Genomic DNA, 56,291 nt, shown 5'->3' with positions numbered 1-56,291 from the left:
CCAGGGCGCCCAAAGGCCAGTGCGCCTGGGCCAAGGCCTACAAGGACGACGCCAGCCCGCAGCCGCGCACCAACTGCGCAATGGCCATCTACAAGGGCGACGAGCTGTTCGGCGTTTCGACGGTCGACGTCACGCTGGGCTTTTTCAACCGCCTGGTGGCCGATATGGAAGCGGCCGTGCACGGCCAGATCCTGATTCTCGAACACGACGGCAAGGTGGTCAGCAACAGCACCTATATCAAGAGCGAGATCGTGCTCAAGAACATCAGCGACCTGGCATCGACCTCGCCGTTCGCGGCGCAGGTGGCCAAGGTGTTGCCGCAACTGGGCGACAAGGCCGCGCTGGAATCCTCCTACAGCAGCGACGGCACCGGCCATACCCTGTTCATCGCCACCATTCCGGGCAGCCCGTGGCTGCTGGCGACCGGCCTGCCGAATCATCTGCTGAGCCAGCAGAGCGACCGCATCCTGCACACGCTGGGCGTGGTGCAGATTCCGATCGCCATCGCCATGCTGGTGCTGATCATCCTGGGCATCCGCATGCTGATGCGCCGCCTGAACGTCTTGAAGGGCAATATCGACGCCCTGTCGGCCGGCGACGCCGACCTGACCCGCCGCCTGCCGCCCGGCGGCGGGATGGAATTCGACGCCGTGTCGGGCAGCTTCAACGCCTTTATCGAACGTTTGCAAAGCATGCTGCAGCAGATCGGCATCAGCACCCAGTCGATCGCGCTGGCCTCGCGCGAGATTGCGGCAGGCAACCAGGACCTGTCCTCGCGCACCGAGGCGCAGGCCAGTTCGCTGGAAGAGACGGCCGCCTCGATGGAGGAACTGACCAGCACCGTCAAGAACAACGAGGATAACGCCAGCCAGGCCAACCGGCTGGCGCGCGAAGCATCCAGCGTGGCCGCGCAGGGCGGCAGCATCGTCTCGAGCGTGGTGAGCACCATGGGGGCGATCGAGCAATCGTCGCGCAAGATCGTGGACATCATCAGCGTGATCGACGGCATTGCCTTCCAGACCAACATCCTGGCGCTGAACGCGGCTNAGATCGTGGACATCATCAGCGTGATCGACGGCATTGCCTTCCAGACCAACATCCTGGCGCTGAACGCGGCTGTGGAAGCGGCGCGCGCCGGCGAACAGGGGCGCGGCTTTGCCGTGGTGGCCTCCGAGGTGCGCAACCTGGCGCAGCGCTCGGCGGCGGCGGCCAAGGAGATCAACGCCCTGATCGGCGAATCGGTGGCCGGGGTCGACAAGGGCGCCGCGCTGGTGGCCGAGGCCGGCACCACCATGCAGCAGATCGTCGCCAGCACCGACAAGGTGGCCAGCATCATCGGCGCCATCCTGGGCGCCAGCGCCGAGCAGAACCTGGGCATCGGCCAGGTCAACCAGGCGATCGCCGAGCTGGACGACACCACCCAGCAGAACGCCGCCCTGGTCGAGCAGGCGGCGGCCGCCGCGCAGTCGCTGCAACAGCAGGCCGCCAGCCTGGAAAAGATCGTCGGCGGCTTCAAGCTGTACGAAGGCGGCGCGCCGGCCGCGCTGGCGGCCCCGGGCGTGCCCTCGGGCGGGCGCCGCCTGACCCGGGTGGTGTGATTACCTGAGCTTGCCGGCGCCGGCCTGCGCTTGCACGGCCGTCAGGGCCGAGGTCGCCGTCTGCAGCGCATACAGGTAGGGCGGCGTCCACAGGTTGGCCGCGTCCGGCGGCGCCATGCCGCACTGGCCGTCGACCGCATTGGTGCCGGCGCGGTCGCTGGTGAACACGTGGCCGGACGAGCGAAAGCCGATGAAGCCCTTGCCCTTGATCGCCTTGCCGCAGAACTCGGACAGCTTGAGGCCGGTGACGTTGTAGTAGTTATTTTCGATCAGCATGTTCGAGCGGTAGCGCGCATCGGTGCCGCTTTCGAACTTGAGGCCGGCTTCCTTGGTGACGACGTTGCCGCTGACCAAGTTGTTGAACATGTGCACCTGCCCGTAGCGGTTCAGGGGCAGGCGCGCCGCCACCGCGCTCCACCAGTTGCCAGAAAAGGTCACATGCAGGCGACCCTCGTCGCTCCAGGCGCGGCCGCCGTCGCCATTGCCGACCAGCGTGGTCTTGTGGTGATTGGAAAAAGAGCTGTTGGCGACTGTCACGTAATCGCTGCCGCGCACCACGTCGAGCGCGCCGTCGTGGCGGGTCTTCCAGGAACCGGTGGCGATCGACTCGGGCGTATCGCCGTCGCTCACGCTCAGGTGGTCGAGGAAGATGTTCTGCCCGCGCGAGACGGTGATGCCGTCGGCGTAGGCATTGTCTTCATCTTCCGGGTTCACGTCCCAGGGCGTATCGATCACCAGGTTGCGCACGATGACGTTGCGGGTCCAAGTCGGATAGTCGTCGCCATCCTTGCCGTCCTTGATCCACTTCTTGAAGTCGGCTTCCGCGTCGCCGCCCTGGGCCAGCGCCAGCTCGCCGCCGATCAGCAGCGAGGTGCCGGTCATGCGCGCCGGCCGGCCCTGGGCATCGTTGATGCCGACCAGGGTCGTATTCGACGGCAGGTTGACCGAGCCGCCGTATTTTTGATCGGAGTAGCTGGTGTACTCCCGGAAAACGGTGTTGTTTTCGCTCCAGCGCAGGTCGATATGGCCGACCACGCGGATGATCTTCGGTTCGTTGCCGGCCTGCCTGATCGCGGCCACCAGTTGCTGTCCGTTGAACACGGTGTAGATGCGGTCGGGGCGCGCCGCCCCGCCCCCGCTCAGGACCACCTTCCCCTTGCGCGACCAGGTATGCCAGCCGGTCGCCGGCGCGGATTGGCGCTCGAAGGTGAGCACGCCGCCGCTCGGATCGGCCTGGGCGAACTGCCAGGCCGGCAGCCTGGGCGCGGCCATGTAGTTGGCCGGGTCGTGCAAGCCTTTCACCAGCACGGGCGCGGAATAGTTGCGCACGCCGTACAGGGCCGTTTGCAGGGGCGTGCTGGCGCCCACGAAGGTGCTGGCGTCGATGGCGGCCTGGGCGCCGGAAGCGAAGGCCAGCACGAGGCTGGCGGCGAGTACCGTATTTTTCATGGTTGTCTCCAATGAAGAAAAATAGAAAATGGCGCGCGTTCTTTTATCGAACGCTTTGCGCCGCGCACACGCGCACGGCAACGCCGTGGCGCAGGGCGTTGGGGTGCGGCAGAGTGGGTAGGGAAAAACCATCAGCATCCGACAGCGATGCCTGAGACAGATACCTCGCGTACCTGTCGCCATTGCGAGGACGGCGGGGAGCCGGGGTCGCGCAGGTCGGGATCGGTGCCGGCGGCCCCTGGAGGGGCGTCACGGCACCGACGAACTCATACTTCGCTGGATGGGATGATTAAACAATCGGCAAGTTGCGCGCTGTGGTATTCGCCTTGCGAGGCGGCGCCCCGCCGTCTATTCCCGGATTTGCAGGTAAGTCTGCGGATAGTTCGCCTTCAATTCGCTCGCCCTGGTGCTCCAGACATCGTCCAGCGAAAACGCGGTGTTCTGCCAGAAGGCGTCGCTGCGCGGCACGGTATTGTTGGCGACGTTGGCGATCTCATTGTCGTTGCGCGTCTTGAAGGTGGCGCTGCCGAAATTGGACGCTTCCAGCGCCAGCCGGTACTGGCGGTTGGCCTGGTAGCGGACGGTTTCGTCGCTGTTCCAGTCCGCTACCGCGCTGTAATGGCTGATGATATCGGGCGCATAGAACTCGCCCCAGTTGCCGAGAAACTCGACACGGCTTTTGTCTTCGGCATTGGCGAAGCGGAAGGCGTGGGTACCGGCGCCGTCCTTGTGGTACACCACCAGCGGGTGCCCCTTGTGCGTCTGCAACTGGCCGAACGGGCGGGTGGTGTATTTGCCGTGCGCGCTGGTGGACACGTGCGAGATGAAATCGGGCTGGTCGTTCACCTTGCCGGTCCAGACGATCACCGTTTCGGCATCGTGCTTGTGGCCGCCGAGGAAGGTCAGGCCGATGGCCTGGTCCTTTTCGAAATACAGCTCGTAGAAATGGGCGCAGCGCAGGATGCTGTCGGCGCCTTCCACGCTGGCCTTGCAGATCTGCCGGTGCACGGTGTTGGCGTAGACGGTCCAGTCGGCGTCGCGGCACGCGCCGGACACGCTGCCGGTGGCGTTCTTGCCCGGATTCTGGCGCAGGTTCTCGCTACGGTGAAACGGCGTGGCCGGATAGCAGCCATCCGAATCGAAGTCGAAGGTCGGATGAAAATTCCTCACCTGGGCTTCATTGTATTTGGTGATGGCCGCATTCCATTTCGGGAAGTCGTCGGCATGCGCCGCCACGGCGGTCGATGCGATGCAGGACGCCAGCACGGCTTTCAGCAAAGCCGGGGTGGTCGATTTGACGGAGTGTGATTCTCTTTTCATTCGATACGCCTTTCAGGGATGGCCGGTGTCGCGGGAAGCTCGGACATAGCGTAATGCCTGCCGGTACTGGCGCGCGCCATATCGATTCGACTAGCTTGCGCTGCCGGCGCGGACGTGCTACGCAGTTTGCCCGGCTGATTCAGGCTGAATCAGCCGGGCACCGGCAAACGATACAGTCCAATTGTGACTGCTTGTTGACGTGCGAGCGCTGCCCCTGGCCGGCCGTTCAGGGCTGCGCCAGCGCCTCGCCATCCCACTCGATATCGCGGGTGGCCACTTCGCGCAGCGTGCAACGCTGGCGCAGCGAGAGCGCCAGGTAGGAGCCCATGTCGGCCACGGCGCCGGCGATGGGAAGGCGGTCGCCGCCAACGCCAAGCACATCGTCCGCAGCAAGGAAATCGCGGCGCCAGGCGCCGACGCGGCGATTCGCCAGCGCCTGGGCCAGGCCGGCGCTCGCCATGACGGGGGCGATCATCCGCGCGCGGCGCGTCGATGGCGTCACCAGCCCGGACGCGGTGCCGTCCAGGGCGGCCGGCAGCACATCGCCGCGGCCGAACAGATGGACGCCGCTGATGGCCCTCGGATTACATTCGATCACCGCCGGGCTGTCGTTGCCGGCATCGATCCAGTCGAACGATATCTGCCCCGTGAAATGCTGGCGCGCGACGAAGCGCGCCGCGAACGCCGCGATGCGCTCGGACGCATGGTGCGCGAAGTAATAGCTCGAACTGCGCTTCAGGCGATACTTCGGCAGGTACACGGCATGGGCCAGCAGGCGCCCCTGTTCGGCCACGCTGTACGAGCACAGTTCCTGTCCGGGGCGGTAGTGCTGCACGACCCAGCGCCCCATGTCCGCCAATGCCGGGGCATCGGCCGCAATCCCCTCCGGATAGATGCGTACGTGAACGCCGAAGCGCGAAAACTCCGGCTTGAGCACCGCCGGCGCGCCGGCCGCCCAGTCGATCGCTTCACCGATGCTGTGCACCAGGGCGCTCGCCGGCGGTTTGCCGCCGCAGGCGTCGGCCAGTTGCAGGAAATCCCATTTGCTGTGCAGGGAGCGCAGCTTGTCGAAATCGTCCGCGAGGATGCGGCATGACGACGGCAGTGCATGCCGGTAGCGCGAGAGGTAAAACACTTCCTCGCAGGTGGGGACGACGAGGTCGATCGCATGCTCGGCGATGGCACGCGACAGGCCCGCGATAAACCCCGCCGGGTCGAAGCGCGGCGACGCCAGCGCAATCGTGGAGCGGACCGCATGCGACCATCCCGAGCTGCGGCAGGGGATGCTGTCGCCGATATGGACCGTCCAGCCCTGGCCGGCAAAGCGGCGGGCATGGTCGGCGGCGACAGGTGCGCGGCCTCCGAGTATCAGTACCTTAGGCATGGTTTTCCTGGCTGGTCGCGGGGCGCTGGACACAGCGGATGCGCCGGCGCTTGACATGGGCGTCGCTATCGACGAAGGGCATGCGCTGGAACGCCGGCGGCCTCAGTTCGTGGCGTGCGATCAGGCGCTGCAGCGCCGCCGCCAAGGCGGCATGGGACGCCTGCGCCCCGTCGGCGACGGCGATGCGCCATGCCATCCCGTGCTGCTCGATGCGGTAGTCCGGCAGCGCTGCGGGCGCCGACGTTACCGCCTGGCGCAGCATGTCCGGGTAAAGTGCGCTCAAGCCGGCCTGGCGCGCGCCCGGCAGCCAGAGCACATCGTCGCACCGTCCTTCGACCGCCTCGATGGCACGGCCTGGGGCGCCGCAGGTGCACGGCGCCGACCGCACGCGCAGCACGTCGCCGAGCCGGTAGCGCACGATCAGCTGCGTGGTGCGCGAAAAGTCGGTGACGATGGGGACGAAGCGCGTCTTCTCCCGGTCCAGCCATTCCGGCTCGATGTGCACGTACTCCTCGTTCAGGTGCAGCACGCCCTCCTCGCAGGTATAGCCGAGAAAGCCTTCCGTGCATTGGTACAGCTGGTGCACGTCCAGGCCGAAGGCCTGCCCGATGCGCACCCTGTCGTCGGCTTCCAGCACTTCGGCCACCGAGATGACGCGCTGCGGCCGTATGGGCAGCACCCCGTTGGCCGCGTGTTGCGCAAGCCGGGCCAGGATACTGGCGGGAGCGACCAGCAGGTCGGGCTGCTGTTCGATCAGCGCGGGCAGATGGGAATCGACGCCCTGCACCAGATCGTGGAAGCGAAAATCCACGCGGCGGCTTTTCAGGGTGGAGTAAAGATTGCTGTTCGCACGCAGGAAAAACGCCACCTTTACGGGCCGCCGCCCGATCAGCAAGCGGCGCATCAGTGCTGCCGGCAAGGTGCGCGCCATCATGATGCCGGCCCAGCGCGCCCGCTCCTCGGGCGCCACCAGGAATACGCCGCGCGGTCCCTGGGTGCCGCTCGACAGGCCGACCGTCATGCCGCGCAACTCGGGCGCGAAATCGCGCGTCATCTCGGCGTCCAGGGCGGCGCGGGTGGCGTCGTCCAGGCCGATGCCGGCGGTGTTCATGCCGTCGAAGTGCGCCAGCATGGCCTGCTTGTCGATGACGGGCAGCGCCGACAGCGGCTGGCCCGCATACTGCCGGTAGTACGGACTGCGCGGCAGGTGCGTGTCGAGGAAGCGCCGCACCTGGCGCTGCTGCCAGCGCTCGAACGCGGCGCGCCCGCGAAAGCGCAGCAGCCAGCGCGTGCGCGCCAGATAGGCGCCGAGGCGCAAGGTATCGGCCAGTTTCATTGCCAGTCCTCCCAGGTCTGTTCGCAGTGCGAGGGGACGATGGCGACTTCGGTTGTGCCTGCGGCGAGCTGGCGCAGCCGGCTGAAGGTCGTGGCGTAATCGCGCTGGCTGTCGAACAGGCGGCTGGCGATCCAGGTGGGAAGCCGGTGCTGGTCGAGCGCCTCGCGGGTCCAGCACGCGTCCGCCACCAGGAACACGTGGCGGCCGTCGGCGCGGCAAAAGGCCAGTCCCATCTGGCCGTCCGAGTGGCCGGGCAAGGGGACGCCGGCCACGCTGGCGTCGCCGAGCAGGTCGAAGCCGCTGTCGAAGGGATGGAATTCGCGCGGCAGCGCCATGCGTTTCGCCTGGTCGGCAAAGTCCAGGCGCGTCATGAAATCGGCCGGCAGCAGCGCCGGCAGGCAGCCATGAAACAGGTTGCCCAGGCGCGTGCGCCGGCGCAGGGCATCGAAATCGGCCCGGGTCGACCAGAAGCGCGCCGCCGGAAAATCCTTCAGGCCCGCGACATGGTCGCCGTGGTAGTGCGAAATGATGACATGCCGGACCGCGTCGGCCGCAATGCCCCTACGCGCCAGCTGCGCCACCAGCGACTCCCCGGGCGCGAGCGTGGGGGGCGTGACCCAGCGGTAGGCACGTTCGGGAAACGGCTGCGTCGCATCGAAGAAATGCGAACTGTAGCCGGTGTCGAACAGGATCACGCCGCGTTGCGGATGCTCGATGACGCCGCACAGCGCCGGAAAGCGCAGGCTGGCCCAGCGCCCGCCACGCATGGCGACGCATTCCGGATGCGCGCAGTGTCCGGCTTTCAGCAGATGGAATTTGATCGGTTTCATGTCGGATGCTGTCCCATCGACGCACGCCACCACGCGCTGGTCTTGCGCATGCCTTCGTCGATACCGACGCGCGGCCGGTAGCCGAGCAGCGCGGCGGCGCGCGACAGGTCGAGGGTTTGCGAAAAGGCGATGGTCGCGAGCGAATAACGGGTGAAGGGCGGCTCCCAGCCGGGCGCCAGGCGGGCGCCGGCTTCCAGCACGCGCGCAGCCAGGTCGGCAAGCACATACGGCCGCGGCGCCGCTTCCAGCGGCAGGCCGAACGAGGTGGCGATGCGGGCGAACAGCTCCCCGATCTCGACCGGCTCGCCGTTCGAGATATTGAAGACCGGCGCCACGCCGGCCGGATTGACCGACAGCGCGAGCGAGGCTTCGACCGCGTCCACCACATTGTCGACATAGGTCAGGTCGATCAGCGCCCGGCCGCCGCGCAGCAGCGGCACGCGCCCCAGGCGGATCAGCCGGAGCAGGCGCGGCAACAAGGCATTGTCCCAGGGACCGAAGATGGCGCGCGGGCGCAGGATGAGCGCATGCGGCAGTCGCGCCGCAAGGATCCGTTCTTCCGCAGCGCGCTTGGTACGGGCATACTCGTTCACCGGCTGCGGCAAGGGGCTGTCTTCGCGCACCTGCAAGCGGTCGGTGTAGTCGAAGTAGATGCTGGGGCTGGAGATGTGAACCAGCCTGGCGACGCCGCGTTCGCGGCAGGCGGCGAGCAGCTCGTCGACCGCAGTGAGGTTGCTGCGCTCGAACGCCTGCCTGCTGCCCCATGGCGCCGACAGCGCCGCGCAATGCACGACGGCGTCCGCCTCCCGGCAGCAGTCCGACAGCATGGCGCGCGCCGCGCCCGCGCCATGGTCGACCTGGACGAAATCGACCCCGGCGCCGGCCAGCGCCGTGACCGTCGCCGCTTCGCCGGCATTGCGGCCCGTGAAGACGACCGTGTGGCCGCGCGCGGCAAGGCGCCACACCACATGCCTGCCGAGGAATCCGGTCCCGCCCGTGACCACGACCTTCATACGGTCAGCACCATCCCGCCCATGGTCAGGCCGGCCCCGGTACCGAGCAGCATGATCGTGCTGCCGCGCCGAAAGCGCCCGTTCGCCAGGCCGATGTGCAGGGCGGTGGGAAGCGAGGCCGCGACCTGGTTGCCGTAGTCGGCGAAGATGTCGACCAGCTGTTCGGACGCAATGTCCAGGCGACGCGACAGATGCGTCAGCGCGAGCTGGCTGGCCTGGTGCGGAACCACGGCCGCCAGGTCCTTCATGCGGACGCCGGCGTCCGCCAGCAGCCTTGCCGTAAAATCCGGCAGCGCTTCGCTGGCCAGCTTGAACACGGCCTTGCCCTCCATGTGGAACACGGTCAGCGGATCGAAGGGCACGTCCAGCACGCGGCGCGGGTGGTAGCGCGAACCGCCGGCCGGAATGCGGCAATGGTGGACGCCGGCGGACAGGGTGTCGACTTTGGACGACAGGATGGCCGATGTCCCGGCGGGGCCGGTGCGGCGGATCACCGCCGCCGCCGCGCCATCGCCGAAGATGCCGCCCTCGCGCAGATCGTTCCAGTTGATGCCGAAGGTGGCGATGTCGCACGACACCAGCAGGATATTCCGGTAGCGGCCGGCCTGGACCAGGTAGCTCATGGTGTCCAGCGCCACCAGAAAGGACAGGCAGCTGGCGTTGATGTCGAAGGTGGTGGTGCGCTGTTTCGACAGGCCGAGTTCGGCATGCACCAGGGCCGCGTTGTAGGGCAGCGCCTGATCCATTGTGGCCGAAGCGGCGACGATGCAATCGATGTCGCCCCAGTCCATTCCGGCGTTCGCCATTGCCTCGCGGCAAGCCTGTGCTGCGAGCTGGGCTGCCGTTTCTGTTGTTGAAAGGAAGCGGCGGCGTACGCCCGTCTGCTTCCAGCTCGTCCCCGGCGCCAGGCCCAGGCGAGTGTCGAGTTGCTCGCTGCTCGTCGACTGCGCCGGCAGCGCCATTCCTGTGCCGGCAATCTGAATCCGTCGTATTTCAAGCACCTTGATTGTTCCTGTCCTGTTTCGCTATTGCTTACTGGAACGCATTTTAAGGCAGCGGGCTTGAATCGATAGTTTCCTATGGTAAGTTGTTACAAATCAATACACAAAGTAGCGTTTTCTGATACCCACACACGGCGTCACGACTGCAGGGACAACCTGTACACCGTGGTCTGCCGGTACACCTGCCCCGGCCTCAAGATCACCGCCGACGCGCACTGCCCGTTCAGCTGGTCCGGATACGCGTGCGCCTCCAGGCAAAAGCCGTCGTGCCTGGCGTACGGCCGCCCCGCCCTGCCCTGCACGCCGGCGAGCGAATTGCCGCTGTAGAACTGCAAGCCCGGTTCGGTGGTCGACACCTGCAAGCGCCGCCCCGATCCCGGGTCGTACACCCGCGCCACCTCGCGCAGCGGCCCGGTGCGGCCCATCGCATGCGGCTTGACGCAGTAACAGTGATCGAAGCCGCCCGCGAGGCGAATCTGCGCATCGGGCCAGCCCAGGCGCGGGCCGATCGCGGCCGGCTGGCGGAAGTCGAACGGCGTGCCGCCCACCGCCGCCACCCCCACCGGAATCCCGCCCGGATCGGTCTCCAGGTAAAAATCGGCATCGATCTGCAGCATGTGGTCGCCCACGTCGGCGCTGCCGCCGTTCAGGTTGAAGTAGGGATGGGCGGTCAGGTTGACCGGCGTCGGCGCGTCGGCCACGGCTTCGAAGTCGATGGTCAGGCGCCCTTCGTCGTCCAGGCGGTAGTGCACCTGCACGTCGAGCTTGCCGGGAAAGCCGCCGTCGCCGTCGGGCGACACCAGCCGCAGCGAGACCCCGGCATCGGACGCGCTCAGTGTCCAGCGCGCCTTGTGAAAGCCGGCGTCGCCGCCGTGCAGGTGATTGCCGCGGTCGTTGACGGCGGCCTGCACCTGCGCACCGTCGAGCATGAAGCGGCCCTGCGCGATGCGGTTGGCCCAGCGCCCGATGATGGCGCCGAAGTAGGCGCTGTTGTCGGCATAGCCGTCCGCGTCGCGATAGCCGAGCAGCACGTCGGCCACCTTGCCATAGCGGTCAGGCGCCCACCACGACACCAGCGCCGCCCCGCGCTCGCTGATCGTCAGGCGCATGTCGTTGGCGTTGCGCAAGGTGAACAGCTGGTCGGCGGCGCGCGGCACAGCCAGGGCAATCGGTTGCTTGGTCGTCATTAAGAATCTGCATGTTGAAATTGAGGAGCCGCCGCCGGCTCGGCCTGCCCTTGCAGGGCCTGGTCCTGGTAGGCGCGCGGGGTGCAGCCGAGCTCGCGCTTGAAGACCGAATGCATGTACTGGCTCGACGTGAAGCCGCAGCTGAGCGCCACATTGGCCAGGTTGCAGTCGCCGCGCCCGAGGATGGCGATGGCGGCGTCGAGCCGGAAGCGCAGGATCTCGTCGTGCACGCTGCAGCCGAGCTCCTGGCGGAAATACGATTCCAGCGAGGAGCGCGAAATGCCGACGTAATCGGCCACCTGCCCGGTCTTGATGCCCTGGCAGGCGTACTGGCGGATGAAGTGGCGCGCGCGCATCACGTGCGGGTGCTTGGCCGGTTCGTGCTTGCTCGACGCCAGCACGTTGATCCCGGCCGGCGGCACCAGGATGCGCGTGTCGGCCAGGCGCGCCCCGTGCAGCATGCGGTCGAGCAGGTGGGCGGCGGCGCGGCCCATTTCCTGCGCGCCCTGGATCACCGAGCTGAGCGGAATGCGGGTGAGCATGCGCGCCAGCGGGTCGTTGTCGATCCCGATCAGGGCCACCTGTTCCGGCACTTCGATGCCGGCGATCATGCAGGCCTGCATCAGCTGGCGCGCGCGGGCGTCGGTGACGGCGATGATGCCGCAGGGCTTGGGCAAGCCGTGCAGCCAGTTGATCTGCTGTTGCACGGCCTCGTCCCACGAGGGCGCGCTGGTGCCCTGGCCACGGAAGACTTCGGCTTCCATGCGGTCGCGCCGCATCAGACTGCGGAAGGCGTTTTCGCGTTCCTGGGCCCAGCGGTTTTCCTGCGCTTCGGGCAGGCTGAACAAAGCGAAGTGGCGCAGGCCGGCTTCGATCAGGTGTTCGTAAGCCAGTTTGATGAGCTTGAAATTGTCGGTGGCCACGTAGGGCACGCCGGCCGGGTAGGCGTCGACGTTTTCGTAGGAGCCGCCCACCGCGACCACGGGGATGCGGCTGCGCGCGAGGGCGGCGGCCACGGCCGGGTCGTCGAAATCGGCGATCACGCCGTCGCCCTGCCAGTCTTCGATACCGGGCAGGCGCAGGCGGAAGTCTTCTTCGAGGAACAGGTCCCACGAACTGCGCGTGCTCGCCAGATAGGCGGCGATACCTTCGATCACTTCACGGTCGAAAATCTTGTTGGCATTGAACAGCAGCGCGATTCGATGCGATTTTGGCATCAACATGGTCGATTGTCTCCTTTAGCCTCGCTGGCGCCCCTCATTTTTGGGAGCGCTTCATTTGTCGATTGTACAACTAAAGCGCATTGCTTCAGTATCAATGGACGAGTGCGCGGCTGCGGCTTATTCTGCAAGCAAGGCAGTTGAAGTTCAATTATGAAAATCACCAAGAGGCGTAGCGATTCTCGCCGAGCCGCGCCTCAAGCGCGGGGGGCCAGCGCCAGGTCCGGGTCGGCGTCGAACAGCCCCGCCAGCCAGCCGGCAAAGGCGGCCAGCTTGGGCGCCGCCATCCGCCCCTGCGGATACAGCAGCGACACCGGCATCGGCGTGGGCGGCGTGCCGGCCAGGACCTGCACCAGCGTGCCGTCGGCCAGATGGGTGCGCACCTGATAGGTGGCGGCCTGCGTCAGTCCCAGCCCCTGCAGCGCGCAACTGAGGTTGGCGTCGGCATCGTTGACCGCGATCGGCCCGCTGATGGCCACCTTGACGACCGCGTCGCCCACCAGGAAATCCCAGTCGAACGGACGCCCGGTGCGCGCGGAAAAGTGCACCACGCTGCGATGCCCATGCAAGTCGTCGATGCCCTGCGGCACGCCGTAACGCGCCAGGTAGGACGGCGCGGCGCAGGTGACAAAGCGCATCTCGCCGATCTGGCGCCCGATCATCAACGAATCCTGCAACTGTCCCACCCGCACCGCGCAATCGATGCCGTCCTGGATCAGGTCGACCAGGCGGTCGGTGATGCTGATGCTCAGTTCGACCTCGGGACAGGCATCATGAAAGGCGGCGATGTGCGGCAGGATCAGGTGGCGCGCCACCGCCGACGGCAGGTCGATGCGCAGCTTGCCGCGGGGCCGGGCCGAGTCCGCGCCGAAGAACGGTTGCTCCGCTTCGTCGATCGCGGCCAGGATGGCGATGCAGTGGGCGTAGTACTGCGCGCCGTCGGGCGTGAGCGAGAGCTTGCGCGTGGTGCGCTGGAGCAGTTGCCGGCCTAAAAATGCTTCCAGGTTCTTCATGGTCGCCGTCAGCGAGGCGCGCGGCAGGTGCAGGCTGTCGGCCGCGCGCGAAAAGCTGTTGGCCTCGACGATCCGCACGAATGTCTGCATTGCCTTGACCTTGTCCATGCGCGTTTCCCATCGATTATTCATGTATTGTGAAAAGTGTAGGTGCATTATGAGCATATAATCACCTTACCGCTTTTGTCTACAATGTCCTCAGTTCAACGCGAGTTGATTTTTTGAGGATGCAAGATGAAACCGACTACCGAACACACAGGCGATATCTCGTCCGGCATGGTGCTGCTGCTGGCCGTGGCCGCCGGCCTGATCGTGGCCAATCTGTACTACGCGCAAACGCTGGTGGGGCCGATCAGCCGCGCCACCGGGCTGTCGGCCGGGGCCGCCGGCCTGATCGTCACCCTGACCCAGGTCGGCTACACCATCGGCCTGCTGTTCATCGTGCCGCTCGGCGATGTGCTGGAAAACCGGCGCCTGGTGCTCGGCGCCCTGCTGCTGACCGCCATCGCGCTGCTGACCGCCGCCTTCAGCACCAGCGGCTGGGTATTCCTGCTTGCCGCGCTGGCCATCGGCCTCGGTTCGGTGGCGGCGCAGATCCTGGTGCCGATTGCCGCCCACCTGTCGCGCGAAGCCACGCGCGGCAAGGTGGTCGGCAATGTGGTCAGCGGCCTGCTGATGGGCATCATGCTGGCGCGTCCGGTCGCCAGCCTGGTGGCCGATGCCAGCAACTGGCACGTGGTCTTCGGCGGCGCGGCCGTGCTGATCCTGATACTGGGCGCCGTGCTGCGCCTCAAGCTGCCGCAGCGCATGCCGACCGCGTCGATTCCGTATGCCAGCCTGATCGGCTCGATGTGGACCTTGTTCAAGACCACGCCCGTGCTGCGCCGCCGCGCGGCGTATCAGGCCGGCCTGTTCGGCGCGTTCAGCCTGTTCTGGACCGTCACGCCGATGATGTTGTCCGGGCCGCAGTTTCAGCTGTCGCAGACGGGCATCGCCATCTTTGCGCTGGTCGGCATGGCCGGGGCGATTGCCTCGCCGATTGCCGGGCGCCTGGCCGATGCCGGCAAGACCTTGCCGGCCACCGGCGTGGCGCTGGCGCTGGGCCTGGTCGCCTTTGCGCTGCCGCTGCTCATTCCGGGTTCGCGCGAGCTGGCGCTGGGCGTGCTGGTGGTAGCGTCGATCATCCTCGACATGGGCGTGGCCGCCAGCCTGGTGCTGGGCCAGCGCGCCATTTTCGGCATGGCGCCCGACGTGCGCAGCCGCCTGAACTCGGTGTACATCGCGCTGTTCTTCGCCGGCGGCGCGCTCGGATCGGCGCTCGGCGGCTGGGTGTTCGCCGCGTTGGGCTGGCATGCGGTGCTGCTGGCAGGAATGGCGTTTCCCGCGCTGGGCATGGCGCTGTGGCTGTCGGAACCACGGCCGGTCGCGGCCATCGAAGCGGGCAAATAGGCGGCGGCAAGAAGCGGCGCGATTTGTCTACCACAAGCCGCGTGCGCACGCGAGATGGCGCGATAGACGCAGATCGTGTTGCGTTCATATGAGGCGCTTAGGCTGTGGGGGTACGCCGCCTCTGTTTTATGCGGCGACAGGCTGGTCCGGTGGCCTCGACACCGGACACCAGTTTCCCTGCTCTATCGAACAGCGTGCACGATGTGATCGTTAATGTACGGCATCGGCACCCAGCGGTAGCCCTCCCCGTCGGCGCGCAGACGGCCTACGCCCGGGAAGGCGACATGGTCGCCCGCCACCCAGTACTTCTCCTTCGCGGCCTCGGCAAAGGCGCGCTTGCGCTGGGCCGCCGCCGCCTTGGCGTCGACATCGAACACGATCGTCACCGCCGGGTCCGGCATCTGCACTTCCGCCACATGCAGCAGGTCGCCCCAGAACAGCAGTGTTTCGCCGCCGCTGTCGAGCGCATAGAAACTGTGGCCCGGCGTGTGGCCGTAGCTGGGGATCGAACGGATGCCCGGGAATAACTCGGTGGCGCCGTCGAAGGTCTTGACCTTGCCGGCGTCGACGTACGGTTTCACCTTCGCCAGCGCCTGGTCGAACAGGGCGCGCCTGGCCTCCGGTGCCTTGCTGCGGTTGGCGGCGCTCATCCAGTAGTCGAGCTCGCGCTTGTCGAGGTGCACCGTGGCGTTGGGGAAAACCATGCGCTTGCCATCCATCAGCCCGCCCGTATGGTCGGTATGGATGTGGGTGACCAGCACATCGGTGATCTGCCCCGGCTGGTAGCCGGCCGCTTGCAGGGTGGCGACCAGCTTGTTCAGGGTCGGGCCGTACAGTTCGCCGCTACCGGTATCGACCAGCAACAGGCGCTCGCCGCTGTCGATCAGGTAGGCGTTCACGGAAGCGTCGACATGGCTGCCCTGGAAAGTCGCTGCCAGGCGCGCGGCGACTTGCCCCGGGGCCACATTCGTCAGGAGATCGCCGGGCGGAATCGCCAGGGTGCCGTCGGACAAGGCGGTCACGTTCACATTGCCCACCTTGAAATGATGATAGCCGGGCTGGACCTTGTTGATGCGGGTGCCCGGCGCGGCCTGGGCGAAGGCCGCAGGCGCCGCCGTACCCAGGGTGAATAAGGCGGCGGCGAGGAAGCCGGTCAGGACGGTCTTTTTCATGTTACTTCCTTGAAAGTGTTAAGGCGATCGATTATATTTATTTCACTTTTATTGATACATGGGCGACAAGCACAATGACACTTTCCGCAGCGTTGATAATCCGATGATCGACAACATCCTCGACCTGAGCATTTTTGCGCGCGTGGTACAGACCGGCAGCATGACCGACGCCGCCGGCGAACTCGACCTGTCGTTGGCGGTGGTCAGCAAGCGCATGGCGGCGCTGGAAGACCGGCTCGGCGTGCGCCTGCTCAACCGCACCACGCGCAGGCAGTCGCTGACGCAGGAAGGCGCGCGCTTTCACCAGCGCTGCATCCGCATCCTGGCCGAGGTGCAGGACGCGGAGGCCGACATGACCGACAGCCGCACCAGCATCGCCGGCCTGCTGCGGGTGGCGGCACCGCGCGGTTTCGGGCGGCGCTACCTGAGCGGCATCGTGGCCGCCTTCCAGCGCCAGCACCCGGCCCTGTGTATCGAACTGAGCCTGGACGATGCCTTCGTCGACCTGGTCGAGTCGTCCATCGACGTGGCCCTGCGCTTCGGCAACCTGAACGATTCGAGCATGATCGCGCGCCACGTCGCGACCGGCTACCGCATCATGTGCGCCTCGCCCGGCTACATCGAGCGGCACGGGGCCCCGCTCACGCCCGAGGACCTGGTCGGACACGCCTGCATCGTGTACCGGGCCGACTCGACCCGGCACTGGGTGTTCGAGCGCGAGGGCAAAGCGGTGACGGCCGCCATCACGCCGACCTTTTTCTGCAACGACGGCGATGCGGCGCAAGGGATTGCGCGCGAGGGGGGCGGGATTTTTTACAAGGCGCTGTGGGATGTCAGCGAGGATCTCGATCACGGCACGCTGGTGCGCGTGCTGCCCGAGTACAGTGCGCCGGGCGAGCCGTTGCAGGTGGTGTATCCGCACGCGCTGCATCTGTCGCCGCGGGTGCGCCAGTTCGCCGAGTTCGCTATCGAACGGCTGCGCGCGCAATTGCCGTAGGCCGGATATTGTATGAGTAGATGCCGGCGGTTGCGCGCTGAGCCCGGCCGCCTCGTTAAGGTGACGATCAGCTTCATGCCCCTCAAGATCGACGTCTCCAGGCAAAAAACAGACATCTGTGACGTTGATGATCGCCTCAACAAACGCTGATGAGGGAACTATTCACGCATTCACCGCATTTTTCCGCAAAGTTCGATCCACACGAGAAAAACCTATAAACTGGACGGCACAATTCACCGATCCGCACCTCGACCATGGAAACAGGTTCAACGCGTGCTGCAGCGCTCGCCTTAGCTCTGCTACTCCCACTTTCCAGCCAAGCCTCAAAAATCTCCGATGCTCGGCTACAGCTAGTCGGCGGCTTCGCTATTTTTGAGCTGTACGACGATCCGGAAAAACTGGCTGCCTGCAATGGCGGTAATGCGTTGGCGGCGCGTGCGCGCGTGGAAAAAGAAGGGCATACATATCACGACGGCACCGGCTGGGGGAGCGCTGATCCAGGATCGATTGAACTCTCTTTGCAGAACGAAAATTGGCGTGGTGCCCTGTCTATGTCTCGTATATTGCCAGATATTTTTTCTTAGCAGAAGCACCTAGGTATCGCAGCAAATAGCGTTGCCGGTTTTAACAATATTTTCTTGAGCGAGGGACATAAATTGCTGGAAATTTTTGTTGGGATAGTTTTTGCGTTAATCACCTATCAGATATACCTACACCAGTATTTTAAAGGAACTAAGTTTATTCTCGTGAGAAGTAGCATTGCCCGACATACGGCTGATTGCAACGATCTGAACCAACATATTGAAGAGCTTAAGTCCACCTACCTCCATGTGAAGTCTACCGATTACGGGCACAGCGACCTTTCTGATACGAGTCACTACAATATGAGGCGTCGGACATGGCAGGAGCTGGGGAAAAGCAATCGCATCCATAATTGCTCTGCCTCTGTATTAAAGAATGCGAACAGTCAGCCCTTCAAGTACCTATGCAAGTACTTCGACATTAGAGTAGACGAGGAAACATTATCCAGGTTTGAACATGTGCTCAACAATTTCGCGGCAGCCGAGCAAGGAAAATACTTGCTGGAGAACGAGCGCAATCATATTATTTCGATGGTCGATGACAACATTCCCAGAATCATTTCAACCCTTAGCAAAAAACGGCTGACTCGAGAGCTCGGGTTTCAGCCGATCGATCTCAGCAATTTGTACTTCCCCGTTTTTACGTTCCACTACATATCTGCAGGCGGCAATAGTTCTGCCAAGTGTGATATTAAATTGGATATCGAGAATCTAGATAAGTTTATTGCTTACTTGAGCGACCTAGTCAAGTTCAGGAACAGCATCGAAGGACAGCGTTCTTTGATGACCTCCAGCCTACGGGAAAAAATAAAACGGCGAGACAACTACACTTGTCAAGGCTGCTGGTTATCAGCTCACCAAGTGACGAATCTGCTGCTCGAAATTGATCACATCATGCCTCTGGCCCGGGGCGGCCTGACCTGCGAATCAAATTTGCAGACCTTGTGCTGGAAGTGTAATCGAACCAAGGGCGCGAAAGTCTTGCAGGCTCAGTAAAAAGTGCATGATCTCCATGTAATAATTGCTGGTTCGACCTTCAAGCCGTTGCCGCTAACTGTCTCTCAGGAAAAAATGCTCGAAATCTCTATTTTTAAGGCTGTCACGCTCGCTGTTGCGTTTTTGGGAGCCGTACTAGGTATCATCAATACTTGGTCAGGTCTTGACAAAGCACGCGTCAAATTACGTGTAGCACCCGCACATGTTATACCACTCGGCAATGCCGATCCACGATTGACATTTCGCCTGACGATAACGAATCCAAGTGCTTTTGCAGTGACTGTTGTCGAAGCGGGCGTGTTTTATCATGGCTCATCGGAGCGAGGTAGCTTCATCCAACCGATTTTTGCCGATGGTGGCGTCTGGCCCGGCGGTTAGAACCCCGCTCCGCGTTGACACTCTACGCCGAGCGTCCCGAACCGAACGATAATAGCCGGGTTAAGTGCGCCAATGCGCACACGGCATGCGGCATGAAGAGAACCGGCAATAGTCGCGCTCATAAACAAATCTCCGCAGGCGAAGCCAACTTTTAAACGGAAAATCACGCAAATGACTGAATCGAATCTAATTTCTGGTTCGGAACCAGGTATGCAGGCTCTGCTGGCCGAACTCGGGGAGCTGATCCGCCAGGCACGCCAGCGCGCGCTACGCGCTGTCGATGTCATCCAGGTGCAAACTTGTTGGGAGCTGGGCCGACATATCGTTGAGTTCGAACAGGGCGGCGCTGCGCGCGCATCATATGGCAAACGCCTGTTGTCTGAACTGGCCACGGCATTGACTGCCGAATTCGGTAAGGGTTTTGATGCGTCCAACCTTCGCTACATGCGCCTGTTCTATCAGGCATTCCCAATTCGTGACGCACTGCGTCACGAATTGAGCTGGACTCACTATCGGACGCTATTGCGGGTGGACAGTGACACGGCCCGGCAGTGGTACATGAACGAAGCGGCAACGCAGAACTGGAGTTCGCGCGCCTTGGAGCGTCAAATTGGAACCCTGTATTACGAACGGCTACTGGCCAGCCAGGACCGCGCCGCTGTCGAAAGAGAAGCCGAAGCCCAACTAGCGGCGCCGAGCGCGGGTCCACGCGAATTTGTACGCGATCCGGTTCTGCTGGAATTCCTCGGTGTGCCGGGTGCAGGGGCGCTTTTGGAGAGCGAACTAGAACAGGCATTAATGGGACAGCTACAGGCCTTTCTACTCGAACTGGGCAAGGGCTTCGCATTTGTCGCCCGCCAACAGCGTATCAGCACCGAAAGCCGCGACTTCTATATCGACTTGGTGTTTTATAACTACATACTCAAGTGCTTCGTCATTTTCGATCTCAAGCGGGGCGAGCTGACCCATCAGGACATCGGGCAAATGGATATGTACGTACGCATGTACGACGAACTCAAGCGTGGGCCGGACGACAACCCTACCGTCGGCATTATCCTGTGCACGCACAAGGATGCCTCGGTGGTGCGCTATTCAGTCTTGCACGACAATGAGCAGCTATTTGCCAGCAAATACAAACTAGTTCTGCCTAGCGAAGACGAGTTGCGGGCCGAGCTCGACCGCGAGCGGGCCCAGCTGCAAGCACAACAAGCCCGCAAAGAATAAGAGAGAAAATCACTTAAGTACTACGGCTGCAGGTGGCTCAATCATTGACTACGCATTCGGGCTGACGTTCCTTCGTCCATCGCTCACAAATGGACAAAGTCCAACTTAGACACTGGCACTCAAGGTACCGGAATCCGAATCGTGATTAACGATCAAGCCCAGCGGTTAAAATGTCGGGTTGACAAGCTATCAAACACCCCTATTCCGACCCGACAAGCAGCCATCATGCCGACCCATCCGATCCTGATCCGCAATCACCTGCAAGCCGGCGCCGGCCCGCGCGAAGTCCTGCTGATTCACGCAGGCCGGGTCGTACCGACCTCGCCCGCGCTGCGCTACGTCGGCCATTTCCGTGACGATGACAAGGGCGGCCTGATCGCTCCCGCCTGGACCATCGGCGGCGGCTGCGGCTACATCGACGCATCCGGGCGCTGGGTGGTCGCGCCCGAACTCGACGACACGCGCGTGTTCAACGAGGGCCTGGCGCGCTACTGCAAGGACGGCCTGTGGGGCTTCATGCGCCTGGACGGCACGCCTGCCATCAGGCCGCGCTGGAGCAATGTGCAGCCGTTCCACAATGGCCTGGCCGCCGTGCTGGTGGCGCCGGACACATGGCGCTACATCGACCAGAGTGGCGCCTATGCCTTCAATGGCGAATTTACCCTGGCCACGCCATTCGGCGCGAACGGCCTGGCGGCGGCCCGCATTGGCGCGCGCGACAAGACCGGCTATCTGAACCGCAGCGGCGACTGGGCGATTGCCCCGCGCTTCGACAACGCGCTGCGGTTTTTCGCCGATCGCGCGGCGCCGGCATCGGTCGCGGCGCACCAGTACGGCCTGATCGACGCCAGCGGCGAATGGATCGTGCAGCCGGACTACCGGTACATCGACGAATTCAATGCCGACGGCCTTGCGTTCTTCGGGCGCGGCAAGGAAAGCTGGTCCTGCGACACCGGCTTCATGGACACCAGCGGCCAGACCTGCTTCCACGGCGCCTGGTCCGGGCGCGACAACATGGTCGACGGCATGTTGCGCGACAGCGAGTCGACCTGGCTCACCCGCCATGGCAAGGTGTACTTCGACGGCATGGACTGGGGCGGCGAATTCAACGCGCACGGCTTCGCCATCGGGCGCAATTCGCATTACGGCGAGCGGGTCGAAGGCCAGCCCAACCCGCCGGCCACCTGGGGCATCCTGCGCACCGACGGCGAATGCTTCGCTGCGCCCGGCAACGCGCTCGAACCGCTCACCGACGGCGACGGCATGTTCGATCAGGCGGAGACGAACACGCCGCTGGCCGTCTTCATCGGCAACGACGACGACCTGCTGATGCTGGACCGCGATGCCCGCATCGCCTTTCGCCTGCGCCGCGAATCGTGCGCCGACGGCCAGTACGCGGCGCTGTACGACGACAAGGCGCGCCTGCTCTGGACCAGCGCCGTGGGCGGGCCGATCGACCTGCCGGCGCCCTTCTTCGTGGCACCGCCGCACACGCTGATGGACAAGCTGCCCTCGCTCGACGGCTTGATCGACTTCGCAAAGACCATGCTGGCCGACACCGAACGCAAACTGCATCGGTTCGCGCGCGAAGGGGAAATCGAGGACGACGGCGACAACAGCGAAGTCGACGATGCCGATGACGATGACGACGAATACGATGACGATGAGGACGCCGCGCTTGGCAGGCGGCTGTCCGCGCGCAGCCGCATCGTCCGCTTCTACGTCAACGAAGAGCTGGTCGGCTATTACTCCTTCCTCGCGGAGGAACGCAGCAACGTCCTGTTCCGCATCAAGCAGGACTGCGTGGAGCGTCTGAGCGCGCACTTCGGCGCGCAAGACAACGAGCCCGACTTCGCCGGCCGCCCGGACCAGACCTGGTTCCACGCCTGGCCCGTCAGCCTGGAAACGCCCCTGCCCGGCGCCGCCGACACCTCCGAAGCGAACCGCCTGTGGCTGGCCCTGAACTGGAGCGGCGACACCGGCGACGGCGACGAATGGGGCGACCTGTGGCTGACCTGCGCACCGAGCCTGGGAACGCTGGAACGGGCGCTGCAAGCCTTCGACAGCCTGTGCGGCGACGGCGACGGCGAAGACCAGGTCGCCGCGAGCGCCATCCCATTGACCCTACAAGAAAGAATTCCATGCGCACGCATATCGTCACTCCCCTGATCCTCGCGGCGGCCCTGGCGTCCGGCGCCCGAGCGCAGGCGGCGGCGCCGGTGCCCGCCGCCAACGTCGACAAGGCGCAACTCGCGCCCGATGCGCAAGGCCTGGTCGCCACCGACGCCGCCTTCGCCTACGTGCGCGGGCGCAGCGCCGAAAAAGGCCAGACCATGAGTGAAAAGAAACTGGCTTGCTACGGCGTCTCGCGCGCGCGCTTCATCGCCACGCTCGACGAATCGATGGTGGCCTGCTACCCGCAGATCGCACCCCAACACAAGCAGCGCATGTCGGTGAACGATGCCATCCCCGTGTTCGCCATGTGCGCGCGCAAGGCGATGCTGCAAACGCTCAAGGTGGACCCGGATACCGTCAACGCCTGCATCGCCGCAGCGGATTAAAGCGGCGATCCACCCAAAAAAAGCGCAACCGAAAACGATATCACGCCATTCGCCCCTGCGAGCGCATGTTGCAAATTTGGCCTCACCATCAACATTTGTCACGAAACCGAAACTATTGTCATGCATACTGTTTGCTGCCCTGCGCTGCATATCAGAAGCGATTCCCCGGCAAGCAAGGCTCTCTGATCGACCAGTGCGCAAACAGGTACCGGCTGGCCCGGCGCCTTCCCCACGACGTATGAAACAGGAGAAGTAAATTGACCAAATCACTCTTTGCTCTGCTTTTGTTGTCCCAGTCGCTGTATGCCATCGCTTCGGAACAATCGACCTGCACCGCCAACAAGGGCTCGTACATCACCGGCACCGTCGTCAGCGCACCCAAGTTCGCCTCCGCATCGACCACCATCGAGGGCGTGAAGCTGACCCACACGCGCCTGAACCTGCGCGCCGACCAGGACGGCAAGACCTACGACGTGGCCATCGGTAATGTGTATGCGGTCGACCATGTGAAAAACGCATCCACCATGCCGCCTTCGCTGGCCGCCATCAAGGTCAACGAACGGCTCGGGCTGTGCGGCAAGAAATACACCAGCGGCACCGGCATTCACTGGGTGCACAGCAATTGCGGCGACGTGCCGACCACCTCGGCGCCGAACGGCTGGGTCAAGGTGATCGCCGCGTCCGGTTCCGTCAGCGCCAGCAAGACGCGCAGCCAGAACTATTGCTACCTCTGGGATTGAAGCGACGGCGCCGCGCGCCGCCCTGCGCACGGCGCCGCCAACGTAGAATGCACCGATGAATGCACGCCTGCCCCTGTTGATCTGTCTCGGCCTCGGCGCCGCCGGCCTGGGTAGTTGGCTGGCGGCCGGCTTGCGCGCGCCCGATGCCGACGTTGCGGCGGCACCCGTGCAGCCCGCGCCCGCGCCGGCCGCCGCGCTGGCACAGCCGCGCTGGTTCGCCTCCATGCCCGCTGCGGCCGATCCCGGCCCCGGCCAGCCGGCCGTGAAAAAAACACCTGTGTACGGCCGCAACGGCCGCGTCATCGACCTCGGCGGCCTGAACGTGGCCCAGTACGTCGGCAAGCACATCGCGGCCGCGCGCAGCGGCGACCCCAAGGCCGCCTACGCTGTGTACCAGGCCGAATCGGTGTGCGCCGCCAACGACGACCCGGTGGCCGACTATGCCGATCCGGCCGACCTGGCCGCGTTCCAGGCCGAGCGCAAGGAACTCGCGGCCCTGTGCGCGGGCATGTCGCCGGCCCAGGTGCAGGAACGGCTCGGCTTCCTCAACCTGGCGGCGCGCTCCGGCAACAAGGCCGCGCAGATCGATATATATATGGAAGGCCCGTACGGGCGCAGCGTGGACCTGGCGCACAATCCGGACGACCCGATCGTCAAGCAATGGAAGGACGACGCGCTGGCTTACCTGAAGCAGGCCGGCGACCAGTGCGACCATTTTGCGCTGGCGCTGCTGTCGACCGTGTATGACGCCGGGGAAATTACGGCGCGCGATATGCGCACCTCGATGGCGTACAGTATCGCCGCCGCCATCCCCAGGCAAAAACCGGTGACCCGGGAACAGTTGCGCGAACGTTTTGGCGAAGAGATGTCGGCCGACGAGTTCAGCGGCGCGCTGGCGCTGGGCGAGCAATTGGGCAGGCAGGCCTGCCCGGCCACCCCTTAGCGGCTGTCCTTGACCGCGATATTGACCAGCGTCTTGCCGTCGGCGCCGACCTGGCAGATGGCCAGCATGGACACCGCCGTGCCCAGCGCGTCCTTGGCCGAGAATGTGATCGCGACCTCCATCTGGCCGTTGGCGCCATGCTTGACCGGGGTGGGCGTGTCGCCGAGCCAGGCGATCGACTTGGGATTGGTGGCGCGCGCTTCGATGGTAGCGCTGCAGGTGCGGCGCGCGGCCGCTTCAAGCGGCGTATCCGGTACGCCTGGCTTGCCGCAGGCCGCCAGTGCCAGGATCAGTGGTAGCAAGGTCAGTTTGTTCATCATGTCCCCGTGAAGTCGCAAAATGATACATGAGGCGTGCGTGCACGGGCAAGCAGCGCCGTTGCACGCTAGAATTGCAATTTAACCAAGTCGGCCACCAAGCCTCCTCCTCATGAACCATGTCCTGACCCGCGGCCTGCTCGCCGCCGCACTCGCCGCCCTGTGCGCCGGCGCCCAGGCGCAAACCCCGGCCGCCAGCCCGCAGGCGCTGGCCGAGCTCGCCAAAGCCGCGCCGCATCTGGTCGCCGCGCTCGAATGCAGGAAGAAGCTGGTCTATACGGACGCGGTCAAGGTCTTCATCAAGGATCCGAACAGCTTCGACGAGGTGGTCCTGCCGGCGCCGCTGACGGTGTTCGGCATCAAGACCAGCACCATCAACGTGACCGAAGACGACCAGAACGGCGGTGGCGGCTACAACGCCAGATTCACCGGCCTGTCGCAAAAGGACGCCGCCAGGGCGGCCAGGGTCAAGGGACCTGGCTACAAGCGCCACGTCAAGGGCGGCGGCATGATCGAAGTGGGCACGACTGGCAATGCCGCGAGCTACATCGCCTGCATCTACGGCGCCGGAGAAGGCTGAGCCGGCGTTACTGCCGGTCGAGGATGCGCGCCACCTGCAGCGCCGGCGCGCTGCCGATGTCGAGCAGCACGCCGGCTTCGTCGGCCTGCAGCGGTTCGAGGTCGCGCAACTGGCTCTCGAGCAGCGACGGCGGCATGTAGTGGCCGGCGCGCGCCTGCATGCGCGCGGCGATCAGCTCGCGCGGGCCGTCCAGGTGGGCGAAGCGCAGCGCCGGGTCGCCTTCGCGCAGCAGGTCGCGGTAGCGCCGCTTGAGGGCCGAACAGGACAGCACCAGGCCGGTGCCGCGCGCCCGCGCTGCGGCGATCCGCGCTTGCAGCGCCAGCAGCCAGCCGGCCCGGTCGGCGTCGTCGAGCGGCGTTCCGGCCGACATCTTGGCCACGTTGGCGGGTGGATGGAACTGGTCGCCCTCCACGAAGGGCACGGCGAGTTCCTGCGCGAGCGCTTGTCCGACCGTGCTCTTGCCGCAACCGCTTACCCCCATCACCACCCAGCGAATCGTGTCACCCTTGCCGACCATCGTGCCTCCCAAAAGTTAGCGCTAACATCAGGACTCGGAGTCTAACGGACTGCACGGATTTGTAAAGACCTTTTGCCATGCATGCGGGCGCGGTTCGGGTACGCGTCCACAGTTGCAAACAAATTCTGTGGATAAGTATGTTAACAAGCTGCGAGCGAGGACGACAAGTCCTTGCTTTTAAAAGGAAAAGTGGCACTGCCCGCTTTTAGGGCACTGTGGACAGTTGCTGCCGAGCTGACAGTTGCGAACAGAATCTGTGGATAAGTTTGTTAACAAGCCTGTCGCCATCACGCTAAGTCCTTGCTTCTAAACAAAAAACAGCACCTGCGTGCTTTTCGGGCAGCGTTCAGGGCGCGGGCGCCAGCGGTGTCAGCGGCCCAACCTTCATGCCGCCGGCGCGGATGGCGGCGTCGATCGCGTCGATGCGCTGCTGCATGGCCGGATGCGAGGCGACGTAGTGCGACAGGCCGCTCGGGTCGGCGTCGCCCTCCTTCAGCGAGGCAAACAACTCGGTCGCGCCGCCCGCATGGCCGTAGCGGCAGTTCAGGATGCGCAAGGCGGCCGCGTCGGCCGCCGCCTCGCGCGTGCGCGAATAGGTGGCGTCGCCCAGCTTGCCGACCGGCGCCAGCAGTTCGCTCAGGCCGGAATCGCCACCGGTCAGCAGGGCCGACACGCCGAACAGCACGATGCCGCGCCCCAGCGCCCGCAAATGGTCGCGCTGGGTAATGTGCGACAGCTCGTGGGCCAGCACGAAGGCCAGGCCGTTTTCCGACGTGACTTCATCGAGCAGGCCGGTGAAGACGACGATATTTCCGCCCGGAAGAACCGCCGCGTTGGGCGTCTCCGACTTGTGCAGGCTGACATTGGCCGGCAGGCGCAGCCCGGCGCAGGCGCGCATGCTGTCGACCAGCGCCTGTACCTGGCGCTGGCGGGCCTGCTCGGCCGCTTCGGTGGGGATCGGCCTGGACGGCAGCAGCGCGTACAGTTGCGCCTCGCTCTCATGGTCGAGCCGCTCGACCACCGTGTCGACCGCCAGCGCCAGCATCCAGAACAGCAGGGCCGCACCGGCCAGCAGCCACAATCCGATCACGACAAAATCCTTCAGCGGATGCTGGGTGGAGATATTGTCGTTGTGCTCGGGCAGTGACGGCTGGTATTTCATGATGCGCTGTTACTTCGCGAAGTAGATCGCGGTGCCGTAGGCCAGCACTTCGACCGAGGTCACGCTGCCTGGCGCCTTGCCGGAGATAGACATCGCTTCCAGCCGCAGGTTCACGATCTCGTGCGCGTTGGGGCAGCTTTCCTTCAGGCGCAGCACGGCTTCGCGGCGGGCGCGGTCGATCAGCGTTTCGTGCGAGGTGACGGCGCCGCCGATGAAGGAGCGCAAGCCCAGCACGGCCTGCTTGAAGTAATCGATGGAGACGACCACGTTACCGTACACCAGTTCGCTGCGTTCGACCGGACGGGCCGGGTCGAGCAGGGTCTTGAGCGAGGTCGAGGGCAGATGCAGCCAGGCTTTTTCGCGGCGGTGGATCGATTCGTAGTGCCTGGCCTCGGCGGCGCGGCCGAAGACATAGCCGACCACGATCAGCACCAGCCAGAATCCGATGATGGCTAATTCGAACATCGCATCAGCCCACGGTGACGGCGGTGCCGTACACGTAGATTTCGGCGGCGCCGGCAGCCACGGACGAGGTCGAAAAGCGCACGTTGACGATCGCGTTGGCGCCCATCTGCTTCGCCTGCGCCTGCATGCGCTCGATGGCGCTGTCGCGCGATTCGTTGAGCAGCTCGGTATAACCCTTGAGCTCGCCGCCGACGATGTTCTTCAGGCCGGCCATGATGTCGCGCCCCACGTGCTTGGCACGCACGGTGCTGCCCGAGACCACGCCGTGACAGGTCACGATGGTTTTGCCGGGAATGGTTTCTATATTCGTCATCAACATGAGTTACTTTCCTTGCTACTTTAAATGGACGTTAATTATAGTTGCAATCCTGCCAATCCGACAGGGTTTCCTCGGTTTCTCAAAGCCGGGGCGCGTATGCATGGCGGGCGAAAACGCAACAGTATCGCTCCCCTGGCCCACCCCTGCCCCGGCGGCCCGCACCGGCCCATGCAGCGCGCATGCACCCGCTGTTGCGGGCGCGCCGCGATGCCGGCGCCTGCCGCGCAAGCCATCCCATGCTGATGCGCGCGCCGGCCTGCCGCTAGCTGGCCCATGAAACTATTGAGCTTTTGCCACGAACTGCGTACAGTGGAAAGCTTGTTAAATACTCACATGCGCGTCAGACAGCAATCATCTTGACCTACAAATCGTCTTTTTCCGCTCCTGGCGACCGGCTTTCTGCCAGCGGCAGCAGATTTCCCAGCGCCATACCGGCTTGCAGGCATTCCTTGCTGGGCACAGCTGCCTTGGATTCCCGCCTGTGCGGGCAGTACTGTCGGGCAGTGCCAGGAAAAGACGACTGTCAGTATCGTGGCCAACATGGCATTCCTCAACGCCATTCTCGCCGCAATTCCCTCATCCCCACGGAGCCTCCAGCATGCGCAAGCAAGATCGCCAGAATCGTCAATCCATCCCTGTTTCACGCATGACGCGCGCGGTGCGCCTGGCCTTGCACGCGGGCGCTTGCGCCGGCCTGCTGGCCCATGGCGCCGCCTCGGCCCAGGCCAGCGAGGCGCCGATTCCCAAGGTGGAGATCACCGGTTCGGCCATCAAGCGCATCGTCACCGAAACGCCGCTGCCGGTGCAGATCGTCACGCGTGAAGAGATCGAGAAGACCGGCGTGACCACCGCCGCCGAACTGATGGCGCGCATCTCGTCGAACGTGGGCGGCCTGACCGACGGCGCCAGCATCAACGTCGGCGGCGACCAGCGCGGCTTCAACAGCGCCAACCTGCGCGGTATCGGCACCTCGTCGACCCTGGTGCTGCTCAACGGCCGGCGCATGGCCAACTTCGCCTCGCCCGGCGACGAGACAGGCGTCGACCTGAACAATATCCCGGCGGCCGCGATTGCCCGCGTCGAAGTGCTGCTCGACGGCGCCTCGGCCCTGTACGGCACCGACGCGGTCGGCGGCGTGATCAACTTCATCACGCGCAAGGATTTCAGCGGCGTGGAAGTGAACGCCTATGCGCTCGGCACCAGGGAAGGCGGCGCCGGCAAGCGCGCCGCCACCCTCAGCCTGGGCACGGGCGAGCTGGAAAAGGACGGCTACAATGTGTTCGCCGTGGTCGACGTGCAGGCTACCCAACGCCTGAACACCTCGCAGCGCAAATTCATCGGCGAACTGCAGATCCCGCAACGGCTCGGCCATCTGCTGTCGAGCTTTACCAGCCCGGCCAACATCCGCCTGACCTCGACCCAGCGCGACCACCTGCAGGAAACCGGCTTCCTGCTCAACGGCCGGCCGATCACCAACCGCCAGATCAACCTGTCGATCCCGAACTGCGCGCCGCCGGCCAATCTGTACCTGCCTGCCGGCACCGGCGGCGTCGACGCCTGCACCTACGACTACATGGGCGACACCGAGCTGTACCCCAAGTCGAACAAGCAGAACCTGCTCAGCCGCGGCGTACTCAAGCTCGGCGCCGATGCCCAGGCCTACGCCGAAGTGGCCCTGAGCCGGTCGCGCACCAATTATGTCGGCTCGTCGGCGCGCGTGATCGGCTACATCGATTACCGCAAGATCCCGGCCCTGGCGAATACCGGGCTGGACCAGCTCGACGACGACATCCCCGGCGAAATCGAACTGCGCATGCGCCTGAACGAAGCCGGCATGCGCGCCAGCGAACTGACCAGCGAGAGCCAGCGCTTCGTGGTCGGCGTGTCGGGCGTGGCGGCCGGCTGGGATTACGATGTCGGCTACAACCACAGCGTCAACACCGTCAAGGACAAGGACACGCACGGCTACGTGCTGTACGACCAGCTGCTGGCGGGCATCGCGGACGGCCGCATCAATCCCTTCGGCCCGTCCGGCGCGGAAGGCAAGGCGCTGCTCGACAGCATCCAGGTCAACGAGGTGGTGCGGCGTGCGCGCGGCACCATGGATTCGCTCGACTTCAAGGCCTCGCGTTCGCTGATGAAACTGGCCGGCGGCGACCTCGGCGTGGCGGTGGGCGCCGAAGCGCGCCGCGAGCGCACCGATTTCAATCCATCGGCCCTCTTGATGAGCGACAACATCAACAACGATCCCGCGCCCGAAGGCGGCAAGGCCACCAGCGACCAGCGCAAGGTGTACGCGGTGTTCGGCGAAGTGCTGGCGCCCTTCACCAAGGAATGGCAGGGCCAGTTCTCGGCGCGCTACGACCGCTACCAGCAGGTGGGCGGCGCCCTGAGCCCGAAAGTCGGCCTGGCCTACACCCCGAACAAGGCGCTCACGGTGCGCGCCTCGGCCGGCAAGGGTTTCCGCGCGCCGTCCATGTCCGACCTGTACCGCCCGACCGTCTACAGCGCCACCGCCACCCTGCCCGATCCGGTCTACTGCGCCACCGTCGAAAACAATTACTCCGACTGCGCCGACAACTGGGATACGCGCCGCTACAGCAACGTCAACCTGAAACCGGAAAGCAGCCGCCAGGCCTCGGCCGGCATCGTGATCGAGCCGAACAAGCACTGGAATGCCAGCCTGGACTACTGGAAGATCAAGCGCACCGACCTGATCAGCGAAATCGGCGACGACATCATCCTCGGCAACCTGGGCAAGTACGGCAGCCTGGTGCACCGCGACGAAGACGGCCTGATCGACTACATCGAGCTGCACAAGGAAAACCGCGGCGCCCAGGTCGCCAGCGGCCTGGACCTGGTGCTCAACCTGCGCAGCGCGAATACCGGCCTGGGCCGCTTCGGCGCGCGCCTGAACGGCACCTATGTGCTCGATTCGAAGATCCAGACCGGCAACGGCGACCCGTACATCAGCAACCTCGGCAAGTTCGTCACGGACAGCGTGGTGCAGCGCTGGCGCCACACGGTCAGCCTGGACTGGGAACAGGGTCCGCTCTCGGCCACCGTGTCGAACAGTTTCTCGGCCGGCTACGACGACCAGAACTCGGCCATCAACGTCGACAACGGCACGGTGGTGGCGGCCAACCGCGTGAAGGCCTACTCGCTGTGGGACATGTCGCTGGCCTACGAATGGGGCAAGAACCTGAAGCTGCGCGCCGGCGTGCAGAACATGTTCGACAAGGCGCCGCCGTATTCGAACCAGGCCAACTTCTTCATCTCCGGCTACGACCCGAGCTACACCGACCCGCGCGGACGGCGCTTCTACGGCAGCGTGAACTACGCCTTCCGCTAGGAAGGTGCGGCGCATGCTGTGGCTGCCCGCGGCCGGCACCTTGGCGCTGGCCTTGTACATGGGCCTGTGGCCGGTGCCGATCGACCCGGTCGCCTGGGACGCGCCGGCCGCGCCCGGCTATACGGGTGCGCACGCCGTCAACAGCAAACTGGCGAACGCGCGCCGCATCGACCTGCATGGCGAGGTCGGGCCGGAACACGTGCTGGCGGGGCCGGACGGCAAGCTCTACACGGGCCTCCTGAGCGGCAACATCGTGCGCATGCAGCCCGACGGCAGCGGCCAGGAAGTGTTTGCCGCCACCGGCGGGCGTCCGCTCGGCATGGCCTTTGCCGCCGACGGCAGCCTGGTGGTGGCCGACGCCATCAAGGGCTTGCTGTCGGTCGCGCCCGGCGGCCAGGTGTCGGCGCTGGGCGACGGCCAGGCGCGTTTCCTCAACGCCGTGGCCATCGGCGCCGGCGGCAAACTCTACGTCACCGAATCGTCCACCCGCTTCCTCCCGGCCGTCCATGGCGGCACGGTGGAAGCGGCCATGCTCGACGTCATGGAGCAGTCGGCCACGGGGCGGGTGCTGGAATACGATCCCGCCAGCAAGGCACTACGTGAGGTCGCGCGCGGGTTCTCGCTGGCCAACGGCATTGCCCTCAGCGGCGATGGGACGAGCCTGTTCGTCAGCGAGAGCGGGCGCTACCGCGTGTGGAAGATCGCGACGGACGCCGACCGGCTCGACGTGGGCACGCCATCGGCGCAGGCGCAGCGACTGTTCGACAAGCTGCCCGGCTATCCGGACAACCTGACGCGCGCGCCGGACGGCAGGCTGTGGCTGGGCTTCGGCGGTCCGCGCAACGAGCTCGACAAGATGGCGCGCACGCCTTTCCTGCGCAGCATGGTGCTGCGCATCCCGCGCTTCCTGTGGGCCGCGCCCAAGCCGTACGGGCATGTGATGGCCTTCAGCGAAGACGGCAAGGTGCTCGACGACCTGCAAGACCCGGGCGGGCAGTCGCCGCTGACGACCGGCGCCACCGACATCGGCGCCCGCCTGTACATTCACAATGCCGACGGCAACACGCTGGACTGGCTGGAACGCAGCCCTACTTCCGCTGCCGCAGGTACTGGAAAGTAAACGCGAACACGAAGAACAGCGCACCGATGGCGGCGCCGATCTCGGGCGCCCGGCTGCCGTCGAACCAGTCGGGATGGCTGCGCGACAAGGCGGCCACCAGCAGGCCGCTGACATAACCGCCCGCCGCGCCCAGGGCGGTGCCGAACAGCACCAGCACGGCCGGCAGGATGGTCAGCAAGCTCATGATCGTCTTAATCGGCAACTGGCGCCGTGGCGCCGGGCTTGTTTCGTCGTCCTGCATCGGGCGCTTTCGGTGGGCAAAACCGATATCATACCGGCAATTCTCCAGCAGCTAGCGCTTCAGGCAATACCATCCGCACGCCAGCACCGGCACGCCGAGGGCAACGGCCGACACCAGGTCCAGCCAGCCATCGCCCAGCAATGCGGCGACCAGTCCGATGCAGGTCAGCACGGCGAACACGATGGGCCAGCCCCACATGCGCAGCAATGGCGTCTTCATGGCGCACCCGCAGCGACGGCGGCATCGCCCTGGCGCTGGCGGCCGGCCCCGCCCGGGCGCTTGAGCCACAGATACAGGCCGCTGCCCAGCACCACGATGGTGGCGATATCGAACAGGGCCCACCACACCTGCATCCACACGCCCCCATAATCGCCGAAATGCAAGGGCTGCGAAATCAGCAAGCCGGTCAGATACCATGGCAGGTCGCGGCTGTCGGTCACCTTGCCGGTCACGGCATCGACCAGCACCGGCTTGTACAGGCGCGCGGTCAGCGGCTCCTTGCCGTGCATGAAGACGCCATAGTGATGCGGGCTGGAAAATGCCGTCCCCGGCCAGGCGATGAAGCCGACCTGCATGCCGGGTTCAAGCTGGAGCGAGGCGTCCACGCCCGGCTGCAAGGGCCCCAGCGTGGCCGGCGGCGGCAACTGCCTGTAGGGGGCGATCATCTCGGCCAGCTGGTCGTTCTGCCAGTACTTGAGCAGCAGGTCGGCCCAGGTATTGATCACGCCGGTGGCGCCGACCACCAGCGCCCAGGCCAGGGTGACGATGCCGAGCAGGTTGTGCAGGTCCAGCCACTTGAGGCGGCTGGCGCGCCCGCGCCGCACCGTGCCGAAGTCCAGCTTGCGCATGAAGGGCGCGTACAGCACCGTGCCCGACACCAGCGCGACCAGCAGCAGCACCCCCATGAAGCCGAGGAACAGCATCCCGTACAGGCCGGCGTACAGGTCCGCGTGCAGGCGCAGCATGACGTTCATGAAGGTGCCTTCGAACTTGTTTTCCTGGATCACCCTGGCAGTGCGGGCATCGACCGCGATCGATTTGAAGCCCGGATCGAGGCGGTCCTTGCCGATCGTGAGGTGCCAGATCCTGTCGTTATCGGCTTCCTGCGACATGTATTGCATCACCATGCCCGGATATAGTGCCAGCCCGGCCGCGATCACGGCATCCAGATTGGCCTTGGGCGTGCCGGGCGCCATCTCGGGCGCGACGATTTCATTGCCCAGCAATTCGTCGATCTGGTGGTGGAAGATCAGCGGCAGGCCGGTCAGGCACAGCAGCAGCATGAAGATGGTGCAGACCAGGCTGCTCCACTTGTGAATCCAGGCCCAGCGGCGGACAGTAAGGGGTGTCATGACGATGCGCCGGGCCGGCCTCCTGTTGGATAAACGCGAATGATAATGCAGATCATTCTCAATTGCCAGACTCGTTTCCGGCAAGGCAGATTATAATGGGAATCGTTTCCATTTAGATCATTGACACTCTGCCATGCACCGACTTCACTTCGTCCCTACCCCGTTCGCCCTCGCCGCCTTCCTGCTCGCCAGCAGCGCCGCCCACGCGCAGACTGTCGCCGCCGATGCCGATGCGGCCATCCCGACCGTCACCGTGACCGCCTCCGCCGATGCCTCGGCCAAAGGCTTGTCGCGCGCGTATGCCGGCGGCCAGGTGGCGCGCGGCGGGCGCATGGGAATCCTCGGCAATGTGGACATCATGAGTTCGGCGTTCAGCAGCACCAGCTACACCCAGCAGTTCATCGCCGACCAGCAGGCGCGCAGCGTCGGCGACCTGCTGCAAAGCGATCCGGCGGTGCGCCTGTCGCGCGGCTTCGGCAATTTCCAGGAAGTCTATATGATCCGCGGCTTCGCGCTCGACTCCGACGATGTCGGCTACAACGGCCTGTACGGCGTGCTGCCGCGCCAGTACGTTTCGCCCGAACTGCTGGAGCGGGTCGAAGTCTTCCGTGGCGCCAGCGCCTTTCTCAACGGCGCGGCCCCGGGCGGCAGCGGCAACGGCGGCGCCATCAACCTGATGCCCAAGCGCGCCGGCAACGCGCCCCTGACCGAAGCGACGGCCGGGCTGGAAAGCGGCGGCCACGCCTACGCGGCTTTCGACCTGGGCCGCCGCTTCGGCGACCAGCAGCAATTCGGCGTGCGCATCAATGCCGCCAAGCGCGGCGGCGAGACCAGCGTGGCGCGCGAAGAGCACACCGTGAGCATGTTCTCGGTCGGCCTCGATTACCGCGCGCGCAACGTGCGCCTGTCGGCCGACGTGGGCTACCAGGATTTCGACCTCGACGCGCCGCGTCCGAGCGTCGGCACGGCCGGCGTGACTGCCATCCCCGCCGCGCCCGACGGCGGCAGCAATTACAGCCAGCCATGGAGTTTTTCCAAGGAGCGCGACGTGTTCGGCACCATGCGCGCCGAAGCCGACCTCGGCAACGACCTGACCGCCTGGGCCGCCTTCGGCACGCGCTCGACCAGGGAATCGAACAGCCTGGCCGAGCCGGCGCTGTCCTCGCTCGACGGCAAGGCGAATGTCTACCGCTTCGACAATGCGCGCAAGCAAGAGATCCGCACCGGCGAGTTCGGCCTGCGCGCCAAAGTGCGCACCGGCCCGCTCGCGCACGCGCTCGTGGCCAGCTGGTCCGGCCACTGGAACGAGGCAAAGAACGCCTATGCGATCAGCAACTTCGCCGGCTTTCCGACCAATATCTACCGTCCGGTCGACGCCATCGCACCGGCGCCCGACTTCTTTACCGGCGGCGTCATGAGCGACCCGCGCCTCACCCAGAAAACCATCCTGACCAGCTACGCCCTGGCCGATACCGTTTCCCTGCTCGATGACAGGCTGCTGGTCACGCTGGGCGCGCGCCGCCAGACCATCAAGGATGCGGGCTTCGCCTACGGCACCGCGCAGCAAACCTCGCAGTACGACGACAGCGCCATCACGCCGGTGGCCGGGCTGGTGTACAAGGTCGATGAGCGGGTGTCGGTGTACGCCAACTATATCGAGGCGCTGGTCAAGGGACCGGTTGCCAGCGGCAATATCGCCGGCGGCGGCCAGGTCGCCAACCTGGGCGAGGTCTTCGCGCCGTACAAATCGAAACAGAAGGAAGCCGGCGTCAAGCTCGATGGCGGCAAGCTCGGCATGACCGCCGCCGTGTTCACGACCGACAAGCCCCTGCTCGCCGTCCAGGGCCAGCTGGCCGGCCTGTTCGGCACCCAAACCAACCGCGGCGTGGAATTGTCGGTGTTCGGCGCTCCGCTGCGCGGCGTGCGCGTGCTGGGCGGCCTGACCCTGCTCGACACCGAGCAGAGCGACACCGGCAATCCGGCCCACAACGGCAAGCAGGCGATCGGCGCGCCGAAGACCCAGCTCAACGCCGGCGTCGAATGGGATGTGGCCGGCGTGCGCGGCCTGAGCCTGAACCTGCGCACCCTGTACACCTCGACCCAATATGCGGACCTGGCCAATACCAAGCAGGTGCCGGCCTGGACCCGCGTCGACATCGGCGCGCGCTATCTGACCAGCATCGGCGAGCGCACCCTGACCCTGCGCGCTAGGATCGACAATGCGGCCAACCGCAATTACTGGGCCTCGACCGGTTCCTCGTTCGACGCCGGCTACCTGGTGGCGGCGACCCCGCGCACGGTGGTGCTGTCGGGCAGCCTGGCGTTCTGACGCGGACTAAGAGCCTGTCTCAGTATCGGGGCAGCTGCGCTGGGGGTGCCAATTCCAGGCGCCGCCGGTCTTGACCAGCTTGACGCGCCAGGGCGGGTTCTTGCCGGCCAGGCACTGCGCCTGCGCGCTGAACTCGCCGCTCGCTTCCCAGCGCTGCTGCGACAGCTGGGCCGCCTTGTAATCCGGCTTGGTGGGGTGCGGCAGATAGTCGCCCCCTCGCCAGGACTGGCGGCCGTCGAGCGCGTAGATCGCCCATGTCGACGCGTCCCTGCCGTTTTCCTGCGAGGTCGCAAAATAGGCGCGGCGGTCGGCCGAAAACAGCACGGCGTCGCCGCTGACGGTGACCTTGCCCGTCGCCTCGTTGACCAGCTTGCCCGTGAACTCGTCGCCATCCGCATGGGCCAGCAGGATGAAGCCTTCCCTGCGTTCGCAAAATTCATAGCGCTCGCCGTCGAGCGGTTCGTCGTAGGGCGGCTTGTCGGCAAAGCGCAAGGTCTTGCCGGCGGCGGCGACCTGCAACACATGCGTCGACTGCCGTTTGACCACATCGACAGCCATCGCCTTGATGCGCTGCGCTTCCACGCCGGCCCGGCCGGTCTCGCCGCACTTCAGTGCCAGATTGGCCGCCTGCGCCGCTCCGGCGGCCAGCATGCTTGCCGCCAGCACGGCGCCACATTGTCGAAGATGCTCGTTCACTTGATTCCCCCTGTTGATCGGCCGCGTCGATGCGCGATCCGCAATTATGCAGCATGGTGCAGTGCAAACCGGAAGCCGTTGCTATAATCGGCGCCTGCGGCGACCATCCTGCCGCTTCATCCACGCGAAAGAGACGGCATGCACATCGAACACCGCAACAACGTCAAGGTGCTCGGCCGCGGCCCGGCCACACTCGTTTTCGCACACGGCTTCGGCTGCGACCAGTCGATGTGGCGCTTCCTCGTGCCCTCGTTCGAAGAACGCTACCGGATCGTGCTGTTCGACTCGGTCGGCAGCGGCGCCTCCGATCCGGCCGCCTACGACCGCGCCAAATACGACACCTTGCACGGCTATGCCGACGACCTGATCGAGATCGTCGACGGCTTCGGCCAGGGCCCGGTGGTGTTCGTCGGGCATTCGGTGGCGGCCATGGTCGGCGTGCTGGCGAGCATCAAGGCGCCCGCGCTGTTCGCCGCCCAGGTCATGGTCAGCCCGTCGCCCTCGTACATCGACGATGGCGACTACATCGGCGGCTTTACGCGCGACGATATCGAGGAACTGCTCCAGACCTTGCACGACAACTATCTCGGCTGGTCGAGCAATATGGCGCCGGCCATCATGGGCGCGCCGGACCAGCCCGCGCTGGGCCAGGAACTGACCAACAGCTTCTGCCGCAACGATCCCGAGATCGCCGCCCATTTCGCGCGCGTGACCTTCCTGTCCGACCACCGCGCCGACCTGCCCAGGTCGGCCACGCCGGCCCTGATCCTGCAATGCACGGACGACATGGTCGCCCCGGTCGCGGTGGGCGAATACATGCAGCGCACGATGCCGTCGAGCGTGCTGGCCCTGATCGACAATATCGGGCATTGCCCTCACATGAGCGCGCCCAGCGCCAGCACCGATGCGATCCAGTCCTTCCTGGCGCGCACCCTGACCTGACCCGCATGCAGGCCCTTCCCGCGCCCGAAGACACGTTCGCCGACGCCGCCTGCGGCCTGATGCTCACGGACACGGCGGGCACGATCCTGCGCAGCAACCGCACGCTGCCGGACTGGCTCGGCTATACCGAAGCCGAGCTGACGGGCGGCATGCGGCTGCAGGACTTGCTCAGCGTGGGCGGACGCCTGTTTCACCAGACCCATTGCGCGCCGCTGCTGCAGCTGCAAGGCTCGGTCAGCGAAGTCCAGGTCGACCTGCTGCGCAAGGACCGCAGCCGGGTTCCGGCCCTGATCAATATCGCGCGGCGGCGCACGGGCGACGGCCTGGTGGACCAGGTGGCGATCTTCATCGCCAACGACCGCCGCGCCTACGAACGCGAACTGCTGCGCGCGCGCGCGGCGGCCGAGGCGGCGCTGGCGGCCCAGAGCGGGGCCGAAGCGAAGCTGCGCGAAGCGAACGAACAATTGTCGCTGGCCGACCGCCGCAAGGACGAATTCCTGGCCACCCTGGCGCATGAGCTGCGCAACCCGCTGGCGCCCATGCGCAGCGGCGCCGACCTGATGAAGATGACCATGGCCGCCGACGCGCCGCAGCGGCGCATCGTCGACATGTTCGACCGCCAACTGCGCCACATGTCGCACCTGGTGGACGACCTGATGGAAGTGGCGCGCATCAGCCAGGGCAAGCTGGTCCTGCGCTGCGAGCCGGTGTGCCTGGGCCAGATCGCGCAGGCGGCGGTGGCCGATATCGGCGCGCAGGTCGGCGCCGCCGGCCATGTGCTGACGGTGACCGTGCCCGCCGCGCCGCTGACGGTGCACGGCGACCCGACCCGGCTGGCCCAGATGCTGGTCAACCTGCTGACCAATGCCTGCAAGTACACGCCGCCGGGCGGGCGCATCGGGCTGGACCTGCGCGAAGACGATGGTGCGGCCGTGATCGCGGTCAGCGACAGCGGCATCGGCATTCCGCCCGAGGCGCTGGAGCGCGTGTTCGAGATGTTCTCGCAGCTCGAACCGGCGCTCAAGCGCGCGCACGGCGGGCTGGGGATCGGCCTGGCCCTGGTCAAGGGCCTGGTGGAACTGCATCACGGCACGGTGCGCGCCAGCAGCGCCGGGCCGGGAAACGGCAGCACCTTCACGGTGCGCCTGCCGCTGGCGAGCCAGGCCGCCACGGCCGCCCCCGCGCGCGACGCCATGGCAGAACGCAGCGGCGCTGCGCTGCAGGTGCTGGTGGTGGACGACAACCGCGATGCGGCGCAGATGCTGGCGGCCGTGCTCGACCTGAGCGGCTACCGCAGCGCCATCGCCCATTGCGGGGAACAGGCCGCCGGCTACCTGTGCGCGCATCCGGTGCATGCCTGCATCCTCGATATCGGCCTGCCCGATATCGACGGCTACGCGCTGGCGCGCCGCATCCGCGCCATGCCGCTCGACCGGCAACCGCTCCTGATCGCCCTCACCGGCTGGGGCCAGCCGTCCGATGTGGATGCCGCCCTGGCGGCCGGATTCGACCATCACCTGTCCAAGCCGGTCGAATTGCCTGCCCTGCAGCAGCTACTGGCCGGCGCCGGCACTGGCTGAGATCGCGCACAGCGGCAATCGCCGTTCCGGCTGAGATGAGCGTCACTTAGCATCGTCGTCCTGGCTGATATGACAGCCACTTAACTTCGTCGTCCCCGCAAAGGCGGGGACGACCGCTTTCAATCTTGGGACCAAAGCGATCGGGCGAAAAAACCCGCCGGCGCCGACGCGTGGCCGCCTCACTTGCGCTTGGCCGCCACGCCCGCAAAGCGGGTCCACTCGACGTTGCCGTCGAAGGATTTGATTTCGTTCCAGCCCGGTTCGAAGTCGCCATCCTTGAGCTCCAGCAGTTCGCGTTCCAGCAGCTGGCGCAGGGCCGCCACGTCGCCCACCTTGCTGCCGCTGAAGGGGCGCGTGACCAGCACGTTCTGCACCGCCAGCGCCTGCACGTTGTAGACGCCGATGTTCTTGTAGCTGAACGGGCGCACGCTGTACGGGCTGCTGGTCGGGACATCGAAGCCGGCCAGGGTCAGGCCGCTGTTGGGCGCCAGGCGGCTGATCTGGCCGTGCGGCCAGCCGGCTACCGAGAAGGCGGCGTAGGCTTCGCCGGAGCGCACTTTCTGGAAGGCGGCGGCGTCGCTGTCGACGTCGATGTAGCGCATGTTGTAGCCCAGCAGCTTGTCGAGCTGGCGCACCATCAATTGCGCCGAGCCGACCAGCGCCACCGGCGCGCCGCGCAGTTCCGACATCTTGGTGATGCGCACATTGCGCATGTCGCCCTTGAGCACCCCGTACTTCTTCGGCCCCTCCAGCATGAAGCCGTTGGCCGCCGTGACGATATGCAGGTAGTTGCTGTTGAGCGAAGCGACCACCAGCAGCGAGGCGATGCTGGCGTCGCCCTCGGCCATCTTCTTGAGCGCATCCATCGGCACGATGCCGACGTCGGCCTTCTTGATCGACAGCGTGGTCAGGTTGTCGAGGCCGCCTTCGGTGTTGACTTCGCACAGCGGCACCGTGTTTTTCGACACCCGCACCAGGTCGGCGTACAGCTTGGAGTAGCCCTTGCCGGCCGGGCCGGTGGCGACCTTCAGGCCCTCGCAGGCAGCCGGCGGGGCGCCGTCGAGGCGGGCGGCGTGGGATGGCAGTGCGCAGAAGGCCAGGGACAGCATCAGGGGGATCATCTTGGTTTTCATGGTGTTTCCTTTTTTATAGTTAGAAATTGAAGTTCTTGTTGGTCTGCTGCTCGGCACCGGCCGGTTGCGCCGGCGCGGCGGTTGGTTCGTGTTGCGTCGAGATGAAGGCGGCGGCCAGGACCAGCACCAGCACGACTGCGGTGCCGCCCCAGCGGATGAGTTTCCAGAACATGATCAGCTCCTTGCCGTTTCGGTGTTGTCGATCCGGATCGACGCCAGGTCGATCGTCATGCCGTCCTCGAAGGACAGCGTCGATGTCCTGCTGAGTTTTTCGGCTTCCATTTCGAGCTCCGAGAACACCTGGTTGAAGTTGTCGCGCACGCTGTCGAAGGCTTCGTCGGCCAGCATCTGGTTCAGCAGTTCCTGGCCGCTGGTGGCGTTCAGGTTCTGAAGCGCGGCCTGGCCGGCCTGGCCGAAGCGCCATTCGAATTTCTTGTCCTCGACCACCTCGCTCAGCTGCACCAGCGCCAGCTCGGCATTCTTGTATTTGACGACCAGCACCACGTGCGCTTCGCGCATCGCCTTGACCGCGTTTTCCTGGCGGCTGGCGTCGTAGCCCGGCTTCTGCCGTTTGCGCTCCTCAATCATGTCGCTCATGCTTTTGATCTGCGCCCCGATGCGCACCACCGACTGCTTGAAGGCGACCACGCGCTGGCGCTTTTGCATCAGGAAGTTCTGCAACTGTTCGATCGGGTTGGCGCGCGCCTCGGCCTTGCGCGCCGCCAGCAGGCGGTTTTCCAGTTTCTGCCCGAGCAGCGGCAGGGCCTGGAACAAGGCCACGCCGGCGCCGCCGATCAGCGCCAGGGCCAGCAGCCCCAGGCCGCCGCTGACGGCGCCCCAGATGAAGGGCGCCAGCGCGGCCAGTGACAGCACGGCGCCGGCGATGGCCGCGATGCGCAGCGCCAGCACCTGCTGGCGGCCGCCGAGATTGAAGATGACGCTGTCTTTCTTGCCGGGGGTGTTCATAAAGGCTCCTGGTGGGTGGGATGTCGGGCTCTGAGGCCGGTAGTCGGGGCGAAAAAAAAGGCATCCGAGGGGATGCCTTTTGATGTCGCCATAGTGCAGGGAATTCAGGGAAGGCGCGGCGGGAGGGGGACTGTCGGGCGCTGGACGCATCCGCATGCTGCGGGGCTTGGTGTTGTTTTTGCTGTTACCGATCATGGAGACCGCCTTTATTGTTGTTTTTATGGGTCCCACTCTAGCGGCGAAATATGACGGCTTGATGACAGGATGCGACCCGGTCACGCCACCGGCGGCGCGGTAGAATGGCGGGAACAGCAACGGCCCCCGCGCTCGCCCCGAATGCGGACCGATGATGTCCCCACGCTCCACGCGGAAAGACGAGCGCCATGCACATCAGCCAGCATCCCACCCATACCCTCGACTTGCGCGTGCGCGAGTTGCGCCAGTTGTTCAACTCGCTCGACCCGGCGCCCTTCCTCAACAAGGACCTCGACCGCGCCTGCGAGGCCTACATCGAGAACTGGGCCCTCGCCCTCCCCCACGACAGTCACCTGCACCTGACCATCCACGTCGACGAACCGGCCTCGGCCAAGGAAGCGGGCGACCTGGTGAGCGACGCCATCCATAATTATTACGGCTACAAGATCGAACTGGTGCGGGGCGAACTGCGCCAGCTGCTGCGCGTGGGTCGCCTCAGCCTGGGCATCGGCCTGGTCTTCGTCGCCGCCTGCCTGTTGCTGGCCGAGGCCATCACCAGCCTGATCCCCGGCCCGACCGCCAAGATCGCAAAAGAAAGCCTGACCATCATCGGCTGGGTGGCGATGTGGCGCCCGGTGCAGATCTTCCTGTACGACTGGTGGCCGCTGACGGGGCGCATCAAGGTGTTCGAAAACCTGCGCTTTGCGCGCGTCAGCGTCGTGCCGGCATGACCGTCCATACTTGTTGCAATTGAGCATCGCCACTCGGGCGCACGAGCAACAACACTTCCGGCAAGCCGGGCAATTTAAGACATAATCGACGCTCCAGTGTCCGGCGGCCGCATGCGCATGCCGCCGCTTTCCCCACCACGACGTCCGGGTTGTCATGCCGCTTTCCTCTCGCCTCATCCTGTGTGTCCTTCTCGCCGCCAGCCTGCAGGCGGCGCCCGTGGCGGCCGCGTCCTCCGGGGACGCCGCCGAGCTGGAGGCGATCCGCACCCTCTCGCGCAGTTCGACCCCGGACGCCCTGGCGCGCCTGGAGGCGCTGCGGGCGCGCGTCGGCAAGGATGCGCCCTACCCGCTGCGGCGCGACCTGCTGCGGACCGAGGTGCAACTGCGCGAAGACGCCGGCCAGCTCGAGCGCGCCTACGCCCTGGAACGCCAGGCGCTGCTGCTGGCGATCGACAACAACGATCCCGTGTTCGCGGCGCGGGCCCGGCTGGGCGCGGTGCGCCAGTTGCTCGACCAGAACCGCACCCACGAGGCCCAGGATGCGCTGGCGGAAATCCGCGCCGGCTTGCCGGCCAATCCGCCGCCGATGCTGCGCATTGCCCTCGACAGCGCCGACGGCGACGCCTTCAACGCCAAGGCCCAGTTCGACAAGGCGCTGGCATCGTACCTGCAGGCGCTCAAGCTGCTGCAGGACGACCGCCGCGCCGATGCCGGTGAAGAGCGCGCCCACCTGATGCGGCGCATTGCGCGCGTCTACATCAATATCGACAACCCGGCCAAGGCGATCGACACCACGCGCCAGGCCCTGCTGGAGCGCAATGTGCCGGCGCGCACGACCGGGCGCCTGCATTTCACGCAGGGCATGGCCCTGCTCAAGCTGGGCCGCGACAAGGAAGGCCTGGCCGCTTTCGAGAGCGCCCTCGACACCGCCGTGCGCGGCGGCCTGACCGGGCTCGAAGCGGGGGTACGCGGCAACATTGCCGATTATTTCCTGCGCCAGCACGACTACGCGCGCGCCGAACGCGAAGCGCGCCTGGCCCTGGTCGCGTCGGAGCAGGTCAAGGACGCGAACTTGATCCTCATGGCCAAGGCCAACCTCGGCTTCGCGCTGATGGGCCAGAAGCGCTTTGCCGACGGGCTACCCTACGTGGACGCCGTGATCGCCGCCCTGGACCAGGCCGGCGCCAGCACCGACGTGGCCGCGATGCTCGACGAAAAAGGCCGCATGCAGGAACAGGCCGGCCAGTACAAGGAAGCGCTGGCGACCCTGCGCCGGCAGCAGGCCGTGCAGCAGAGCGGCGAACGCGCCGCCCGCGACAAGGCCGTGGCCGCCTTGCAGGAAGAATACGAGGCCGGCCAGCGCACGCGCCAGATCGCGCTGCTGCGCCGCGAAAACCAGGTCTAGGATGCCGACCTGCGCAGCCGCCGCCTGCTGCAGCTGCTGACCACCATCGGCGCCCTGCTGATGGTCGCCGCCAGCGCGGTGGTGCTGGTGCTGTACCGGCGCTCGGCCGGCGCCAACGTGCGCCTGAACCAGCTCAATACCCAGCTCAGCTACCATTCGCGGCACGATGCCCTGACCGGCCTGTACAACCGGCGCTCGTTCCTGGACACCATGGCCGGACGCAGCGCGCGCGGGCGGCGCGGCGACGACCCGCCTGCCGTCGACTGCATCGTGCTGATGGACATCGACCACTTCAAGCAGATCAACGACCGCTGGGGCCATGGCGTGGGCGACGCGGTGCTGGTCGAGGTGGCAAAGCGCCTGGGCGCGGCGGTGCGCGATTCCGACATGGTGATGCGCTGGGGCGGCGAAGAATTCCTGATCTACGCGCCGGGGGCCGACCCTGCGCACGTGGCCGACATCGTGGCGCGCGTGCTGGAGGGCACCGGCGCCACCCCGGTCGAGACCGGCGCCTGCAGCGTGCCGGTGACGCTCACCGCCGGCGTGGTCACCCTGCCCCTGCCCGGCGGCGGGCCCGATGGGCTCGACTGGGAACGCGGCATTCGCCTGGCCGACTGGGCGCTGTATCACGGCAAGGCGAACGGGCGCAACCAGGCGCGCATCGTTACCGGCCTGCTGGCGCCGCTGGACACGGTGCTGGCGGCGCTCGACGACGCCGCCACCGATGCGCAAGGCTTGATCGGAATGGCGTGCGTGCCGGGACCCGCGCAGCGCGCGGAGTGAGCGACGGCATCCTGTAGCGTTGCGAACAATCCTCGCTGCGCCCGCGCCGGGTTGCGACGCTTCGCAAGACCGGCTTGCACTTCCTTACAATGATTATCAGGAACTGAGCAATCACAGGCAAAGCCATTTTTTGTTACCTATGGGAATTATTTGAGTTTATAGTGAGCATTTCCCCGCAGTAGCGCCAACTTCCGACTGGACCCGATGAATCCTTACGAGCCACCCAAAACAAACAGTTCCCCCATCTCCTTGCCGGATGAAGACGCGCAGCCGGTCGGCTGTCCGCATTGCGACCAGGTTTTTCGCGCAACGCCAAAGAAGACCTTCCTGGGATTTCAGCGCTACAGCTGCCCGGCATGCAGCAAGAAGTTCAAGTATCCGCTGTCGCTCGGGTATCGCGTCGCCTACTGGTTGCTGCTAATCGGTTCGTTCGCGATGATAGCCAGCAAACCGGGCACGCAACCGAATCTGTTCACGCTTCTGATGGCGATCGCGGTCATCTCGGATCTTTATCTGATATGGAAGCGCCGATAAGGGCGCACCGGCACGGCTGCCTGGCTCGGTAAGGCGCAGTTCTCGGGCAAGCGGGCTTGCATGCCCGCCCGCAATCAAAAGAAGGCAGTCTGCCCGGCCCGGATAATATCTAGGAAACGAAGCGCGACAGCAGGCGGATGTACGCGCTCTGGTAGCCGTTCGAGTTCTCGGTCACCTCCCACGAATTGATCGGCCAGGAGTCGTTGAAGTCCATATACGACTTCTGCGGCGGCTGCCCGGTCGGCGGCGTGGGCGACTGCGTGCCGCACAGCGGATGCAGGGTCGGACACCCGTTCTCCCAGTGATAGCTGGGATTGGGGCCGCCCACCAGGAAGCCCGGCGGCGGGCCGTAGGTCGAGTCCTTGACGCTGTCCCACCTGGCCGAGCCGTGCGCGAACCAGGTGTGATAGAACTGGTCGACCGAATTGCTGGCCCCGAGCGAACCCATGTTCGACAGGTAGACCTTGCCGAGCGGATTGACCCCGTGCAGGTAATGCACATAGTGCAGCGCAGCGTTCAGGTTGGCGGCGGCCGGGCGCGTGCCCAGGCCGTACAGCGCCAGCGCCGCGAAGCTATTGCCTTCGTGCGATTTGATGGCGTTGCTGCCCCAGGTGTACACCTGCAAGTGCGCCAGGTAGGGATCGGTCCTGGCGCTCATCGCGCTCCAGTGGTCGGTGCCGTCCATGCCGGTGGCGTAGGCTGCGCGCAGGGCGGCCGCCGTGGCCGGCGTGGCGCCAGGCAAGCTGGCATAGTGCATCAGGGCTTGCTGCAGCGCCGCCTCGAACGGCGACACATAGTTCCACCACTCGAACAGATGGGTATTGCGGTACTGCGCATCGACGAAGCTGCTGTAGACCGCCTTGCCGGTCAGCTGGTACAGATAGATGGCGGCGGCCAGCTTGTGGCCGAAGCGGCCGTAATCGTCGGTTTCCTGCTGCCCGGCGCCCAAGCCCTGCGAGTTGTAGGCCGCGTCATTGTTCTTGAACAGGACGTTCGGATTGGCGATGGCCCAGTTCCAGGCGCGCTCGGCGCGTGCCTTGAGCGCGTTGCCGTAACTGGCCAGGCCGGCGCGCGCGCCGAACACCATGGCCCCGAGCGCAAAGGCGCCGGCCGAGGCCAGCGTGGCCGAGGTATTCGGCGGTCCGTACAGGGTCTGGCCGGTCGCCGCCGACGGCGGACTGGCGTGGGCCAGGCCGGCGATCGACAGCATCGCCCCGCTCGGCTCCTGCATCTTGATCAGCCAGTCCATACCCCATTTGATTTCGTCGAGCAGGTCGGGATGCTGGTTGCCCGATTCGGGAATGTTGTAGTCCTTGCCCCAGATGCCGGGGTTGTCGGCAAAGGCGTGCAGCAGGTCGATCAGGTAGCCGGCATGCCAGCGCGTGTACTTGTTGAAGTCGCCGGCGTCGTACCAGCCGCCCGAGACATCGCGTTCGGTCGAGGCGTCGCCCGGGGCGCTGAACAGGCGCGCCTGGCGGTCCTGCAAGGGCCCCAGGTGCGAGGCGGCGTCGGCCCAGCCGGCCCCTGCCAGCTTGGCGGTCTTGGCGATGCCGGCGCGCTGGTAATAGAAGTAGCGCACGGCGGCGCGCAGCACCGGCTTGTAGACGTCGGCAGCGATCCGGAAAGGTGGCGAGCTCACCTTGGCCAGGGCGTCGCGGATGAAGTACTGGCCGGGGGCGGTGACGGCGCTGAAATCGACGTGCCAGGCCTGGTCGCCCGAACTGGCGTCGGTCGCGCCGCCGTTCCAGGCCACCGGGGCGCCGCTGAACACGACCGCGTTGCTCACCGCGTTGACCACCTCGTACACCGTGCCGGGGGAAAAGCTGTCGGCGGCGTCGTAGCCGGTCTGCGGGTTGCGAATCACCGCAATCTTGTCGCGCGCCGGCAGGTAGCCGAACTGGTCGACGACGATGGCCGGCCCCAGGGTCATGGTGGACGGCGCCACTGGCTTGACCAGCGCCCTCGTCCCGGCCTGCGATCCGGATTCGCTTGCGGGCGGTGGCGCGGCGCTGGCCGGCGCGGACGGCGACGAGGACCCGCCGCAGCCGATCAGGCTCATGGGAATCAGGGCGCCGCTCGCCAGCAGGAATTTGCGCCGTTTGTTCGGGGTGTCGCCAGTGTTCATCGTGTCTCCTTTGCCATGCGGATGAATGAGCCAGGCAGACGGAGAGGCAAACAAGCACGGCGTTCGCCAGACTGTCTCCTGCGGGAATGGGTCGTGCGCGGCCGCTGTGGCGACGACGTGACTTTTGTATTTATGAAAACATTCTCGCTGGCGTGCGGGGCCACGTCAATACGGATGGCAGTAGTTGCGCGGTGTTTAGTCGGCGGCGCTAAACAGCCTCATGCCTCGCGGGTACAGGCCTGGAAGATATCCAGCCCGGGGTTGTAGACGGCGGTGTTGATGCCCAACATCCCCAAGGTGGAGTGACAGATATTGTCATGGGAGAACTCCTGCTGCCGGCGCGCCGGCAGGCAGCGCTGGTCCAGCCGGAAGCGTTCGCGAAAGCCGTCGGACAGCCACAGCATGAACGGCACGTGCGTCTGTTGCTTTGGCGCGATCAGGTAGGGAGCGCCGTGCAGGTACAGATTGTGCTCGCCGAGCGACTCGCCATGGTCCGAAAAATACATGAACGCGGTGTCGACATCGTCCTGCGCGCTGGCCTGCCTGAGGATCTCGATGGTCCGGGCCAGCACGAAGTCGGTGTAGAGGATGGTGTTGTCGCAGGGGCCCCACGCAGGCCGCACTATGCCCGACAGCATGTCGCGGCAATGTCGCGAACGGCGACGCAGGAGGCATTCGATGCCGTATTACCCATCGAAAATTGCTTAAATGACTAGCTTGACAGCGGTCTTGCCGGTTTATAATCTTTTCCTTAACACAACAAATTGTTGTGCGCATGCAGATACCCTTGGAGAATGAATGAGATCGACCCTGCCGCACCTTGCCGCATCCCTGTTATTGGCCGTACCGGCCGGCGTGACCAGCGCCGCCGCGACTGCGGAGCCAGCCGAACTGAGCACGCGCATCCAGCGCTATCACGTCAGCTATTCGCTGAACGCCGATTACACGAGCAGCGAAACGCACGACTGGACCATGCAGGTGCTCAAGGAAAATGCCCTGTCGAACGCCAAGGAAGCCTCGATCTCCTACAGCACCAGCATCGAAAAGGCCGACGTCCTCGCCGCCTACACCCTCAAGGCCGACGGCCGCCGCATCGAGGTGCCGAAATCGAACTACCAGGTGGTGACCAACAGCGGCAACGCCAAGGATGCGCCGGTGTTTTCCGACCGCACCCGGCTCACCGTCGTGTTCCCGGAACTGGCGGTGGGTGACACGGTCGGCTTTTCGTACAAGCTGAGTCAGCTCGAACCGATGTTTCCGAAGCACTTCTCGATCGTCCAGTACTTCAACCGCAACACCGCGTACGACGACGTGAAAATCACGATCGATTATCCGGCCGCCCTCTGGACCCAGGTCGACGCGCGCGAACTGACCGGCGCCGCCGCCACCGAGAAGGATGGGCGCAGACAACTGACGTGGACGTTCGCGAACAAGCTACCGCTGAAGAACACGCGCCGCGACTATTCCGTCTACGAGGCCGACGAGGTGCCGGGACTGGCGTTCTCGACCTTCAAGTCGTACGCCGAGATCGCCCAGGCCTATGGCGCGCGCGCCACGCCCAAGGCAGCGGTCACCCCGCAAGTCCAGGCCCTGGCCGACGAGATCGCGAAAGGCCGGACAAGCCCGCGCGACACCGCCCGCGCGCTGTACGACTGGGTCGCCACCAACATCACCTACGCCGGCAATTGCATCGGCACCGGCGCGGTGGTGCCGCACGATATTGCCTTCATCCTGGAAAACAAGATGGGCGATTGCAAGGATCACGCGACGCTGCTGCAAGCCTTGCTGGCGGCCAGGAAGATCGAGAGCACGCAGGCGCTGATCAACGCGGGAAGCAGCTTCAAGCTGGCCAGGGTGCCGGTGGTCTCGCGCGTGAACCACGTGATCAACTACCTGCCGGCCTTCGACCTGTTCCTCGATTCGACCTCCAGCACCACCCCGTTCGGCATGCTGCCCGACGGTTCGCAGGATAAGCCGGCCTTGCTGGTCGACGGTTTCAGGGAAGGCTTGCGCACGCCGGCGCCGCAGCCGGGGTCGAACGTGCAGACCATGAAGACGCGCATCAACATCCTCGACAACGGTTCCGTGACCGGCACTGTCGAGGTCGCGACCAAGGGGGCCTACGCCCTCGATCTGCGCGAGGGCTTGCGCGGCGCGGGCAAGCAAGTCATGGACGACATGGTCAAGAACGTGTTGAAGGGTTTCGGCTACCAGGGCAGCGGCACGTTCGAGAGCGACGACCCGACCGCCCTGCTCGACACCTTGAACTACAAGGCCCGTTTCGAGTTCAAGAATTTCACCCCGTTCCCCGGTGCGGGCGCGTTTGCGATTCATCCGCTGTTTACCAGCGCCGCGCCGGTCGCGCGTTTTGCGGCAAGCGCGGACGAGGAAGGCACGCCGGTGGACTTTGCCTGCACCAACGGGACCAGCACGGAGGAATACGTCTTCACCTTCCCGGCCAAGATGACCGTGCTGGCCGTGCCCGACAATATGGCGCTCAAGACGTCCAACCAGACGTACAAGGCGACCTACCGCCTGAAGGGCAAGCAGCTGACGGTGCTGCGCCAGGTCGACGACCGCACCCGCGGCAATGTCTGCCCCGCCGCGATGGCGGCCGAGTACGACGCCTTTGCGAAGAAGCTGCAGGGCAACCTGAAGTCGCAAGTCGTCTACAAGTAAGGGGTTCGCATGCACCTCCAGCGTCAACTTGGAAAATCCACGTTCAGGCGCGCGCTGCTGCGCGGCGGCGCCGCCCTAGTCCTCCTGCCCGCCGCCGTGGCGGCTGCGCAGACGGCCAGCCTGGCACCCGAAGCGCCTGCGCAAAACATGACAACGCGCATCACGATCAAGCCCGACGGCTCGGCCAGCGGTACCGTGTCGGTGACGGCGAGCGGCGCCTATGCCGAGGAGTTGCGCACCCGGATGCGCGGCGCCAGTCCGGCATCCATGGACCAGGCCGCCACAAGCATCCTGACCAGCCTCGGCTACGAGGGCAGCGCCAGGTTCGAGGGCGCCGCTGCGGCCGCTGCGGACGGCGAGGTGCGCTACACGGTCCGGTTCGAACTGCGCCAGTTCGCCGCCTTGCCGGGCACCGGGTCGTTTCCGGTGCGCCCGGTGACGTTCAGCGCCGCGCCGGTGCTGCGTTTTGCGGCAACCGGCGAGGACAGTGCGCAGGCAAGCCGCGAGTTTGCCTGTTCCCCCGGCAGCAGCATGGAAGCGTATGTGTTCATCCTGCCCGACAACATGAGCTTGACGGGCGGCCCGTCCGAGATGTCGCTCAGGACCGCGAACCTGCGCTACGAATCGGGCCTGCGCCTGGAAGGCCAGCAGTTGAGCATCACGCGCCGGGTGGAAGACCGCCACCCCGGTCCTCAGTGCGCGGCGGGGGACATGCAGGAGTACAGGCAGCTGACCCGCACCGTGCTGGACGACCACAAGGCGAGCGTGCGCTACCGCTAGCGGCCGGGCCGGTCGATGATGGGCAGATCCTTGTTATGATGGCGCCATGTTCCGCCATCTCGTCGCCACCGTCCTGGCCATCTGCCTGTCGCTGCCAAGCGGCGGCGCGCACGCCGTGACGCAGGCGGAAGTGACGGCGGGGGCGGCCAGACTGTATGGGACGCGCCTGGCCGCTCTGGCGCAGGCGGGCATGCTCGACCGCGATGCATCCTTCCTGGCACGCGTTGCACGCATCGCGCGGCGCTTGGGCGAGCAGGCCCGGCGCGACAATCCGGCCGCGCCGCTGTTGTCCTGGGAAATCCACACCAGCAGCGACCCTGACGATAGCGCCTCCTGCATGGCCGGCGGCAAACTGCTGGTCAGCCAGCCCTATGTGGAGCAACTGGCGCTGACGGATGCGGAACTGGCGATGGTGCTCAGCCATGAGATGCAGCACGCGATCCTGCTGCACAACCTGAAGGAATACCAGGAAGCCGTCAGGCGCGATCCGCGCTGGCTGGCCCAGCCGTTTTCGGCGCTGGAAGATGCGGTCGATAACGACGCGCGCCTGATGGGGCAACTGGCATCGTTCAACCGCGAGCAGGAAGTCGAGGCGGACCGCGAGGGCCTGGCGATGGCCTGGCGCGCCGGCTGGCGGGCGAACGAACTGGCCGCTTATTTCAGGAAAGTCGAGCAGGCCAGTCCCATGAGCCATATCGGCAGCGCGACGCACCCGTCGCCGCTGCAGCGCTGGCGCGCGGCGCGCCGGCAGGCCGGGGCGCTCGAGATCGGAACTGCAGGCTCTTCCGCGACGACGACAAAAAACTGAACCCAGAAAGTCAAGTCTTGACATGCTGGTATAGGCGCCAGTTCGGCAGTGGTTCCTGCAACCCGGCCTATATGCTGAACTTTTCCTTGTTCCTAGTCCGCCGCCCCTCAGAACGGGCACGCAAAGACGTCAACACATGCTGGATCACGAGGCATGGCAAAAACCACTTCAGTTACAGGTTGCATGCCAGCGTTGACAAGCGCTGCAAACTGGCGCTGGCGCACGCCTTCGTCGCCGACTCGACAATGCGTGAATCAATGTTCGATAATAGTAACTCCGGCCGGGTAAGCCGACCGCGGCTATCTCAGCGCCGAGCTTCAACAGAATCTGAATGCGAAGGGCTAACGTGTTCAGACCCGACGCAGAGGTAGCACGACACGCGGCATTTAGTAAATACAAAGCAGCGCAACCGCCCCATCGTAAGGCAAGTAGACGTATAACGCATTGACCGCTAATCGATGAGAGATCAAATTGGAGGCAGAGCCCATACCCACCAACAACGACATGAGGCTCGTATTCAGAAAGCCCGCAGCGCGTAGGCCACTCTACAATTTGACATCCAGAGCGAATGTTACTCGACGGTAGGCAGGATTAAAAATTTCTCGCTCTGTAATTGTCTCTGCGGAAAAATAGGCCGTACGGTAGACGGCCGGCCTTTTCAAAATATTGCTGAGAGCAATGCGTAGTTGTGTCTTTTTGTCAAATTTCCAAAGAAAATAGGAACTCAGATCATATGGGGATTTCGCATACTCACGCCTTTGCATATTGATTGCTTGCCAAAGAACATCGTTCCCTCGAGCGCTTACACCTAAGGTAAGTGGAAGAGTACGGGACTTGTAGTCCATGCTGAAACTCGCATTCCAGCGCATAGGGGTCAAATAGTTCCCTGGAAGCGGCAGGGAAGATACGTGCGACCAATTTCTGGAGGCGGCCACGCTAAAGTCGATATCTACACCAAGGTCTAGCAATAATTTCGCCGGAAATTGAGTTTCGACTTCTATACTCTTGCTTGTGGCTTTCCCAACATTTCCATAGGAGGCTTCCCACAGTCCGTCATTAACACTAAGAGTTTCTCTTATTAAATCTTCAATTTTAGCGAACTTTGCCTGGACAGTTACGTTCCAACCATTTTTTCCATTATGTTCAAATGTTGAATCAAGCGACCGTGCTACCTCCGGACGTAGTCCGGGATTGCCCCTGTCGTTCGGGTTCTCAATGCTGTTATTAATCGAAATCCACGGCGGCGACAACAACTGCTCATCGGTCGGCGCTTTGTACATTTTACTCACGGCGAACCGCAGTCGGTCGGTATTTTCCTCATTCAGCTTAACGAGGGCTTGGACGACGGGGCTGAAAATTGTAGACCGTCTGCTAGCGCTTTCATTAGTGATGCCCACAGCATGAATTCGCAGCATCTCGGAACGCCCGCCAACATAGATGGAAGTGTTACCATTCAGCCGCCATTCATCCTGTGCATACAGATCAAATTTGGAAACGCGCGACTCCGTATTCACATCCAGAGACGTCGCATCCATTATGCCAACGACAGTTTTCCGCTCCTGATGCTGACGATCGGCACTACTGTGGGACATCGCCCATCCCGTCATTACTTCGTGGTCTGTCGCGGCTGCTATCGTAACGTTGCCGCTGAAATCAAAGGTCTTTACCGTTGCATGCGTATTACGCGTGAGCGCAAATACGGGCGCGTCCGATGGGCTAAACGTTTCTTGAAACGCTCGAAGTGTGGAGCGATTCAAGCTCGTGGAGACGGTTGTGTCGAGCTTGATACCGTTATCGATATCGGAAACAGACTTTAGTTGAATATTGGAAATATTGCTCTTCGACCGTGAGGACTGCTTGAGGCGCGCGATTGAAAACGGGGCTCCTATGTCGAATTGATGTGTTTCGATGCCGGAGGCATTCCGGTCTACCGCATTGAACGAAGACGTTAGGGTAATATTAGTCCCGCTCCGGCTTTGATATTGGACGCGGGGCGAAATCCTGATATAAACGTTGTCGGCGTCGCGCTGCTGCTGTTGGCGGTATCGTTGTATCAATTTTGCACCGATATCCCTACTTTCTGTCATCACTTCAAAGGGCGCCGAGGATTGCGCGCCATTTTCTCCAGCGGCGATCGATACTGAATACGATAACTTATCAAGCTTGTTTGATGTAAGAAGGTCAGCGCTTTTCGACCACTTATATCCCTTACTCGCGTTTAACTTGAACTGTTTTTGCGCCGTAGCGGAAACCTTCCTCAGGACAAAATTAATCGTGCCAGCGATTGCCTGTGAACTAAACTGCGCATTTCCGCCCCGATAAATTTCGACCCGTTCGATCATGCTCATCGGTATATCGAGCGCATTGCCAGCCCGAGGTGGCTGCCCATCAACCAGCACTTGCGTATAGTCAGCCGAAAACCCTGTCAATTGAATCCGGTTACCAGCGATTAACACGCCGGGAACACGTTGTAAAGCGTCTCCTAAATTACTGTCGCCGTATCGGCCCAGGTCTGCACTACTAACGATTTTCTTTGCGACCGTCGCTTCCCTTGCCGCTTCAATAGCGGTCTTTCCCTGCACACGGACCTGCTGGACCTCAGAAGGCAGAATCTTATTCACATTTAAGTTATCGACAGCCTTTTCTCCGTCTCCAGTTCCAGCGCATGCAGATGTAGCAGCTCCGGAAAAATACGCAACGACTATCGATATAAAAATACGCATAAAAATAATTTCGTTAGAAAATTGGATTCGAAAATACCGGAGTGGATCGCCACCGAAATCATCCCTGCTCATTATCGTTTTCGGTAACAGAAGCACTTATTTCCGACAAATTTGCATCTATAAGACGAAAGACACGGTCAGATCCAACGATAGTGGATTCTCTATGAGCGACCACGATCCTCATTATATTCAAGGCCTTTATCGCTTCATTTACCGAGGTTTCGTTAGCGCAGTCAAGATGGCTCGTTGCTTCATCAAGAATCAATATCTTGGGCTTCTTGAAAATAGCGCGAGCCAAGAGGAGCCGCTGCTTTTGGCCACCTGAAAGCCCATCACCAAAATCGCCTATTTTTGTTTGATAACTCATCGGCATTTTTATTATATCGTCATGAATACTAGCAAGCTCAGCGGACCTGGTAACATCGGCTTCAGTGGCGCCGTCCTGAAAAAAGAAATATTTTGGCGAATAGAGCCCGCAAGTAAAGCGTCTTCCTGCATCACCGCACCTATAATAGCGCGGACATTATTGATTCCCAATTCATCCACGGGCGCGCCTCCATAAAATATGGCGCCCTCTGCTGGCTTTAATAAACCCAGTATAATTTTCGAGAGAGTTGTTTTTCCCTCTCCACTTGGACCCGTTACCGCGACCCGCTCGCCAAGCCGTTCCGTATGACTTGGAGACGGCTGGCATTTCCGCCTTAAAGACCTCTGGATGGAAAGCACATTGTGCCAATCTCTCGGCATTCAACTTTCATGGGTGCAATTTTAGCTTGTTGGAATTAGCCATCTCCATAGATTCCGCTGAGATTCTATCTGCGCGATGGAGGGAGTTGCCGTCGGAACAGTACGTAAAATTCTGGCTATTTCCTCTTTTAGCTCACCTAAAGGACGAATTACGATTTTGTCGAAATGGTTCCGATTTTCCCTATTTGGCGTACGTTTATCCGGCGCGGATTGGGGCAGGCTGATGGACTCGATGCACCCAGTGATTTGATAGTCACGCTTATTTTCGCCGTCCTGAACATTTAGCTTCACTTTCTGCCCTAGCTCTGGTCGAGTGTTTGGGCCGGCTGACGCAAATATAATCATTTTCGTTAATTTGAAAGCGTTATCGCTAAGAGGTGCGACAGAAGATGGCTATTTTTCATCACTCTCGACCCATGCTCGTCGGTAGATTGTTATTGGTAACTTTGCTTTGACACCGAACCATGGAAATCCTGTGGCGAAGGTGAAAAAAAGGATTGCAATTGACCTGTAGGCGCGATAGGAGGCGATTTCAGGGGATCGAAACCGCGAACTGAGCTTCCACCGCTTCCTTTCTGTGCGGCAATTTAATTGCCTTTGTGCACAGCTCGAGAGGCCTTGGAAAGAATATGTATTCTAGCTAAATCGAGCGGGCCGATCGCTTTACCGACTTTTTTATTGCCCAAAGGCAGAATAGCACGAGTGGTAATGTTCGCTTAATATTAACTTAAATATTTCGCTTGCGGTTCATCTCTAAGGGAAGCGCTTATATGGATGTCCCTTGGATTGCAAGCTTTAGCAGCACAATGCGTCAACGGAGCTTGCAGTCTTATATACGGCCTGTCTGCGCAGGCGTTTTATCCTGCTGGCCCGGATGGCATTCGCGGGCAAGGCTCCCATCTGATTTTCGGGCTTAACGGCCCTTTTCCTATCGGAGTGTCCTTGCCGCGGTATGATCTTATGACCTGATTTATTCGTTTAATCCTGTTCCCGGCGCTGCTGCGGCCTGAGACAATAACGCTACGTTCAGCGCCCGCCATTGATCATGCAAAAGAGCTTCTCCGACCTTGAATACGCCGCCAAGAAACTCGCTGGCCTGGGCTTCGTGGAGCGGCACGAGAACGTGGTGTTGGTAGGCCCGAGCGGCGTAGGCAAGACGCACCTGGTGATGGCGTTGGGCTACAAGGCCACGCAGCAGGCATCAAAACGCGCTTCACTACGGCGGCCGACCTGATGCTGGCCTTGTGCACAGCGCATACGCAGGCACCTTGAAAGCGGGTCAAGCACAGGGCGATCAAGTCCTACCGGCTGTTGATCA

General features: G+C 64.1%; 52 protein-coding genes and 1 pseudogene (1 of these 53 running past the window's edge). 25 read left to right on the top strand and 28 right to left on the bottom strand.

What is annotated here, in order from left to right; all coding sequences use genetic code 11:
- Positions 1-1,598: the 3' portion of a methyl-accepting chemotaxis protein gene (locus EJB06_RS24805; RefSeq protein WP_126076755.1), read on the top strand. The gene continues 403 nt to the left of window position 1, outside the view; only the last 1,598 of its 2,001 coding nucleotides appear in the window; the start codon falls outside the window, past its left edge; its stop codon occupies positions 1,596-1,598.
- Here the strand turns inward: EJB06_RS24805 and EJB06_RS24800 are convergent, their stop codons facing one another.
- The 10 genes from EJB06_RS24800 to EJB06_RS24755 form a co-directional block, all read right to left on the bottom strand.
- Complete coding sequence (locus EJB06_RS24800; RefSeq protein ID WP_126076703.1) at positions 1,599-3,047, bottom strand: pectate lyase family protein; 1,449 nt, start codon at positions 3,045-3,047, stop codon at positions 1,599-1,601.
- 348 nt (positions 3,048-3,395) lie between these two features.
- Positions 3,396-4,367 carry an NPP1 family protein gene (locus tag EJB06_RS24795; RefSeq protein ID WP_126076702.1) on the bottom strand — a complete coding sequence of 324 codons (972 nt, stop codon included), beginning with the start codon at positions 4,365-4,367 and terminating at the stop codon, positions 3,396-3,398.
- A 226-nt stretch (positions 4,368-4,593) separates the two neighbouring features.
- Positions 4,594-5,751: an ATP-grasp domain-containing protein gene (locus EJB06_RS24790; protein WP_126076701.1), complete on the bottom strand. Its 1,158-nt coding sequence runs from the start codon at positions 5,749-5,751 to the stop codon at positions 4,594-4,596.
- Positions 5,744-7,087: a F390 synthetase-related protein gene (locus EJB06_RS24785; RefSeq protein ID WP_126076700.1), complete on the bottom strand. Its 1,344-nt coding sequence runs from the start codon at positions 7,085-7,087 to the stop codon at positions 5,744-5,746. Before EJB06_RS24785 ends, EJB06_RS24790 begins: the two co-directional genes overlap by 8 nt.
- Positions 7,084-7,917 carry an MBL fold metallo-hydrolase gene (locus EJB06_RS24780; RefSeq protein WP_126076699.1) on the bottom strand — a complete coding sequence of 278 codons (834 nt, stop codon included), beginning with the start codon at positions 7,915-7,917 and terminating at the stop codon, positions 7,084-7,086. Before EJB06_RS24780 ends, EJB06_RS24785 begins: the two co-directional genes overlap by 4 nt.
- The gene (locus tag EJB06_RS24775) at positions 7,914-8,930 is read right to left on the bottom strand and encodes an NAD-dependent epimerase/dehydratase family protein (protein WP_126076698.1); all 1,017 of its coding nucleotides are present in this window, start codon (positions 8,928-8,930) and stop codon (positions 7,914-7,916) included. The genes EJB06_RS24780 and EJB06_RS24775 overlap by 4 nt, the downstream gene beginning before the upstream one ends.
- The gene (locus EJB06_RS24770; RefSeq protein ID WP_229427272.1) at positions 8,927-9,736 is read right to left on the bottom strand and encodes a 3-oxoacyl-[acyl-carrier-protein] synthase III C-terminal domain-containing protein; all 810 of its coding nucleotides are present in this window, start codon (positions 9,734-9,736) and stop codon (positions 8,927-8,929) included. Before EJB06_RS24770 ends, EJB06_RS24775 begins: the two co-directional genes overlap by 4 nt.
- 332 nt (positions 9,737-10,068) lie before the next feature.
- Positions 10,069-11,118, bottom strand: coding sequence for an aldose epimerase family protein (locus EJB06_RS24765; protein WP_126076697.1), 1,050 nt, complete (start codon positions 11,116-11,118; stop codon positions 10,069-10,071).
- Positions 11,118-12,341 carry a XylR family transcriptional regulator gene (locus EJB06_RS24760; RefSeq protein ID WP_126076696.1) on the bottom strand — a complete coding sequence of 408 codons (1,224 nt, stop codon included), beginning with the start codon at positions 12,339-12,341 and terminating at the stop codon, positions 11,118-11,120. Before EJB06_RS24760 ends, EJB06_RS24765 begins: the two co-directional genes overlap by 1 nt.
- A 194-nt stretch (positions 12,342-12,535) precedes the next feature.
- The gene (locus tag EJB06_RS24755; RefSeq protein WP_307720474.1) at positions 12,536-13,441 is read right to left on the bottom strand and encodes a LysR family transcriptional regulator; all 906 of its coding nucleotides are present in this window, start codon (positions 13,439-13,441) and stop codon (positions 12,536-12,538) included.
- A gap of 144 nt (positions 13,442-13,585) precedes the next feature.
- On the opposite strand from EJB06_RS24755, the gene EJB06_RS24750 reads away from it, so the two are divergent.
- The gene (locus EJB06_RS24750; protein ID WP_229427271.1) at positions 13,586-14,800 is read left to right on the top strand and encodes an MFS transporter; all 1,215 of its coding nucleotides are present in this window, start codon (positions 13,586-13,588) and stop codon (positions 14,798-14,800) included.
- 182 nt (positions 14,801-14,982) lie between these two features.
- Here the strand turns inward: EJB06_RS24750 and EJB06_RS24745 are convergent, their stop codons facing one another.
- On the bottom strand, positions 14,983-15,972 hold the full coding sequence (locus EJB06_RS24745) for an MBL fold metallo-hydrolase (protein ID WP_126076694.1): 990 nt from the start codon (positions 15,970-15,972) through the stop codon (positions 14,983-14,985).
- Between the two features lie 103 nt (positions 15,973-16,075).
- Between EJB06_RS24745 and EJB06_RS24740 the strand changes: the two genes are divergently transcribed.
- The 9 genes from EJB06_RS24740 (at position 16,076) to EJB06_RS24700 (ending at position 24,392) form a co-directional block, all read left to right on the top strand.
- Entirely contained in the window at positions 16,076-16,969 is an 894-nt protein-coding gene (locus tag EJB06_RS24740; protein ID WP_126076693.1) for a LysR family transcriptional regulator, read from the top strand.
- A gap of 254 nt (positions 16,970-17,223) precedes the next feature.
- Positions 17,224-17,553 (top strand): hypothetical protein, encoded by a 330-nt coding sequence (locus tag EJB06_RS24735; protein WP_126076692.1) that lies wholly within the window; start codon positions 17,224-17,226, stop codon positions 17,551-17,553.
- Between the two features lie 54 nt (positions 17,554-17,607).
- Positions 17,608-18,546 carry an HNH endonuclease gene (locus EJB06_RS24730; protein ID WP_126076691.1) on the top strand — a complete coding sequence of 313 codons (939 nt, stop codon included), beginning with the start codon at positions 17,608-17,610 and terminating at the stop codon, positions 18,544-18,546.
- Between the two features lie 75 nt (positions 18,547-18,621).
- On the top strand, positions 18,622-18,924 hold the full coding sequence (locus tag EJB06_RS24725; RefSeq protein WP_126076690.1) for a hypothetical protein: 303 nt from the start codon (positions 18,622-18,624) through the stop codon (positions 18,922-18,924).
- 210 nt (positions 18,925-19,134) lie between these two features.
- Entirely contained in the window at positions 19,135-20,148 is a 1,014-nt protein-coding gene (locus tag EJB06_RS24720; protein ID WP_229427270.1) for a PDDEXK nuclease domain-containing protein, read from the top strand.
- Between the two features lie 225 nt (positions 20,149-20,373).
- Positions 20,374-22,317 carry a WG repeat-containing protein gene (locus EJB06_RS24715; protein WP_126076688.1) on the top strand — a complete coding sequence of 648 codons (1,944 nt, stop codon included), beginning with the start codon at positions 20,374-20,376 and terminating at the stop codon, positions 22,315-22,317.
- A complete protein-coding gene (locus tag EJB06_RS24710) occupies positions 22,290-22,709 on the top strand; it encodes a hypothetical protein (protein WP_126076687.1) in 420 nt (139 codons plus the stop codon). Before EJB06_RS24715 ends, EJB06_RS24710 begins: the two co-directional genes overlap by 28 nt.
- Positions 22,710-22,966: 257 nt before the next feature.
- Positions 22,967-23,449 (top strand): hypothetical protein, encoded by a 483-nt coding sequence (locus tag EJB06_RS24705; protein WP_229427269.1) that lies wholly within the window; start codon positions 22,967-22,969, stop codon positions 23,447-23,449.
- A gap of 55 nt (positions 23,450-23,504) precedes the next feature.
- A complete protein-coding gene (locus EJB06_RS24700) occupies positions 23,505-24,392 on the top strand; it encodes a hypothetical protein (RefSeq protein WP_126076686.1) in 888 nt (295 codons plus the stop codon).
- Here the strand turns inward: EJB06_RS24700 and EJB06_RS24695 are convergent.
- Complete coding sequence (locus EJB06_RS24695) at positions 24,389-24,709, bottom strand: hypothetical protein (protein ID WP_126076685.1); 321 nt, start codon at positions 24,707-24,709, stop codon at positions 24,389-24,391. The two genes, EJB06_RS24700 and EJB06_RS24695, sit on opposite strands and share 4 nt — an antisense overlap.
- 112 nt (positions 24,710-24,821) lie before the next feature.
- Here EJB06_RS24695 and EJB06_RS24690 point away from each other — a divergent pair, with 112 nt between their 5' ends.
- Complete coding sequence (locus EJB06_RS24690) at positions 24,822-25,289, top strand: hypothetical protein (protein WP_126076684.1); 468 nt, start codon at positions 24,822-24,824, stop codon at positions 25,287-25,289.
- Between the two features lie 7 nt (positions 25,290-25,296).
- Here the strand turns inward: EJB06_RS24690 and EJB06_RS24685 are convergent, their stop codons facing one another.
- The 4 genes from EJB06_RS24685 to EJB06_RS24670 form a co-directional block, all read right to left on the bottom strand.
- Positions 25,297-25,806, bottom strand: a complete 510-nt coding sequence (locus EJB06_RS24685) for a gluconokinase (RefSeq protein WP_229427268.1) — start codon at positions 25,804-25,806, stop codon at positions 25,297-25,299.
- A 346-nt stretch (positions 25,807-26,152) separates the two neighbouring features.
- Positions 26,153-26,968, bottom strand: a complete 816-nt coding sequence (locus tag EJB06_RS24680) for a M48 family metallopeptidase (RefSeq protein WP_126076683.1) — start codon at positions 26,966-26,968, stop codon at positions 26,153-26,155.
- Positions 26,969-26,977: 9 nt separating this feature from the next.
- A complete protein-coding gene (locus EJB06_RS24675; protein WP_126076682.1) occupies positions 26,978-27,433 on the bottom strand; it encodes a YbjQ family protein in 456 nt (151 codons plus the stop codon).
- Positions 27,434-27,437: 4 nt separating this feature from the next.
- Positions 27,438-27,752, bottom strand: a complete 315-nt coding sequence (locus EJB06_RS24670) for a YbjQ family protein (protein WP_126076681.1) — start codon at positions 27,750-27,752, stop codon at positions 27,438-27,440.
- Positions 27,753-28,350: 598 nt separating this feature from the next.
- Between EJB06_RS24670 and EJB06_RS24665 the strand changes: the two genes are divergently transcribed.
- Positions 28,351-31,104 (top strand): TonB-dependent receptor, encoded by a 2,754-nt coding sequence (locus tag EJB06_RS24665; protein ID WP_229427267.1) that lies wholly within the window; start codon positions 28,351-28,353, stop codon positions 31,102-31,104.
- 13 nt (positions 31,105-31,117) lie between these two features.
- Positions 31,118-32,224, top strand: a complete 1,107-nt coding sequence (locus tag EJB06_RS24660; RefSeq protein WP_126076680.1) for an SMP-30/gluconolactonase/LRE family protein — start codon at positions 31,118-31,120, stop codon at positions 32,222-32,224.
- Here the strand turns inward: EJB06_RS24660 and EJB06_RS24655 are convergent.
- The 3 genes from EJB06_RS24655 to EJB06_RS24650 form a co-directional block, all read right to left on the bottom strand.
- Positions 32,193-32,408: a hypothetical protein gene (locus EJB06_RS24655; protein ID WP_126076679.1), complete on the bottom strand. Its 216-nt coding sequence runs from the start codon at positions 32,406-32,408 to the stop codon at positions 32,193-32,195. The genes EJB06_RS24660 and EJB06_RS24655 overlap by 32 nt on opposite strands.
- Positions 32,409-32,516: 108 nt before the next feature.
- Complete coding sequence (locus tag EJB06_RS32055) at positions 32,517-32,684, bottom strand: hypothetical protein (protein WP_164558033.1); 168 nt, start codon at positions 32,682-32,684, stop codon at positions 32,517-32,519.
- Positions 32,681-33,817 (bottom strand): PepSY-associated TM helix domain-containing protein, encoded by a 1,137-nt coding sequence (locus EJB06_RS24650; RefSeq protein WP_126076678.1) that lies wholly within the window; start codon positions 33,815-33,817, stop codon positions 32,681-32,683. The genes EJB06_RS32055 and EJB06_RS24650 overlap by 4 nt, the downstream gene beginning before the upstream one ends.
- Before the next feature lie 133 nt (positions 33,818-33,950).
- On the opposite strand from EJB06_RS24650, the gene EJB06_RS24645 reads away from it, so the two are divergent.
- Complete coding sequence (locus EJB06_RS24645) at positions 33,951-36,146, top strand: TonB-dependent receptor (RefSeq protein WP_126076677.1); 2,196 nt, start codon at positions 33,951-33,953, stop codon at positions 36,144-36,146.
- A 6-nt stretch (positions 36,147-36,152) separates the two neighbouring features.
- Here EJB06_RS24645 and EJB06_RS24640 read toward each other — a convergent pair whose 3' ends face one another.
- On the bottom strand, positions 36,153-36,842 hold the full coding sequence (locus EJB06_RS24640) for a hypothetical protein (RefSeq protein ID WP_126076676.1): 690 nt from the start codon (positions 36,840-36,842) through the stop codon (positions 36,153-36,155).
- 138 nt (positions 36,843-36,980) lie between these two features.
- Between EJB06_RS24640 and EJB06_RS24635 the strand changes: the two genes are divergently transcribed.
- Complete coding sequence (locus EJB06_RS24635; RefSeq protein WP_126076675.1) at positions 36,981-37,784, top strand: alpha/beta fold hydrolase; 804 nt, start codon at positions 36,981-36,983, stop codon at positions 37,782-37,784.
- A gap of 5 nt (positions 37,785-37,789) precedes the next feature.
- Entirely contained in the window at positions 37,790-39,364 is a 1,575-nt protein-coding gene (locus EJB06_RS24630; RefSeq protein WP_126076674.1) for a hybrid sensor histidine kinase/response regulator, read from the top strand.
- Positions 39,365-39,543: 179 nt separating this feature from the next.
- On the opposite strand, the gene EJB06_RS24625 is transcribed toward EJB06_RS24630, so the two are convergent.
- From EJB06_RS24625 to EJB06_RS24620, 3 genes are read right to left on the bottom strand one after another with little or no spacing between them, the layout of a single operon-like run.
- Positions 39,544-40,497, bottom strand: coding sequence for a TAXI family TRAP transporter solute-binding subunit (locus EJB06_RS24625; protein WP_126076673.1), 954 nt, complete (start codon positions 40,495-40,497; stop codon positions 39,544-39,546).
- A gap of 19 nt (positions 40,498-40,516) precedes the next feature.
- On the bottom strand, positions 40,517-40,669 hold the full coding sequence (locus EJB06_RS32050) for a hypothetical protein (RefSeq protein ID WP_164558032.1): 153 nt from the start codon (positions 40,667-40,669) through the stop codon (positions 40,517-40,519).
- Positions 40,670-40,671: 2 nt separating this feature from the next.
- Positions 40,672-41,463, bottom strand: a complete 792-nt coding sequence (locus EJB06_RS24620; protein ID WP_126076672.1) for a hypothetical protein — start codon at positions 41,461-41,463, stop codon at positions 40,672-40,674.
- Between the two features lie 383 nt (positions 41,464-41,846).
- On the opposite strand from EJB06_RS24620, the gene EJB06_RS24615 reads away from it, so the two are divergent.
- The 4 genes from EJB06_RS24615 to EJB06_RS24600 all read left to right on the top strand — a co-directional run bounded on the left by EJB06_RS24615 (position 41,847) and on the right by EJB06_RS24600 (position 45,111).
- On the top strand, positions 41,847-42,389 hold the full coding sequence (locus EJB06_RS24615; protein WP_126076671.1) for a hypothetical protein: 543 nt from the start codon (positions 41,847-41,849) through the stop codon (positions 42,387-42,389).
- Positions 42,390-42,543: 154 nt separating this feature from the next.
- Positions 42,544-43,794, top strand: a complete 1,251-nt coding sequence (locus EJB06_RS24610) for a tetratricopeptide repeat protein (protein WP_126076670.1) — start codon at positions 42,544-42,546, stop codon at positions 43,792-43,794.
- 60 nt (positions 43,795-43,854) lie between these two features.
- On the top strand, positions 43,855-44,577 hold the full coding sequence (locus EJB06_RS24605) for a GGDEF domain-containing protein (RefSeq protein WP_126076669.1): 723 nt from the start codon (positions 43,855-43,857) through the stop codon (positions 44,575-44,577).
- A 204-nt stretch (positions 44,578-44,781) separates the two neighbouring features.
- Positions 44,782-45,111, top strand: a complete 330-nt coding sequence (locus tag EJB06_RS24600; protein ID WP_126076668.1) for an IS1 family transposase — start codon at positions 44,782-44,784, stop codon at positions 45,109-45,111.
- 109 nt (positions 45,112-45,220) lie between these two features.
- Here the strand turns inward: EJB06_RS24600 and EJB06_RS24595 are convergent, their stop codons facing one another.
- Complete coding sequence (locus EJB06_RS24595) at positions 45,221-47,236, bottom strand: glycoside hydrolase family 9 protein (RefSeq protein ID WP_198420909.1); 2,016 nt, start codon at positions 47,234-47,236, stop codon at positions 45,221-45,223.
- 218 nt (positions 47,237-47,454) lie between these two features.
- A complete protein-coding gene (locus EJB06_RS24590) occupies positions 47,455-47,874 on the bottom strand; it encodes a sulfatase-like hydrolase/transferase (RefSeq protein WP_126076667.1) in 420 nt (139 codons plus the stop codon).
- Positions 47,875-48,034: 160 nt separating this feature from the next.
- On the opposite strand from EJB06_RS24590, the gene EJB06_RS24585 reads away from it, so the two are divergent.
- The 3 genes from EJB06_RS24585 to EJB06_RS24575 are packed head-to-tail and all read left to right on the top strand — an operon-like array spanning position 48,035 to position 51,503.
- Positions 48,035-49,915, top strand: coding sequence for a DUF3857 domain-containing transglutaminase family protein (locus EJB06_RS24585; RefSeq protein ID WP_126076666.1), 1,881 nt, complete (start codon positions 48,035-48,037; stop codon positions 49,913-49,915).
- Between the two features lie 9 nt (positions 49,916-49,924).
- Positions 49,925-50,695: a hypothetical protein gene (locus EJB06_RS24580; protein WP_126076665.1), complete on the top strand. Its 771-nt coding sequence runs from the start codon at positions 49,925-49,927 to the stop codon at positions 50,693-50,695.
- Between the two features lie 46 nt (positions 50,696-50,741).
- Positions 50,742-51,503 carry a M48 family metalloprotease gene (locus EJB06_RS24575; protein ID WP_126076664.1) on the top strand — a complete coding sequence of 254 codons (762 nt, stop codon included), beginning with the start codon at positions 50,742-50,744 and terminating at the stop codon, positions 51,501-51,503.
- 545 nt (positions 51,504-52,048) lie between these two features.
- Here the strand turns inward: EJB06_RS24575 and EJB06_RS24570 are convergent.
- The 3 genes from EJB06_RS24570 to EJB06_RS33140 are packed head-to-tail and all read right to left on the bottom strand — an operon-like array spanning position 52,049 to position 54,973.
- Positions 52,049-54,298, bottom strand: coding sequence for a TonB-dependent receptor plug domain-containing protein (locus EJB06_RS24570; RefSeq protein WP_126076663.1), 2,250 nt, complete (start codon positions 54,296-54,298; stop codon positions 52,049-52,051).
- Positions 54,285-54,608 carry an ATP-binding cassette domain-containing protein gene (locus EJB06_RS32925; protein ID WP_267876913.1) on the bottom strand — a complete coding sequence of 108 codons (324 nt, stop codon included), beginning with the start codon at positions 54,606-54,608 and terminating at the stop codon, positions 54,285-54,287. Before EJB06_RS32925 ends, EJB06_RS24570 begins: the two co-directional genes overlap by 14 nt.
- Positions 54,605-54,973, bottom strand: a complete 369-nt coding sequence (locus EJB06_RS33140; protein ID WP_126076661.1) for an ATP-binding cassette domain-containing protein — start codon at positions 54,971-54,973, stop codon at positions 54,605-54,607. Before EJB06_RS33140 ends, EJB06_RS32925 begins: the two co-directional genes overlap by 4 nt.
- Before the next feature lie 1,081 nt (positions 54,974-56,054).
- Here EJB06_RS33140 and EJB06_RS24555 point away from each other — a divergent pair.
- Positions 56,055-56,236 (top strand): annotated as a pseudogene (locus EJB06_RS24555) (ATP-binding protein); the annotation flags it as partial.
- Positions 56,237-56,291 lie beyond the last annotated feature (55 nt).

Origin of the sequence: Massilia atriviolacea, from assembly GCF_003953935.1 — a bacterium.
Lineage (GTDB): Bacteria > Pseudomonadota > Gammaproteobacteria > Burkholderiales > Burkholderiaceae_D > Telluria_A > Telluria_A atriviolacea.
Note: the sequence above shows the minus strand (reverse complement) of the source record. Positions and strands in the feature narration are given on the sequence as shown.

Excerpts from the sequence above, each read along its gene's own strand:
- EJB06_RS24800 (WP_126076703.1), bottom strand. The coding sequence starts at position 3,047 with ATGAAAAATACGGTACTCGCCGCCAGCCTCGTGCTGGCCTTCGCTTCC.
- EJB06_RS24795 (WP_126076702.1), bottom strand. The coding sequence starts at position 4,367 with ATGAAAAGAGAATCACACTCCGTCAAATCGACCACCCCGGCTTTGCTG.
- EJB06_RS24790 (WP_126076701.1), bottom strand. The coding sequence starts at position 5,751 with ATGCCTAAGGTACTGATACTCGGAGGCCGCGCACCTGTCGCCGCCGAC.
- EJB06_RS24785 (WP_126076700.1), bottom strand. The coding sequence starts at position 7,087 with ATGAAACTGGCCGATACCTTGCGCCTCGGCGCCTATCTGGCGCGCACG.
- EJB06_RS24780 (WP_126076699.1), bottom strand. The coding sequence starts at position 7,917 with ATGAAACCGATCAAATTCCATCTGCTGAAAGCCGGACACTGCGCGCAT.
- EJB06_RS24775 (WP_126076698.1), bottom strand. The coding sequence starts at position 8,930 with ATGAAGGTCGTGGTCACGGGCGGGACCGGATTCCTCGGCAGGCATGTG.
- EJB06_RS24770 (WP_229427272.1), bottom strand. The coding sequence starts at position 9,736 with ATGGCGAACGCCGGAATGGACTGGGGCGACATCGATTGCATCGTCGCC.
- EJB06_RS24765 (WP_126076697.1), bottom strand. The coding sequence starts at position 11,118 with ATGACGACCAAGCAACCGATTGCCCTGGCTGTGCCGCGCGCCGCCGAC.
- EJB06_RS24760 (WP_126076696.1), bottom strand. The coding sequence starts at position 12,341 with ATGTTGATGCCAAAATCGCATCGAATCGCGCTGCTGTTCAATGCCAAC.
- EJB06_RS24755 (WP_307720474.1), bottom strand. The coding sequence starts at position 13,441 with ATGCAGACATTCGTGCGGATCGTCGAGGCCAACAGCTTTTCGCGCGCG.
- EJB06_RS24750 (WP_229427271.1), top strand. The coding sequence starts at position 13,586 with ATGAAACCGACTACCGAACACACAGGCGATATCTCGTCCGGCATGGTG.
- EJB06_RS24745 (WP_126076694.1), bottom strand. The coding sequence starts at position 15,972 with ATGAAAAAGACCGTCCTGACCGGCTTCCTCGCCGCCGCCTTATTCACC.
- EJB06_RS24740 (WP_126076693.1), top strand. The coding sequence starts at position 16,076 with ATGATCGACAACATCCTCGACCTGAGCATTTTTGCGCGCGTGGTACAG.
- EJB06_RS24735 (WP_126076692.1), top strand. The coding sequence starts at position 17,224 with ATGGAAACAGGTTCAACGCGTGCTGCAGCGCTCGCCTTAGCTCTGCTA.
- EJB06_RS24725 (WP_126076690.1), top strand. The coding sequence starts at position 18,622 with ATGCTCGAAATCTCTATTTTTAAGGCTGTCACGCTCGCTGTTGCGTTT.
- EJB06_RS24720 (WP_229427270.1), top strand. The coding sequence starts at position 19,135 with ATGCAGGCTCTGCTGGCCGAACTCGGGGAGCTGATCCGCCAGGCACGC.
- EJB06_RS24715 (WP_126076688.1), top strand. The coding sequence starts at position 20,374 with ATGCCGACCCATCCGATCCTGATCCGCAATCACCTGCAAGCCGGCGCC.
- EJB06_RS24710 (WP_126076687.1), top strand. The coding sequence starts at position 22,290 with ATGCGCACGCATATCGTCACTCCCCTGATCCTCGCGGCGGCCCTGGCG.
- EJB06_RS24700 (WP_126076686.1), top strand. The coding sequence starts at position 23,505 with ATGAATGCACGCCTGCCCCTGTTGATCTGTCTCGGCCTCGGCGCCGCC.
- EJB06_RS24695 (WP_126076685.1), bottom strand. The coding sequence starts at position 24,709 with ATGAACAAACTGACCTTGCTACCACTGATCCTGGCACTGGCGGCCTGC.
- EJB06_RS24690 (WP_126076684.1), top strand. The coding sequence starts at position 24,822 with ATGAACCATGTCCTGACCCGCGGCCTGCTCGCCGCCGCACTCGCCGCC.
- EJB06_RS24685 (WP_229427268.1), bottom strand. The coding sequence starts at position 25,806 with ATGGTCGGCAAGGGTGACACGATTCGCTGGGTGGTGATGGGGGTAAGC.
- EJB06_RS24680 (WP_126076683.1), bottom strand. The coding sequence starts at position 26,968 with ATGAAATACCAGCCGTCACTGCCCGAGCACAACGACAATATCTCCACC.
- EJB06_RS24675 (WP_126076682.1), bottom strand. The coding sequence starts at position 27,433 with ATGTTCGAATTAGCCATCATCGGATTCTGGCTGGTGCTGATCGTGGTC.
- EJB06_RS24670 (WP_126076681.1), bottom strand. The coding sequence starts at position 27,752 with ATGTTGATGACGAATATAGAAACCATTCCCGGCAAAACCATCGTGACC.
- EJB06_RS24665 (WP_229427267.1), top strand. The coding sequence starts at position 28,351 with ATGCGCAAGCAAGATCGCCAGAATCGTCAATCCATCCCTGTTTCACGC.
- EJB06_RS24660 (WP_126076680.1), top strand. The coding sequence starts at position 31,118 with ATGCTGTGGCTGCCCGCGGCCGGCACCTTGGCGCTGGCCTTGTACATG.
- EJB06_RS24655 (WP_126076679.1), bottom strand. The coding sequence starts at position 32,408 with ATGAGCTTGCTGACCATCCTGCCGGCCGTGCTGGTGCTGTTCGGCACC.
- EJB06_RS32055 (WP_164558033.1), bottom strand. The coding sequence starts at position 32,684 with ATGAAGACGCCATTGCTGCGCATGTGGGGCTGGCCCATCGTGTTCGCC.
- EJB06_RS24650 (WP_126076678.1), bottom strand. The coding sequence starts at position 33,817 with ATGACACCCCTTACTGTCCGCCGCTGGGCCTGGATTCACAAGTGGAGC.
- EJB06_RS24645 (WP_126076677.1), top strand. The coding sequence starts at position 33,951 with ATGCACCGACTTCACTTCGTCCCTACCCCGTTCGCCCTCGCCGCCTTC.
- EJB06_RS24635 (WP_126076675.1), top strand. The coding sequence starts at position 36,981 with ATGCACATCGAACACCGCAACAACGTCAAGGTGCTCGGCCGCGGCCCG.
- EJB06_RS24630 (WP_126076674.1), top strand. The coding sequence starts at position 37,790 with ATGCAGGCCCTTCCCGCGCCCGAAGACACGTTCGCCGACGCCGCCTGC.
- EJB06_RS24625 (WP_126076673.1), bottom strand. The coding sequence starts at position 40,497 with ATGAAAACCAAGATGATCCCCCTGATGCTGTCCCTGGCCTTCTGCGCA.
- EJB06_RS32050 (WP_164558032.1), bottom strand. The coding sequence starts at position 40,669 with ATGTTCTGGAAACTCATCCGCTGGGGCGGCACCGCAGTCGTGCTGGTG.
- EJB06_RS24620 (WP_126076672.1), bottom strand. The coding sequence starts at position 41,463 with ATGAACACCCCCGGCAAGAAAGACAGCGTCATCTTCAATCTCGGCGGC.
- EJB06_RS24615 (WP_126076671.1), top strand. The coding sequence starts at position 41,847 with ATGCACATCAGCCAGCATCCCACCCATACCCTCGACTTGCGCGTGCGC.
- EJB06_RS24610 (WP_126076670.1), top strand. The coding sequence starts at position 42,544 with ATGCCGCTTTCCTCTCGCCTCATCCTGTGTGTCCTTCTCGCCGCCAGC.
- EJB06_RS24605 (WP_126076669.1), top strand. The coding sequence starts at position 43,855 with ATGGTCGCCGCCAGCGCGGTGGTGCTGGTGCTGTACCGGCGCTCGGCC.
- EJB06_RS24600 (WP_126076668.1), top strand. The coding sequence starts at position 44,782 with ATGAATCCTTACGAGCCACCCAAAACAAACAGTTCCCCCATCTCCTTG.
- EJB06_RS24595 (WP_198420909.1), bottom strand. The coding sequence starts at position 47,236 with ATGAACACTGGCGACACCCCGAACAAACGGCGCAAATTCCTGCTGGCG.
- EJB06_RS24590 (WP_126076667.1), bottom strand. The coding sequence starts at position 47,874 with ATGCTGTCGGGCATAGTGCGGCCTGCGTGGGGCCCCTGCGACAACACC.
- EJB06_RS24585 (WP_126076666.1), top strand. The coding sequence starts at position 48,035 with ATGAGATCGACCCTGCCGCACCTTGCCGCATCCCTGTTATTGGCCGTA.
- EJB06_RS24580 (WP_126076665.1), top strand. The coding sequence starts at position 49,925 with ATGCACCTCCAGCGTCAACTTGGAAAATCCACGTTCAGGCGCGCGCTG.
- EJB06_RS24575 (WP_126076664.1), top strand. The coding sequence starts at position 50,742 with ATGTTCCGCCATCTCGTCGCCACCGTCCTGGCCATCTGCCTGTCGCTG.
- EJB06_RS24570 (WP_126076663.1), bottom strand. The coding sequence starts at position 54,298 with ATGAGCAGGGATGATTTCGGTGGCGATCCACTCCGGTATTTTCGAATC.
- EJB06_RS33140 (WP_126076661.1), bottom strand. The coding sequence starts at position 54,973 with ATGCCGAGAGATTGGCACAATGTGCTTTCCATCCAGAGGTCTTTAAGG.